We start from the raw sequence: 45,672 nt of genomic DNA, 5'->3' as shown, positions 1-45,672 counted from the left end.
CTTCTTCGAGCAGGGCGAGGGCAGATTCGACTTCGCCGGTGCAGGCAATCATGGGGAACATGATTTCGATGCGGCCGAATGCTGAAGCCCGAAGCAGGGCGCGCAGCTGCGATTTGAACAGTCCGCGCTCATCGAGGCAGTAGCGGATACCGCGGCGGCCCAGAAACGGATTTTCTTCTCCCTCGATATTGAGGTATGGAATGGGCTTATCCCCGCCAACATCGAGGGTCCGGATGGTAAGCGGGCGTTTGCTGCCGAGCGCCATGGCCGCAATTTTATAGGCTTCAAACTGCTCTGTTTCGTTGGGCACTCTGGTGCGCTCCATAAACAAAAATTCGGTTCTGAACAGCCCCACACCTTCTGCCCCAAGATCCAGCACCTGATTGATTTCGTGCTCGTTGCCCACGTTGGCCAGTACGCGCAGCCGGGTACCGCAGCCGGTCTGACCTTTGTCTTTTCGGGTGAGGTGGGCTTTTTGCTTTACTTCCAGCCAGCGCTCCCGCTCGGTTGCAATGCGCGCCAGGATTGCCTGATTTGGATTGATGTACAGCTCGCCGATTTCGGCATTTACGGCAACCATGCCGCCGTCGGGCAGTTTCTTGAGGGCTTTGCCCATATTAAAAATGGTGGGGATGCCCATCGATCGGGCAATAATGGCACTGTGTGAAACATCGCTGCCGCTCTCGCAGCAAATTGCCAGTATTTTATCGGCATCAAGGGAAGCCGCATCGGAAGGGCTGATATCATTCATGCACAAAATGCAGGGCTCGCTCAGCACAGCGCCGGTGTAGTTGTTACCGGTAATATGCTCAAGTACGCGCGTACCCACGTCAATCAGATCAATAATACGCGTTGAGATAATGCTGTCGCCGGTAATGCTTTCGTACATCCTGATCACATCACCCAGCCCGCTGCGCCAGGCGTAAGCGGCTGTTTTCCCCTGAGAAATCCGCTCTTTCACGCTGCTAAGCAGTTCAGGATCGCGCAGCAGCAGCACCTGCGCGTCGAAAATGGCTGCCTCTTCCTCGCCGATTTCTGCAGCGCTTTTTAGTTTGATCGCTTCAATCTGATGCTGGGAAGCATCGAGGGCGGCTTCGAGTTTTTCGAGTTCGGCCTCGCTGTTTTCGGCATCTGCTTCCTCGATATCGGGCAGGTTCACCATCCGCTGAACAACCGGCCCTACCGCATAACCCGGCGAAATCGGGATTCCTTTCATGATGCCGTTTTCAGGAAGTTCGGCGGCTTTGCCGGCTTCCGGTTTTGGCCGGCGGCGCGGTGCAGGAGCGGTAGATTCCCCGAAGTGCTTGTCAAACATCTCCGAAACGTGATGAATAAGGTCATCGCAGCCTTCGGCGGGGAAAACGAGCTCCACCACATCATGCTGCTGCGCATTCAGCGAGAGCAGGCTGTTCATGCTTCGCGCCGAAACAAAGTGGTTCCCTTTAGTCACATTCCGTATAAACACATCTTCTTTCACGCCGCTCACGGCAGAGACAAGCCTTGCAGCCGGGCGGGCATGCAGGCCCATGGTGTTTTTCAGGGTGAACTCTTTCTTCACGGTCTGCTCTTCATCAGGCTTCGCTTCCGTTGTGCTTCCGCCGCCGTAAATGGCGGCATAATCGATTCCAAGCTGTGCGGCCTTCCCCCGAATTGAAAATCTCGCTTCTCTGATAATTTCATCTATGGAAGCACCACCCGAAGCGAGTGCGGTTGCGGCAACAATTCCTTCCACAAAGGGTGCTTCACACAGCACAACCTTGCTCCTGCGTTTCTCATCGAGAAAATCGAGGGCCAGCTCTGTGCTGATAATGGCACTGCCCATATCCATAAAAACAAGGACACCATCATCGGAGTAAACCTCTTCAATGGCGGCAAGAATTTTCATGGCGTCGGTACCGATGGGGTTTTCTTCATCATCAACACCACCGGCTGCGGCGGCTTTCAGATCCGCACTTCCCATTTCGAGCGCAAGTTCGAGAACGCTTTCTGCCAGCTTTGCGCTGTGGGATACGACTACTATTCCAATCATAAAATGTTAAAAATCAGGGGTTTGTAATTTCATTTACTACAACTGACAAGCGTATAAAAACCCTTTACCCGATGCTGCAATGCGCATGGGTTTGTTACTCTCATGCCGCGCGTCTTTTACGCGATGAGCAGCAGAGGCGTTGCTCTTAATTCACACTCCTTAGCGGCTTGCGTTAAAAAGGGCTTCGATAATCAGCCTTGACGAGGTCGCTCCGGGATCCTGATGTCCTCTGCTCCGCTCTCCCAAGTAGCTCGCGCGGCCTTTTTTGGCCACAAGCGGAATAGTGTCTTTCACACCCTGTTCGGCAACTTCAACGGCTTTAGCCAGAGCTTCGGCAAGCGGTGTACCGGCATTTATATCCTGTTCTACAGATTCGGTAACCGGGATGAGCACATCTACCATCGTTTTATCGCCGGCCTGCGCTTTGCCGCGCATCACAACCCCGTCGAGGCCGGCACGCAGCATGATTGCAACATCATTATCGGTAAGCTCTTCTTTTCCGGCAAGCTTATTTCCGGCCTGTAAGAAGAAGGTGCCATAAAGCGGCCCGGATGCGCCGCCAACCGTAGAGATAAGCGTCATTGCAGTTGCTTTAAAAATAGCCCCAATGTCTTTGTCTTTAATGGCATCGAGCTGTGCGTAAACTTTTTTAAACCCACGGTTCATATTGTTACCGTGGTCGGCATCACCAATTGCTGTATCGAGCTGGGTGAGCCAGGTTTTATTTTCTTCGAGAACTTCATGGCATAGGGTGAGCCACGTGATTACCTGTTCTTTTGTAAGCATAAGCAGAGGGATATGATTTAATTTCAAAAGAAAAATGGATGCTTAACCATGCACCTGCAAGCACTATATAGCGTTTGGTGAATGCTGTGGTTTACGGTACAGGATTCAGAAAACACAAGCAACCCTCCGGTATTGGCCGGAGGGTTGATACGGCTGATGCGAAGTTTGCTGTTTTCAGGTTACTTTCATTCCGCACAAAAAACAACCCTAAACAGCTGAACTTCCCGGACTGATTTCAAACAGGTTTCCCGCAAAAACCTACATGCCCCACTTCAGGCCCGGTGTGTAAACCGGTGCATCCCAGAGTTTCACCATTTTGTCATCAACCTTCATCAGGGTGATGGAGCAGCCCTGCATTTCGAGTGAGGTGATGTACGGACCGATGAGATTGCGAACAATCTTAATACCGAATTTATCGGTTACCTGAGCCATTTTGCGGTACACGCCATACAGCTCCGATACGGGGGTTCCGCCCATACTGTTAACGAATGCAATCACATTGTCGCCTTTTTTGAAGGGCTGATCTACGTATTCGACTTCAACCCATTCGCCTTTATCGTGATCCCACTCTTTGAGTTTGCGGCTGTAAGCGCCGTCTTCGAGAATACCGACGGTCATCATTTCGGTGATTTCATCAACACTTTTAATTTTCTCGCGCTGAATGCCTGGCTCGCCGTGAATCCCGATACCGATTTCCATTTCATCATCGCCGATTTCGAAGCTTGGAGAGCCGTTGGCCGGGGTGATACAGCTCGTGAGGGCCATCCCCATGCTGCGGGCATTCTGATTGAGGGTGCGGCAAAGTTCAGAAACGGCTTTGAGGTCGTATCCCTCTTCCGAAGCAGCACCACATATTTTTTCAATCAGCACGGTAGCACCTACACCACGGCGGCCTGCGGTGTAGAGGCTGTCTTTTACGGCAACATCATCATCGATAACAATATTCTGTACCTGAATGCCCTCGGCAATGGCAAGTTCTGCAGCCATTTCGAAGTTCATCACATCACCGGTGTAGTTTTTCACGATGTTCAGAACGCCTGCACCGCCATTGGCAGCTTTGGCTGCTTCGTGCATCTGATCGGGCGTTGGCGAGGTAAAGACCTCACCCGGGCAGGCTGCATGAAGCATCCCGTGCCCCACAAATCCGCCGTGCATTGGCTCGTGACCGCTTCCGCCCCCGGAGATCAGGGCTACTTTCCCTTTAACGGGACCGCCTGCACGGGTAATGTAGTAGGGTTCGAAATTGACTTTAATGAGATCAGCGTGTGCGGCCTGCATACCTTCAAGCTGCTCTTTAATGACATTATCGGGGTGATTAATCAGTTTTTTCATAGTTACCTGTTTATGTAGATTATGATTAATAAGCTGCTGGAAAAAATAGGGTTAATTGCTAAAAGCGCTTCCAAAGCCGTGTAAAAAAACGGATGTAATTTTGTTGCATTACATCCGGCTATCAAAAAAAGCACCTGCCCCGGAAACGGGGCAGATGCTTTGGTAATGCAAGCAGCTCAGATTAGAAGCTGATTGAGAAAGCTGTAAAGGCGCGCTCGGTTTTCGGGTTGATAGCAACAAGTACACTCATAGGAACCGAAATATTGTCAGAAATCCTCAGATGACGTGTAGCGCTCAGCCCAAGCTGATTGAATACGAAGTCTCCGCCGTAATCGAGGTCAACGAATCCGCCTTCATCAGAGTACTGACCCGAGAGGAAAGCACGCAGACCGGTATCGCCCATGCTAAAGCTAACGCCTGCTTCCAGGTATAGTGTAGGCTCGAAACCATCGGCGCCCCAGAAGGCATATCCGAGAAGGAAATCAGGAGCTACATCCCCTTTGGCAGCTGCGCGAACAGAAGCCTGGAAAACGTGTGTTGTGGTATCTTCATCGAAATCGAACAGATCGGCATTTGCGTTGAAGTGGTTTTCGATTTGCGGGGTAAGGGTGAAGTTACCGGCATCGAAAGTGTAGTTCATCCAGAACTTAACTTCTTTGTAGTCAGATCCGTCGGGTGTAAGTGAAAGCGGATGAGATCCCCAAAGGGTGAAGTTGAAGTTTCCGTAATTCAGGGCGATGCTTGGCTGCACCTGTGGAGAGGAACCAAGATCAAGACCACGGTAAATAAAACGGCTTGTGATGGTAGCGCCCGGTTCAATAGAAAGTTCCTGTGCCTGCGTAGTTTGAGGCGTCATCGCAAAGGTTGTAATCAGGATCAACGCGGCAGCTGCCAGGCTAATAACGGATTTTTTCATAATACTTTACTCTTAATGTTTTTTTTGAAATAAGCCCCATGCCGGCACTGTGCCGGCATGGGTGAGGGAATAATGATATGGTTCAGTAACTGCTTTTATAACAGTATGTAAGCCTGAAATAGCTGCGCCGGCTTACGAGAGCGCTCCAAACAGAAGGGCTGCAATAACAGCACCTACAATAGGACCAACAACCGGAATCCAGGAGTATCCCCAGTCGGAGTCGCCTTTGTTTGGAATAGGAAGGACAGCATGCGCAATCCGCGGACCGAGGTCACGAGCAGGATTGATCGCATAACCGGTTGGTCCGCCGAGCGACAAACCAATTGCAAGTACCAAAAGACCTACGGGCAGTGCAGATAATGAGCCAAGGCCAAAACCAACTTCCTGACCGTTAATCACAATCGCGGTAAGCATTTCACCGTCAGCACTCATAAAGCCCGGGCCTACCAGATAGAACACACCGAATACAAGCATAATGGTACCGATAACCTCAGTAATCAGGTTAGAGCCTGTATTACGGATAGCCGGGCCTGTTGAATGGACAGCCAGTTTGGCTGGTCCGTCTTCAGTAGCGGCAAAGTGATCTTTATAAGCCAGCCAGACTAAAACGGCACCTGTGAAAGCACCAAGCAACTGAGCAGCAATGTATGGCCCAACCATGCCCCAATCGAACAAACCTGCAACTGCAAGGCCTACCGTAACGGCAGGGTTAATGTGGGCACCACTGAACTGACCAACAACGAAGACGGCAGTAAAAACTGCCATACCCCAGCCGAATGTTATTACAATCCAGCCTGAGTTGTTGCCCTTAGTTTGATTTAATACAACGTTGGCCACTACACCATTACCCAGAAGGATAAGAATAGCTGTACCAATAAATTCACCGAGAAAAGGACCCATGGTATGAATCTCCTTTAGTTATTTTTTGATTTAGTTAAAAGATGCAGATTTGGTGCGGTTGAGCTCATTCCGTTAGCGAATTCACCCCCATGAATTCAGACAGTAAATGGAAGGCTTTCCCCGCACACAAATATGCATTGGTTAGGTTTTGTCACATCTGTTCAGAAAAAGACAGATGAGACCTGCTTCAGGACAGGGTATACCCCTCTGCAAGTTTGGTATAGGCATCCACCTGCGCCTTCTGCCAGGCCTCATCATATCCGAGTTCTGCGGCCAAAAGCCTCGCCACTTCAGGTGCCGTTTCAATACTTGCCTTGGCATTAAGCAAGATTGCCCGGGTTCTGCGTGACAACACATCCTCTACGGTCATTGCCATTTCATGGCGGGCTGCCCAAACAACCTCCGCTTTGATGTATGGCAAATCATCATGTAGCTTTTGCTCGAGTTGTGCATTTTCTGCGTACAGTTTGCGAACACCCGGCGCATCAGACCCATATAGGTGCAGCGGATCAGTTGTATCCTGGTGTTTAACCCAGCCGTGTATGCGCATATTTTCTGTAACGCAGTCTCTGCTTTCGAGACCGGCAACCAAAGCTGCCTGATTGATCGTATCCTGCCCCATTTTCCTGTAGGTTGTCCATTTTCCGCCGGTGATAGTCACCAGGCCGGATTCAGAAACCAACAAGGTATGGTCGCGGGATATTGCAGAAGTGCCTTTGTCATCCTGTGGTTTCACAAGCGGGCGCAGCCCGGCAAATACACTTCGTACATCCTTCATTTCCGGATCTTTATTCAGGTAACGGGCAGCGTGCGTCATTACGAACTCGATTTCTTCATCGAAAGCACGCGGCTCATAATCGATTGAATCAACGGCCGTATCAGTAGTTCCTACAACAACTTTGTCGTGCCAGGGTACTGCAAAGAGTACGCGGCCGTCGTCTGTTTGAGGAACCATGATGGCTGAGTCGCCCGGTAAAAACTCTTTATCTAAAATGATGTGAATCCCCTGACTTGGCTGTACCATGGGTTTGGCATCGGGATTATCCATTTTCACAACGGAATCCGTAAATACGCCGGTAGCATTAATTACTACGTGGGCATTCAGCTCGTAATCATCATTATTAATGGTATCCGTAACTTTCACACCGCTTGTAAATCCGTCTTTGGATTTCAGCAAGCCGGTTACATTCATGTAGTTCATTACAGTAGCGCCCTGTTCAACTGCTGTTTGCGCCAGGTTTACGGCAAGGCGTGAGTCATCGAACTGACCGTCGTAATAAATTACTCCACCACGCAGGCCTTCCGCTTCAATGGTTGGAATGCGTTTAATGGTTTCTTCGCGTGATAATATTTTGGATGGGCCCAACCCTAATTTACCTGCCAGCATATCATAAACCTTCATGCCGACACCGTAAAACGGGCCACCCCACCAATCGTAATTGGGTACAATAAAAGCCTGATTTCTGCATAAATGGGGGGCATTTTGAATCATGAGACCACGTTCCCGCAGCGCCTCAAGAACCAGGCTTACGTTACCCTGCTGCAGATACCTTACCCCGCCGTGTACCAATTTGGTAGAGCGGCTGGAGGTACCCTTCGAATAATCATATTTTTCAAGAAGCAGGGTTTTGTATCCTCTTGAAGCCGATTCAACCGCAGCACCAAGCCCTGTAGCGCCACCACCAATAATGATGACGTCCCAGAAGCCTGAGTAGTCGCGGATTTCTTTTAACATGTCTTGTCTTTTCATAATTGTATCTGGTCTTGCAGAGGTTCATAAAACCCTCCCCTTGTTTCAAGGAGAGGGTTTTTTTTGAATTATTCAGCCGGTTTAATTCCGCTTAATTAGCGGGATTCCGCCCAAACACGGGCAGCTTTGATGGCGCGTTTCCAGCCTTTGGTGAACTCGTCAACTTTTTCCTGTTCCATTGCAGGCTCGAAGCGTTTATCGACCTGCCATTGCTGGCTGATGCTATCCATATCAGGCCAGTAACCTACAGCAAGGCCTGCAAGGTATGCAGCACCAAGTGCTGTCGTTTCGGTTACCTTTGGTCTTACAACGGGCACCTGAAGGATGTCAGACTGAAACTGCATCATAAGGTCATTAACCGTTGCGCCGCCATCTACGCGCAGCTCGCGTATATCGATGCCTGAATCAGCATTCATGGCTGTTAGTACATCAAGGGTTTGATAGCAAATGGAATCCAGAGCTGCACGGGCTACGTGTGCTGCACTTGTTCCGCGGGTCATGCCAACCATGGTTCCGCGGGCATACTGATCCCAGTACGGAGCACCCAGACCTGCAAATGCCGGTACCAGATAAGCACCGCCACTGTCTTCTACAGATGCTGCAAGTTTTTCAACTTCACTTGATTTCTGAATGATTCCAAGCTCATCGCGCAGCCACTGTACAACCGCACCGGCGATAAAGATTGAACCTTCAAGCGCATAATTTGTTTTGCCGTTTACTTTCCAGGCTACCGTTGCCAGCAGGTTATTTTTGGAAGGAACGGGCTTCTCGCCAACATTCATAAGCATGAAGCAGCCTGTGCCGTAGGTATTTTTAACCATACCTTCTTTGTTACACATTTGGCCAAAGAGGGCCGCCTGCTGATCACCTGCGATACCTGCAATAGGTACTTTGGAAGCAAAAATAGTTGTTTTCGTGTGGCCGTAAACTTCAGAAGATTGTTTTACTTCAGGAAGCATGCTTTTCGGCACTGTCATGATATCCAGCATTTCCTCATCCCACTCCATGGAGTTGATGTTGAAAAGCAGGGTTCTGGAAGCGTTTGTTACGTCAGTTACGTGTACTTCACCGCGGGTAAGATTCCAGATAAGCCAGGTATCGATAGTACCAAAAGCAAGTTTTCCGGCTTCCGCCTTTTCACGGGCACCTTCTACATTGTCAAGAATCCATTTTACTTTTGTTCCGGAAAAGTAAGCATCAAGTACAAGGCCTGTTTTTTCCTGAATTTTGGCCGCAAGACCTTTGCCTTTCAGCTCATCACAAAATTCAGCTGTTCTTCTGTCCTGCCATACAATTGCATTGTAAACCGGAACACCTGTTTCCCGATCCCAAACTACAGTTGTTTCACGCTGATTGGTAATACCGATAGCAGCAAGGTTCTGACCGTTGAAGCCCTTGGCTGTAACCGCTTCAGCAGCAACACCGGCTTGCGTTGACCAAATTTCCTGAGCATCGTGCTCTACCCATCCCGGCTTGGGATATATCTGACGAAATTCTTTTTGGGCTACTGATACTATCGAGCCGGCTTTGTTAAATAAAATTGCTCTTGAGCTTGTAGTTCCCTGATCCAGAGCGAGAATGTATTGTTCCATAATGATTGTTCCGCTTGTATTGGTTGTGATTGAGTTACAGCCTCCCGCATGGGGCAGGCCTTAATGCTGTAAGCGCTTTTCAGTTACACACTGGCTATGCGCTAAATTGTGCTGTCCTAAATAAATGAAGTTTCAATATAAAATGAAAGTAGTTTCAGTTTTTTTTGAAAATAAATTATTTGCGCAGTTATACTCCATTCCTTATACTCTAAGTCTTTGCAATTTATGGGTATCTAAGTCTTTTGCCGCAACTTCCCGACTTTCAGAAACCTCTTTCAACTCAGTTTTTTACAGCTCTTTTTTTTCGTTTAGCCCACTACCTAACAATTATATTGGGGTGCAAATACCCCCCTTTTTATCGCACTAAATTCAATAAAATAAAAGCGCTTCCCAAAAACCTTTTTCTCTAATCTCAATAGTAACATTAAGTTATTCTCGCGTTTCTGTTTTGTTTCTTTCCCACCGCATTGCAAACAATTGAATGGCAACACTTTGGGTACCTGCGGTCATTGAGTTGCGCTTTTGCAGTGCCTTTTTCTGTCTCCCGGATACCGGAAAATGACTGATTAATAAAATTTAATATTTGCCGGAAGCGCCGTTCCGCTGCGTTTCCGAATGCCTGAAAAGCGCTTCGTTTCCATTTTCGTGCTTCCCGGGGCTTCAAAAAATGACCCTAATTTAGATTTCCCTGAATTTCTTTAACCGAATTTTTTCCTCCCCGACGGCATGCTTACCCAATTAATACCCCAAGCAGGCAGCCCCTTTATCCGGGACTGCCTGCTGCTTACTATCCGGTCTTCTATGCAGGCTTAACCACAATGTTCACAATACGCATGGGTACGAAAACTTCCTTCACGATCTGCGCCTCTTTGAGGTATTTGGCTACGCCAGGCTCTTCTTTAGCAAGTGCAAGCACTTTTTCCTTGTCGCCGGCATCTGAAAGCGGCAGGGTTATTTCACCCCTTACCTTGCCGTTTACCTGTACGGCATAGGTTTTCACATCGCTTATGAGCTTGGCCGGGTCGTATTCGGGCCAGGGCTGCTCTGCTACGGAGGCTTCAAAGCCGAGGCGCTCCCACAGCTCTTCCGCGAGGTGCGGCGCGTACGGGCTCAGCAGCAGCAGGAATTCACGCATCAGCCCGAGCGGACGCTGCTCCCACTGCATGGCTTCGTTCACGAATATCATGAGGGCAGAAATACCGGTATTAAACCGAAATCCTTCAATGTCGTCCGTTACTTTTTTTATGGCTTCGTGCAGGGCTTTTTCCTGCGCCCGGTCAGCCGCCACATCCTGAACCAGCGGATGCAGACCGCCGTCTCCTTCTTCATCAATCATCAGTCGCCACACCCGCTTCAGGAAGCGGTACACGCCTTCCACCCCGCTCATGCTCCAGGGCTTGGGCTGCTCGAGCGGACCCATGAACATCTCGTACAGCCGCAGGGCATCGGCGCCGTACTGCTTCACGACCTCATCGGGGTTAATCACGTTGCCGCGCGACTTCGACATCTTGAACGAACGCGCTTCAACCGGTACCGCCTGCTTCAGGTCAGCATCGCTGAAATAGCCGCTCATCTCTTCTTTTTTCCCGTTGGGGTGCATCACCGTTACCGGCTCGGCCGCCCTTGAGGGGTCAAGCTCGTAGCCTTCCGCGTCATTTTTGGTAACCTGATCCTGCCGCAGGCGGATGCGGGTAAGCTCGCCGCTGTAGGTTTTCAGATCGTCCTGCGTGAGGAAGCGGCCGTCTTCCGCGCGGTACACGGTGTATTCCACCTCACCCAGAATCATGCCCTGATTCACCAGCTTATAAAACGGCTCCTTGGTTGAAACCACGCCCAGATCGTAGAGTACCTTGTGCCAGAAACGCGCATATAAAAGGTGAAGCACCGCATGCTCTGCGCCGCCCACGTAGAGGTCAACGGGCATCCAGTACTGCTCTTTTTCTTTGGAGACGGGGCCTTGGGTGTAGTCCGGATCAATAAACCGCAGGTAGTACCAGCACGAACCGGCCCACTGCGGCATGGTGTTCGTTTCGCGGCGGGCAGGTTTGCCGGTTTCGGGATCGGTCGTTTCGACCCAGTCGGTGATTCCGGCCAGGGGCGACTCCGGTGTGCCGCTCGGCTCGTAACGCTCCACATCGGGCAGAGTGAGGGGCAGGTCGGCTTCGCTCAGCGGCTTCGGCTGCCCGTCCACATGAATGATCGGGAAGGGCTCGCCCCAGTAGCGCTGCCGCGAGAACAGCCAGTCGCGCAGTTTGTAGGTTACGGCGCCTTCACCCAGCCCTTTTTCTTCGAGCCAGCCAATGATGCGCTGCTTGGCCTCATCTACGGCCAGCCCGTTCAGGCTTACCTCACCATTGTCGGAGTTTACGCAGGCGCTGCCTTCGGTCTGCGTGTGTGCGGCTTTGCGCACATCGCCGCCGGCAACCACTTCGCGGATTTCCAGCCCGTATTTTTCAGCAAATTCCCAGTCGCGCTCGTCATGGCCCGGCACCGCCATAATGGCACCGGTTCCGTAGGTAATCAGCACGTAATCGGCCACCCAAACGGGCACTGACTCGCCCGTTGCCGGATTTACGGCATAAGCGCCGGTAAACACACCGGTCTTGTTTTTGTTGAGCTCGCCCCGGTCGAGATCCGATTTTCGGGCGGCCTGCTCCACATAAGCGTCCATTTCGGCGCGCTTTGCATCGGTCGTAATTTTTGCTACCAGCTCATGCTCGGGGGCCAGCACCATGTAAGTCGCACCGAAAAGGGTGTCGGGACGGGTCGTAAATACGCGGATTTCCTCTCCCTCATGCCCGGCTACTTTAAAGGTGATGTTCGCCCCGACCGATTTCCCGATCCAGTTGCGCTGCATCAGCTTGATGGATTCTGACCAGTCCAGCTCTTCCAGATCTTCCAGCAGACGCTCGGCATACTCGGTAATTTTGAGCATCCACTGCCGCATCGGCCTGCGGATGACCGGAAAGCCGCCGACCTCGCTCTTGCCGTCGATCACTTCTTCATTGGCCAGCACCGTACCCAGCTCAGGGCACCAGTTAACCGGCACATCCGCCTGATAGGCCAGTCCTTTTTTATAGAGCTGCAGGAAAATCCACTGTGTCCAGCGGTAATAATCGGGGGATGTGGTGTTGATTTCACGGTCCCAGTCGTAGGCAAAACCCAGTGATTTAAGCTGCGTTTTGAAGCGCTCAATATTCTTTTCTGTTGTGATGCGCGGATGCGTGCCGGTTTTAATGGCGTACTGCTCGGCAGGCAGGCCGAAAGCATCCCAGCCCATCGGGTGCAGCACATTGAACCCTTTCATGCGCTTGTAGCGGGCCACAATATCGGTAGCCGTGTACCCCTCCGGGTGACCTACATGCAGACCCGAGCCGCTCGGGTACGGGAACATATCCAGCACGTAGTACTTCGGCTTGCTGCGGTCGCTGTCGTCGGTTTTAAAGGTTTTGTGTTCGTCCCAGTAGCGCTGCCATTTCGGCTCAATCTGCGAAGGTTTGTAATCGTTCATAGCGGATATCAGGCCGGCACGACCTGCATTAATGGATAACTTGATGTTAAAATTGGCTTTTCAGTTTTTTCGGGATGATGGCATCCGGCGCTGAAGCTGCTGTCTGAGCCGGATTTTATGTAAACTCAGAAATATAAGGATTCAGCCCACGCACTGCCGAACTTATGTTTAGATTTGAAGTTCTGTTTTTTTGAACGATGTGGTTATTTTCCGCCTTGCCATTCTGCAAATGTCATTCACCACGTACATCCGGTAATTTTGCCGGCACTCATCTTTTCCCATCCTGATAAACCGCCTGCATGCTGATTTCTTTCTTAGGCCTGCTACTGTTAGTTGTAGCATTCACCGTTTTCCGTACGTTTCGGCTCACCGTAAAAACCCCGGAACCCGAAAGTTGTGAGCAGCTGCCCGTTAATCTTGATGAAGCAGTGCAGCGCCTGAGCAGGGCTATTCAGTTCAAAACCATCTCCCGGCAGGATGCAAGCCTCATCGATGGCGAAGAATTCGAGAAAATGCACCGTTTTCTCGACGAGGCTTTCCCGCTTGTGTACGAGAAGCTGGAGCAGGAAACCGTGAACCGGTACAGCCTGCTCTACCGCTGGGAGGGCAAAAACCCGGACCTCAAGCCCATCATGCTCACCTGCCATCTCGACGTTGTACCGGTTGAGCCGGGTACAGAAGAGGACTGGGACCACCCCCCGTTTCAGGGCGCGGTTACCGACGAGCACATCTACGGCCGCGGCACCATGGATGTGCAGTCCGGCGTGATGGCCATCCTCGAGGCCACTGAGGCCCTGCTGCGTGAGGGCTTCGAGCCGCAGCGCACGGTTTACCTCGGCTTCGGCCACGATGAGGAAATCGACGGCGAATTCGGGGCAAGCGAAATCGGCCGGCTGCTCAAATCGCGTGGTATCGAGATGGAGTTTCTGCTGGATGAAGGCCTCCCGGTCGTTGAAGAGCTCATCGAAGGGGTTAAGAGCCCCGTAGCGCTTGTGGCTGTGGCCGAAAAGGGCTACCTGAGCCTGGAGCTGAGCGTCGCCTCAGAGGGCGGGCACTCCTCCGTGCCGCAGGGCACGACCTCCATCGCGCGCCTGGGCGAGGCCCTGCACCGGCTCGAAAACAACCCGCTGCCGGCCAAATTCGACGGGCTCGTGAAATCAACTTTTGAGGCCATCGGCACCGGCATGCCAATCCCTTTCCGGTTTATTTTCGCAAATCTTTGGCTGTTCAAAACCCCGCTGCGCCGCTTCCTCGCCACCATTCCCGCAACCGATGCGGCCATGCGCACCACCACTGCGACCACCATTTTTGAATCCGGCATGAAGGAAAACCTCATCCCGACCATCGCCCGTGCGGTGGTAAATTTCCGCATCCATCCCAACGACTCTGTGGAAAGCGTGATCGCGCACGTCAAAAAAGTGATCAATGACGACAGCGTGAAGGTTGAGAAACTCTTCGGCTATATCGAGCCTTCGCCGGTATCCTCCATCACCAACGAGCCTTACCGGCAGCTTGCGCGCTCCATCCGGCAGATTTTCCCCGAGGTTGCCGTAGCGCCCTCTCTCATGGTTGGCGCTACCGATGCCCGGCACTACACCGAAATAAGCCCCAACATCTACCGCTTCTTCCCGCTCCGGGCCGAACAAAGCGACCTCGACCGCGTGCACGGCACCAACGAACGGCTTTCCATCGAAAACTACGGGGAAATGATTCAGTTCTATGCGCGGGTGCTCATCAACAACACGGAGTAAAACAAAACGGGCCGGACCCGCCTTTGAAGCGAATCCGGCCCGGATTTTTTTGGGAAGAGGAAGCTCCCCGGCCTACATGCGCTCGGGTGCCTGAATACCGAGTATGGTGAGGCCGTTGTTCAGCACCGTTACTACGGCGCGCAGCAGCGCAACGCGGGCAACGGCAAGCTCAGGGGCTTCGCCCATAATCCGGCAGTCGTGGTAGAACCGGTGGAAACTCGCGGCCACCTCATTCAGGTAATTGATGAGGCGGTGCGGCTCCCGGTGATGCGCAGCCTGTGCCACCATATCAGGGAACTGCAGCAGGTCTTTAATGAGGGTTGTTTCGGCGGGATGGGTGAGCAGCCCTAAGTCCGCTTCCGCGCTGAGGTCGTATTCCTCGGTTGCTTTGCTGAGGATGCTGTGGATGCGGGCATGTGCGTATTGCAGGTAAAACACGGGGTTTTTCTCGCCCTGCTGCGTTGCTTCGGCTATGTCGAACTCGAGGTGCGTGCCCGGCGTGCGCATCAGGAAGAAGAAGCGGGTAACGTCGCTGCCTACCATATCCATGAGCTCATCGAGGGTCACGAAATTGGCTTTGCGGGTGCTCATCTTGAACGGAATACCTTCCTTCACGATGGTTACAAACTGATACACCTGCACGTCGATGCGCTTGCTGTCGTAGCCGAGGGCCTCAACCGCAGAAACCACGTCGGGATAGGTCGCGATATGATCGGCCCCGAAAATGTCGATGCAGGTATCGTAGCCGCGGTCGAGCTTGTTGATGTGGTAGGCAATATCGGGCAGGCGGTAAGTCGGCTCACCGGTGCTTTTTACCAGCACGGTGTCTTTTTCCTTGCCGAATTTGGTGGTGCGGAACCAGACCGCGCCGTCAGCATCGTAGGCGAGGTCAAGCTCGCGCAGCCGGCTCACAACCCGGTCGATGGAGCCGTCTTCATAGAGGGTGTGCTCGTTGAAGAAGCTGTCCATGCGGATGTTCATGCGCTCCAGCGTTTTCCGGATATCCGCGAAAATGGCGTGCTCAGCCGCGTTTTTAAAAACGGGGTCGTTGGGGGGACAGCCCAGCAGGGATTCTTCGTGCGCGTCGATCAGGGTTTTGGCGATATCGGTGATGTACCCGCCCTGATAACCGTCTTCGGGCAGTTCCGCTTTTTGCCCGAGCTCCTGCAGGTAGCGGGCCCGAACGCTTTCACCGAGTACGCGCATCTGCCGGCCGGCATTATTAAAGTAGTATTCGCGATCAACGGCAGCGCCGGTCCACTCGAGCAGGCGCGCGATAGTATCGCCGAGGACGGCGTTCCGGCCATGACCCACGGTGAGCGGGCCGGTCGGGTTGGCGCTTACGAACTCGATCTGCATTTTTTTGCCGGCATTTTCGTTGGTTTTGCCGTAGCCCGCGCCGGTTTCGAGGATTTCGGAAAGCTGACCGTACAGCCATTTTTCGGAAAACCGGAAGTTGATAAAACCAGGGCCGGCAATTTCTACGGCGCTGAGGTAGCCGTCATCGAGCGGCAGGGCTGCCTTGAGGGCTTCGGCGATTTTGCGCGGCGGCATGCCCAGCTTTTTGGTGAGGGTCATGGCCAGGTTTGTGGCCGCGTCGCCGTGATCCGCGCTGCGCGGCTTTTCGATGATGATGTCGGCCTCAACCGGCTGATCGGTAATTTTCGCGAGGGCTTCAGTGAGGATGCGTACCAGGTATGCTTTCATGCGTAAACAGGAAGAAGATGTCAGATGCCGCACCCGTACGGGCAGGCGGTATATGAATAGTGAGTAGCCGGCTCAGAAACAGGCGCAGGCATCGAAACGCATCACCCGAAAAAAAACAATCGAAAATACAGTTTGCCTGCTGCTGCTATGGCCGGCGCTTAGGTAAAAAATGATGGCACCCTGCAACAAAAAACCCGGCTTTTCACCGGGTTTCTGTGGCTTTCGGGCACTTTGTAAATATACAAAGTTCTTCACTCAATAATGCTGAGCTTTTTGAAGCTCGTCCATTCGTAGCCCGCTATAACCACGTGATCGGCCACATCCATGCCTACCATTCGTGCGCCTGACTGAATGCGTTTGGTGAGCTTGGTGTCGGCCTGCGAGGGCCGGGGATTGCCGCTCGGGTGGTTGTGAACCAGCATAATGTTGTGCGCCCGGTTAATGATAGCCTTCCTAAGCACTTCGTTGGGATCAACGATAGTTGCATTCGCCCCGCCAACGCTGATGCGGTCGTACCCGGTGAGCTGCTTAGCCGAGTTGAGATAGCCCACGATAAATATTTCTTTCTGCTGATCGCGCAGCATCGGGCCAAAATAAGAATATACCTGCTCGGGGTAGTAAAAGAAGATTTTCTCCGCCTCGCTGTCCTGACTGAGGCGGCGGGCCAGTTCAAAAACGGCCACAAGTGTGATGGCCTTCACCTTGCCGATACCGCGTATGCCGCTGATTTCCTCCCAGTCGTGTCGGGCAAGTTTGTGGATACCGCCGCTGCGCTCCAGCAGGGTTCGGGAAACTTCCATCACGTTCATGCCCTGTGTGCCCGAGCGCAGCAAAATGGCCAGCAGCTCGGAATCGGTGAGCACATCAGGGCCGTATTTCATGAGTTTTTCACGGGGCTGCTCTTCGGGCAGCATGTTGCGGACGCCGCTTTTTTTGACGATTTCCGCAGTGTATTCAGCTTGTTTGAGGTTAATTTCAGCCATTATTCCGGTAGGTTTATCTTTGAAGTTATTTTGGATCAAAGAGTACCGAAAGGCAAAAACCTTACAGCTGAAACTGAAAGGCGGGCTTCTTTTTTGCGCGTCTTTCTGAATTCGGCCTATTGCAGGGATGGCAGCTGTTTCATGAGGGCATCCCAGGCCATCATCACGCATTTGCGGCGGGCGGGATAGTCGCGGATTTGGGCGAGGGCGAGCCAGGGTTTTGCGGCTGCAAGCTGCTCGTCGGCAGCGGGGTCCGGCCCCGGACCGTCGGGACTGGTGATGCGGCTGATTTCCTCATACAGTGCCCGAAGCTGTTCAGGCGCCTTTCCCCGGGCAAAAACAGCCAGAAATGCGGCTGAGGCCTGCGACATCAGGCAGCCAGCGACATCGTAGCTGATGCCGGCAATGCGGTCTCCATCCATCGTTACAAAAAAAATAACCCGGTCGCCGCAGACCGGGTTTTGGCCCTGAATATGGAAATCAAACTGATCGGGCTTGCTGCCGGGGCTGAGACGGTTTTCAGTATTCCGGGAAGCCTCAATCAGTTTTTGGGTATAAAGTGAGGTAGACATGGGCTTAAGCTCAGGCCGGTTTTGTGGGCTTGGCTTCATCGCCTGAAAGCGGTGTCAAATCCGTTTCGGATGCCGCCTGAGTGGTAGTCTCGGGCTTTTCGCTGTCGGGCGATGCGGTTTCTGTTTCGGGAGTATCCGTCGTAATCGCCTCCGTTTGCTGCACCGGCACTTCCGACGGAGCAGCCTCTTTTGGCGGATCGGCCGGCAGCAGCCATTTCGAGAACACCAGCAAAATGATGATGGCCGTTGAAATGGCTACATCGGCTACATTAAAGATGTAGGGAAAAGACGGGCTTCCCCCAACCCAGGGTACCCACGCGGGCCAGATCCAGGTGAAATGGATAAAATCTACCACAGCGCCTTCAAGCACGCTGCCGTAGCCCTTAATCACGGCCATGTAAAGGCGATCGGCAATGTTACCGAGTGCGCCTCCGATTACCAGGCCCATGCAGATCACGAAGCCCTTCGGCGCCTGATCCATCACGCTGATGGTGTACCACACAATGCCGATGGTGGCCAGAATCGCAATAATGCTGATCACGAAGGTCGGGGCGAATGAAATGCCCATAGCCATGCCGGGATTGGTCGTGTAGTTAAACGCCAGCCATCCGTCGATGAGGGTGAGCCGGTGTAATTCCGGACTTGTGCGCACAACGGTTTTGGACCACTGATCGAGGATGACCACAATCACGGCCATCGCCGAAAACCAGGCGAGTTTTTCAGACTTGGGATTCACGCTAAAGCGGCGACCTTATTTTTGTTTGAGCTTTGCTTCGATGCTGATTTGCGTATGCGGAACAGCCTCAAGGCGGCCTTTGGAAATTTTCTTTCCGGTTACACGGCAAACCCCGTAAGTTTTGTTTTTGATACGTACCAGGGCATCATCGAGGTAGCGGATGAATTTCTTGGTGCGGTTGAACAGCATGTAGGTTTTCTCCCGCTCCTGTGCATCGGTGCCGGCATCAGCCATGTGGTATGAATAAGCGGACTCATCCGAAGCATTTTCGGTGCTTTCACGAATAGCAGACTGAAGCATCTCAAGATCCTGCTCAGCTTCGGTTCTTTTCTTTATAATGATTTCCTTAAAATATTCCAGCTCCTCATCGGTGTACGGGGAGACTCGGGGGTCGGTGTCCTTACTCATTGTCGTTACCTCTTAAAGTATCAGTTGGGTTTACGTTTAATGGCAATTAATACGGTCTTATCATCGATTTCCCATTCTTTTTCGAAATCATCAGTGTTGTCAGCAACTGAGTGAATTTCCTCAGACAGGGTTTCGAGTTTGATGTACGCCTGCATGCTTTCCACGGCACTCGCGGTTTCTTCGTCACCGACAATTGTCAGTCGAATCCGGTCAGTAACTTCAAACCCGGCCTCTTTGCGCATATTTTGCACGCGGTTAATAATTTCACGGGCCAATCCTTCACGGATGAGGTCTTCGGTGAGGGTTGTGTCGGCAGCTACGGTGATGCCTTCTTCGGTTTCCACTTCCCAGCCTTTCAGCCCGTCGCGTATAATCAAAATATCATTTTTTTGGAATGTAAGCTGTTCATTCTCGATCTCCAGCTGAATCGAGCCTTTTACTTCGTAAGCATTTATTTCATCATTGCTTAACTGAGCGATTCGCTTTGCAGCCGCCTTCATTTTCTTACCAAGCCGCGAACCCATCACCGGATAGTTCGGCTTCGCGCTCTTGCTTACGATGCCGGAATCATCATCCACATACTCGAGGTTTTTGACATTCACCTCATCAAGGATGATGTTTTTCACGCGCTCCACGGCGTCGCGGTGCTCGGGGCTTTGCGTGGGCAGGATAATGCGCGACAGCGGCTGCCTTACGTTCACGGCAATCTTATTGCGGATGCGCAGCACCACGGAGCTGATGAGCCGCGCCTGATACATGCGGTATTCAAGCGCCTTATCGATGGATGTTTCTTCCACGGTCGGGTAAAAGGACAGGTGCACCGACTCTTCTTCCATTTTGTGAACCTTGTACAGCTCGCGGTACAGCCACTCGCTGAAGAACGGCGCAATCGGGCTCATGAGCTTGCTCAGGCTCACCAGACACTCAAAGAGGGTTTGGTAAGCAGCGGTTTTGTCGAGGCTCTTGCCTTCCTTCCAGAACCGGCGGCGGTTGCGGCGGATATACCAGTTACTGAGGTCTTCCACAAACTGCTCCACTTCGCGGGCAGCCTTTGTCGGGTCGTAATCTTCAAAATGTGTATCCACCTCTTTGATGGTGGTGTACATGCGGGAGATGATCCAGCGGTCCATCTCGGGGCGGTCGGCCACGGGAATGCGGGCTCCGCTGTAGGTCCATTCGTCGATATTGGCATACATCGCAAGGAAGGAGTAGGTGTTCATCACCGTATTAAAGAGCTTGCGCTGTGTTTCCTGCAGGCCCTTTTCGCTGAACTTGAGGTTTTCCCAGGGCGGGGTGTTGCTCATCATGTACCAGCGCACGGTGTCAGCACCATAGCTGCGGATTACTTCGAAAGGATCTACCCCGTTGCCCTTGCTCTTGGCCATTTTCTCGCCTTTTTTGTCGAGCACAAGTCCGTTCGATACCACATTTTTGTAAGCGGGCTTATCGAACAGCATGGTTGCCAGGGCGTGCAGGGTGTAGAACCAGCCGCGGGTCTGATCCACGCCTTCAGCGATGAAATCAGCGGGGAAGCTTTCTTTGAAGATGTGATTGTTCTCGAAAGGATAGTGCCACTGCGCAAACGGCATGGCGCCGGAATCCAGCCACACATCTACCAGGTCGGGGATACGTCGGTAGGTACCGCCGTCCTTGGCTTTCCAGGTAAATTCATCAATAAACGGACGGTGCAGGTCGAGTTCCTGATCTTTGGGGATGCCCGCTTTCTCGCGCAGCATGTTGATGGAATCCACAAACACCATGTCATCCGGGTTGTTGTCGTTCACCCAGATCGGCAGGGGCGTGCCCCAGAAACGCTGCCGCGAAATCGCCCAGTCCACATTGTTCTCGAGCCAGGTACCGAAGCGGCCCGTGCCCGTGCTCGCCGGCTTCCAGTTGATGGTGTTGTTGAGCTCGATCATCCGGTCTTTGAAAGCCGTAGTGCGGATAAACCATGACTCCACCGGGTAGGAAATCAGCGGGGTGCCTTTGCGCCAGTCGTGCGGGTAGTTGTGGTCGTAGGTTTCCTGACGGTACAGTGCGCCGCGTTCTTTGAGGTCGCGGATGATGATTTTATCGGCATCCTTGAACCATTCACCTTTCACAATTTCAGCCTGCCCGTCGAACACGCCGTCTTTGGTTACGGGGTTAAACAGGGGGATGTCGTGCTCTTTGCACACGGCAAAGTCATCGGCACCAAAGGCCGGCGCGAGGTGTACGATACCGGTACCGTCCTCAGTCGTCACAAAATCTGCGGAAACCACGCGCCAGGCGGCTTCTTTTCCGTAGGTGCCGAGGGCGTAATCGTAAACCGGCTGATAGGTTTTGCCTACCAGCTCGGCGCCCTTCATTTCGCGGATAATTTCGTAGTCTTCGCGGATCACTTCGAGCCGCTCTTTCACCAGCACAAGGTACTCGGGCTCACCGTTGGCACCGGCAACGCGGATCTGCACATAGGTGAGGTCGTCTTTCACGGCGAGGAGCATGTTTGAGATGAGCGTCCAGGGTGTGGTCGTCCACGCAAGGAAGTACGTATCGGCGGCCTCATCGAGGCGGAATTTCACGTAAGCCGAGGGATCCTGCACCATCTGATAGCCCAGGCTCACCTCGTGCGAACTCAGCACGGTTCCGCTGCCGGGCGAGTACCACTGAATTTTATAGCCTTTATACAGCAGGTCTTTGCTGTAAAGCTTGCCGAGCGCCCACCAGACCGACTCGATGTATTCGTTTTTGAACGTTACATAAGGATCGCTGAGATCAACCCAGTAGCCCATGCGGCGGGTGAGTTCATCCCATAAATCCTTGTATTCGAGCACGCTTTCGCGGCAGCGGGCATTGTATTCGGCAATACCAAATTCCTCAACCTGCGCCCGGCCTTTGAGGCCCAGCTTCTTCTCGACTTCAATTTCAACCGGAAGCCCGTGCGTATCCCAGCCGGCCTTTCGGTTAACTTTGTAGCCTTTGATGGTTTTGTAGCGGCAGAATAAATCCTTCACCGTTCGGGCCATCACATGGTGGATGCCCGGACGCCCGTTCGCTGTTGGCGGACCTTCATAAAAAGTGAAAGGGATTCCGTCTTCACGGGTTGAGATACTTTTCTCAAAAATCTTGCGCTTCTTCCAGAATTCGAGTACTTCGAGCTCCAGTTTTGGGAAATCGACGTTTTTGACTTCGGTGAATTTGGCACCCATACGAGTGTTAGAGGCTTTTTTGGATAATTTTGATTAAGAGGGCAAATATACGGATTTTTAGGTCTTACCATGAATTTCAATTCTTCAGCTATTTTTCAGGCAGCCATGCAGCACAGACCTTTTATTTTTTTTCTTTTGTTTTTTGGGATGATGACGGCTTTCCTGCCCATATCCTGCACCCCAGAGCCTGCTCCGAAGCCCGTACTGTCGCAGGAAGAACTCCGGCTCAAACAAATCAGCCAGGCCGAAGAACAGTTCCGCAGCCTGATGCTCGAAAACCCCAACAGCCCTGAGTTTACACCCCGTGCCCGCTTTCTCGCCGAAGAATACCGCATGTTCGCCTACCTGCATCCGGAGCACGAACAGGCGCCCGAAATGCTGTTCCTTGCGGCCAACCTCACGGCTGATGCCCTCAATCAACCGGTTACAGCCGTGAACCTGTTCCGGCAGCTTGCCCGTGAATGGCCCGGCACGCCGCAGGCAGAGCGCGCCCTGTTTCTGGCAGGCTACACCTACCACCACATGCTGGGCGACCCCGACAACGCCCGCCTCATGTACACCCGCCTGATCGAAACCTACCCCGAAAGCGAGCTGCGGCAGGCCGCCGAAGACGATCTCACCTTTATGGGTGTAAGTGCTGAAGAGCTGCTTCAGCGGCTTCAGAATGCCGGTAACTGATGCGGGAACATTTTCTGCTTCCTCCCCCAATCTCTCAACCTTTACTCAAAAAAATAACATGGCTTTAAAAGGATTTCCGCCCCTGCGGCCCATCACCCTTAAAGACCCCTACAAAATGGTTTTCGTGTGTCTCGGCAATATCTGCCGCAGCCCGACCGGTGAGGGCGTAATGCAGCACCTGGTAAAAGAAGCCGGTTTCGAAAATTATTTCCTGATCGACTCCGCCGGCACGGCTTCCTTCCACACCGGCGAGCCGGCCAACAGCAAGAGCCGGGCCATTGCCGAAAAGCACGGCGTTCAGCTGCTCAGCCGCGCGCGGCAGTTCCGCAGTGCCGACCTTGATGAGTTCGATCTCATTCTGGTAATGGACAACGAAAACCGCGACAACGTGCTTCGCCTGTGCACCACCGACGAGCAGCGCGAAAAGGTTCAGCTGCTGCGCGATTACGACCCCAAACCCGGCGACGGCGAAGTGCCTGACCCCTACTACGGCGGCCTCGACGGTTTCGAAAACGTGTTTCAGATTGTGAAGCGCAGCTGTGAGCAGCTGTTGTTCAAGCTCAAATCGCAGGTTTCCGTCTGATTTCATCATGCTCCCAGCCGATCTCACCCAAGCCCTGACCGAACATACCGGATTTAAACCGCAGGCTGAGCGCATGCTCGGCGGCGGCTCCATCAATGAGGTAGCCCTGATCTGGCTGGGCAGTGAAAAACGGCGGGCCGTGCTGAAATGGAACAGCGCAGCGCTCGCCCCGATGTTTGAAGCCGAAAGCCGCGGGCTTGCCCTGCTCCGCGCGCAGGATACCGGGCTTACCGTACCGGAAGTGCTCGGCTGCGGCCCGGCAGGCAGGCACAGCTGGCTGCTGATGAGCTGGCACGAGCCTGCCGCCAAAACCGAGGCCGCCATGGAGCGGCTCGGCGCCGGACTCGCAGCCCTGCACCGCTGCAGCAGTCCGCACTTCGGGCTCGACCACGACAACTTCATCGGGCGGCTGCCGCAGCGCAACAGCCCCGAAACCGGCTGGGCCGACTTCTTCATGCGGCACCGCATAGAGCCGCAGCTCAGCCTTGCCGTAAAGGCCGGTCTGCTGCCAAACCGCTGGCTCAGCAGCCTGGATGCGCTCGAAAAGCGCGTGCAGGAGCTCTTCCCCGACGAGCCGCCTGCCCTGCTGCACGGCGACCTCTGGGGCGGCAACTACCTCATCACCACCGGCGGCGCGCCCGTGCTCATCGATCCGGCTGTGCACTATGGTCACCGGGAAACCGAACTGGCCTTCACCCGGCTTTTCGGCGGCTTTTCGCCCGGCTTCTACCGCGCCTACAACGCGCACTACCCGCTTGCCCCGGGCTTCGAAGAGCGGACCGACCTCTGCAACCTCTACCCGGTGCTTGTGCACGTAAACCTGTTCGGCGCAAGCTACGCGGCGCAGGCGCAGGCTATTTTGCGGCGGTATATCGGGTGATGGCATCCCAAACCTCAAAAAAATCCGGCTGAGAAGCAGCCTCTTTTATGCGCATCGTAAGCCTCGTACCCAGCCTCACCGAACTTTTGTTTGATCTCGGCGGCGACATTGAAGTCGTTGGCCGTACCCGCTTCTGCATTCATCCCGCCGGAAAAATCGAAGAGGCAGCCCTCGTGGGCGGCACCAAAAATCCGCGGATTGACCGCATCCGGGAGCTCAAGCCCGACCTCGTTGTGCTCAACCGCGAAGAAAACCGCCGCGAAGATGCCGAAGCCATCCGGGGCTTTGCGCCGCTGCTCGTTACCGAAATCAGCACGGTAGCGCAGGCTTTGGAGGCCATCACCCAAATCGGGGCGGCAACCGGTACTGCCGAAACTGCGGGCCGCCTCTGTGCTGACATCAGGGCTGTGATGCCATCCCCCGAAACCTATGCCCCCCTGCGCACCGCCTACCTGATCTGGAAAAAGCCGCTCATGAGTGTGGGCGGCGATACGTATATTCACGATGTGATGCGCCTGTTTGGTTTTGTGAACGTTTTCGGCCCGGAGCTCCGCTACCCCGAAACCAGCTATGCCGAACTTGCAAGGCGTGGTACACAGCTCCTGCTGCTCAGCAGCGAGCCGTACCCGTTCAAAGATTCCGACGCCGCCGAAGCGCAGCAGAACATCCCGAACTGCCTGGCCGTTACCGCTGACGGCGAAGCATTCAGCTGGTACGGGTCGCGCATGCTTGCGGCTTTTGCCGAAACCCGATTGTTCCGGACCCGAATTGAGGCCCGGCTTTTTCCTTAAATACCAGTGCAGGCTGCGCTGCGTTTGCAATTACTCTTTAGACTTTACTTTTTTGAAACCGCACAAATTAATTATGAAATACAAACTCTTATTCTTCTTACCTGCGGGTCTGACCGGCCTGTTGCTGTGCTTCAGCCCCCAAACAGTACAGGCGCAGCGAAGCCCTGCGGCGCCCGTTATTACTGATTCTGCAGCGGTTCAGCAGCAAAATCAGGCTGAAGGCCGGCGGTTGTTTGTGAAGGGTATCACCGAGTTTGAGTTCGAAAACTATGAGGAAGCCGCGGCCCTGCTCATTCAGGCTCGCGAAAAACTCGGCCCCGGTGCCGGCCTGGATTTTTCCATTGCCGAAAGCCTGATGGAAGTCGGCAATGTGATTGACGCGCTCTACTATGCGGAAAGCGCTGTTGAGCTTGATCCCGCCAATAAATGGTACCGGGTGATGATGGCTGAGATTTACCTGCAGAACGGGCGCTCAGCCGATAGCATCGCGCAGCTCGAAACCGTATTGGAAACTTCGCCCGCTGATCTCGAAGTTCTTTATAATATCGCCGAGATTTACACCATGGAAGGGCTGTTGACCGATGCCAACAAAACCTTCGACCGCATCATGCTGATTACCGGGCCTGATATCCGGCTGCTGGTTCAGAAATACCGGAACTACCGGGCCCTCAATGATATGGATTCGGCGATCGGGCAGCTTGATGCCATTCTCGGGTTTGACCCCGATAATGTGACGGCCATGCAGATTTTGTCACAAATCTATATCGAGTCCGGGAATTTTGACCGCGCCACGGAACTGCTCGAACGCGCCCTTGAGGCAGAGCCCTCCGACGAAGAGACGCTGATCACCCTCACCGATCTTTACATTCAGGAAAACCGCTGGGATGATGCCGGCACCCTGCTTACGCGCATTATCCAAAACCCCGGCATTGCCCCTGTGGTAAAAGCCGAGCTGGTTCAGTTTCTGCTGCAGCGGGCCGGGCGCGATCCTGAAAACACCGCGCTGATTCAGGCTACCGGCAGCCTGATTGAAGCCTTTCTCGAAAACGAGCCCGATCTGGGGTTTTCGCACGCCCTCGCTGCCGAGTATTTCAGCCTCACCGGCAATAATGAGCGCCTGCTCGAAAGCCTGAAGCGCACCAACGAGCTGCTTCCCGAAAACGAACCTGCCTGGCGGCAGCGCCTTCAGATGCTGCTGGCTGATGAACGTTATGATGAAGTGATTGAGGTCGGGCTTCAGGCCGACGAAGTAATTCCCGATGATGCTTTTGTGCTGTTTTTCTCGGGCCTGGCGCACCTGATTCAAAAAAATTATCAGCAGGCGGCAGATATTCTGGACCGCGCATCTTCGGCACCGGCAACACGGCCGGTACGGTCTATGATTTACGGCTCGCTGGCCGATGCGCTCTCCTCCCTTGAACAACACGCGCGCTCCGACGAAGCCTACGAGCAGGCCCTGCGGCTTGACCCCGACAACGCTACCGTGCTCAACAACTTTGCCTACAATCTGAGCCTGCGGCAGCTGCGCCTTGAAGAAGCCCTCGAAATGTCGCGCCGCGCCGTTGAAGCCGAGCCCGATAACGCCGCCTTTCTCGACACCCTGGGCTGGGTTTATTTCAAGCTCGGAGAATTCGAAAACGCCAAACAATACATCCGGGCCTCCATCGATACCGGCGAAGCAAGCGCGGTCGTGCTCGAGCACATGGGCGATGTGTACGAAAAACTCGATGACCTCGCCAATGCCCGCTACTGGTGGCAAAAAGCCCTCGAAAAGGATGAAACTAAAGAGCATCTTCTTGAAAAACTCGGCTCCTGATTTTTTTAGGGTGATGGGTTTCCGGCCTTACGCCCTGCTTTTTTGCTTCGGCCTGCTGCTTGGTCTTGCAGCCTGTTCGCCACGCCTGATGATTCCGGATACCCCGGCCGATTTCAGCCCGAGCACCGTACCGGCTGACTCCCTTATGGAACTGCTCCAAACCGACTTTGCCGGTATTGATGCGCTCAGCGGCCGGGCGAGTGCGCGGATTAGTCAGCCGGGACAGCAGGAACAAGCAACGGTACATTTTACGAGCAGCCGCAGCGAAAGCCTGCTCGGGCTGCGTAACAACCTTGGCATTGAAGGCGGCCGCATCTACGCCGATCCGGACTCGGTAACCATGTACGACCGCATCGAGCGCAGGGCGTGGCGCATGAGCGCTGAGCGAGCGCAGTCTGAATTGCTGCAGGGTTTCGCGGCCTTCAACCTGCTCGAATTCCTGCTGCCGGAGCTCTGCCCCGGTGATGTTCGCGGGGTGTACGAAAGCGGTACGGAATGGGTGCTCAGGCTGCACGACGAGCGCTATCTGCTGTTTTCCAAAGACAGTCTGCATCTCACCCGCCTGATCAAACCGGCTGATTCGCCGCTTGCTTACAGTCAGTTTATCTTCACAAATCACGCGCTTATTCAGGGCTACATCCTGCCGCGGCGAATTCAGATTTTGAGTGAAGACGGCAGGGCAAGTATCTTTCTACTGATTCAGGCGCTTGAACTTAACCCGGCTTCCCCGTCTTTCGATATTGGCATCCCGCCCGACATCCCCCTTCAGCGGCGCTGAAACTTCGGCTCAGCTTGAATAAAACCGCGTTTTTTGCGTATCATAACAGATTATCCAACTCCTGTGTGCCTCAGACCTGTGGCGGAATCTTTTCGTTAATTTAGCTGCCAACACTTTTTCATGTCCGTGATCACCGCATACTTTTCCGGTACCGTTTCCTTCCTTATCAGGGTGAAGTATGCGGTGCACGAAATGCATCACAGAAGGATACTGATGCTCTGCAACGCACTGATTTTATTCCTGATAGCGGCACACAGCCCCGCTGCAGAGGCGCAGAACTTTGACCGGCTCCGAACGGAAGTGAGGCAGCAGCAGCAGGAAACAAGGGAAACCATCAGTTTTCTGCAAAATCAGATCAGCAGGATTGAAGCACAGGTAAGCGAAGCATCTACGGAATATAATGCCGTGTACCGGCAGTTTGAACAGTTGCAGCAGGAGCTCAGCCTGCGTACAGCCATAGTACAGGAGCTGCGCGAAGAGCAGATTCAGATTGAGCGGGAGGTTGACCTCATCGACCGGGCAAGCCGGGAAGCTGCCACTGATCTGGAGCGGCTTCAGCACAACTTTAAACGCTTTATGCGGCAGGTGTACATGCAGGGCAAACAGCAGGAAATAGTACTACTGCTTACTTCTGGTTCGCTGAGTCAGGCACAGAGCCGGCGGTACTACCTGCGCCGATTTGCCGAATACCGCGAATCGCAGGCACGCCTAATCAGGGAAACGCAGGCAGTACTGGAACAGAACCGCTCAGAAAAGCAGCAGGCGCTTGACAGGAACGAGCTCAGCCTGGCAGAAGCCCGCAATCAGCAGCGACGCATGGAAGAGCGCCGCAGCGAACAGCAGCAGTTGGTAAACCGCCTGCAGCAGGACCGCCGGGCCCTTGAACAGCAGCTGCGGCAAAATCTGGAAGAAATCGAAAACCTGAATCAGACCTTTAACCGGCTGCTGGCTGAAGAAGAGCGCATACGCCTGGCCGAGGAAGAGCGTTTCCGGCAGCTGGAGGCCGAACGGCAGCGCAGGCTGGCCGAAGCCCGGCAAATCGAAGACAACAGCGAACGTGAGCGCGAAATTGCGCGCCTTTCGGAACCGACCCGCAGGCCTGCCGCTGCTTTCAGTGCTGCAGAACTCGAACTCATCAGCGAAGCCTTCCGCGAGGCCCGCGGTCAGCTGCCCTGGCCGGTACGCGAGGGGGTCATTACACGGCGTTTCGGGAATTACATCCATCCGGTTTACCGCACAAGTACACCCAACCCCGGCATTCATATCACAACCGAGCCCCGCTCGCCCGTGTATGCCGTGCATGATGGCTACGTACTCGAAATTATGCTTATTATGGGCTTCGACGATACCGTGTTCGTGAATCACGGCACCTACGTAACAGCCTATGCCAACCTCACCGAAATATCAGTGAACCGAAATGCGCAGATTCGTGCAGGCGACATCATCGGTTTATCGGGAGATGAAGATTCAACCAACGGGCCGGCCCTGGTATTCCTCATCGGACAGGGCAATAACTTTGTTGATCCGCAGCATTGGCTCAGCCGTAACCCACAGCCGCTGCCGTAGTATTACACCGTACGCCAATACCTCTCTATCAAAATCAGATTCTGTAAATTCCATTATTTTGAAGTTCGAAAACCCCGATCCGTTTCAGCAAACCATTGCGCGAACCTTTACCTATACAACTACAGCCTTTCTTATAGGCGCAACATTTTATTTATTTACGAGCAACCTGATAAGTCTCACCTTACGCCCTGACTGGATCGGCACTGCCATGCTCCTGCTTTACGGGCTCGCTTACGGCAACATCACCTATTTCATCACCCGACGTTACCTTCGCCGCGAATTTACCTTCAATATTTTCTCGTATCTGATCGGCCTCATTGTGCTTTTCCCAACGGTTCTGCTCGTTAAAATGAAGGGTAATGTTTTTCCCGCCTGGCAAAACGAGCTTTTCTTTTTTACCGTTATTACAGGTGGCATGCTTATTGGCATCTGGAAAGGCCGCATTAAGGGTGCGCAGATGTTTCAGGAGCTAAAAGCAAAGCGGGCTGCTGACTCATAAATTTTACTTGAGATTATGGAACGCATCAAGATTGCCCTCGACTGGACCCCCAACACGATTCATTCCGGTTTCTACCTTGCCTTTCAGAAAGGCTGGTACCGTGAGGCGGGTCTCGAAGTCGAGTTTATTTCACCGGAAACCGATAACTACCAGCTTACGCCCGCAAGACGGCTGTCGCAGCGAAAAGTTGACTTTGCGATTGCCCCCTCTGAGAGCGTGCTTTCCTACAACACTTCCCGCCGGCCTGCCGCAATCACTTCGGTTGCCAGCATTCTGCAGCGCGACACAAGCGCTATTGTATGTCTGGGTAAAAGCGGGATAACGCGCCCTGCCGAACTCGACGGAAAAATATATGCCTCCTACAACGCCCGGTATGAGGATGAAATCGTGCGGGCCATGATTGTAAATGACGGCGGAACAGGGCAGTTCAGGCCGGTTTCAATCGGCCGGCTGGGTATCTGGGATATGCTCAAAAAAGGCGAAGCGGATGCTACATGGGTGTTTATGCCGTGGGAAGGGGTCGAAGCCAAACACAACGGCATCGGTCTCAACGCGTTCCGGATGGAAGACTTTGGCATCCCTTACGGATACACGCCCCTCGTACTGGCGCATCTTTCCGCCATCCCGCTGCGGGAAAAAGCCTACCGCAGCTTCCTGCGCATCAGTGCCCTGGCCTACACGGAGGCCGCAAACTACCCGGATGAAACGGCTGCCTTCTTAAGCAGCACGGTCGGTTATCCCGACTTTGCGCGACAAGCGTTTATCCGGGATTCCATGCGGGAGCTGGCACCGGCCATCCTGAACCACGCGGGCCGCTGGGGCGAAATGCAGCCGCAGGTCTGGGGCCGCTTCATCGACTGGCTCGTAGAACGGAAACTCCTGGTGCCGCGTCAGCCAATCGAAAGCTGGCACCTGTTTACGAACAGGCTGCTTGAGGGGTGAAGGGAGATTTTATGGAGCTATCAGTCTTTTCTTCTAAAACCTAGTCCGGCTAAAAAACCACTCACCAAACCACCCAAACCTGTAAGTGTTGGTATTAACAGGTCGGGCGTATCTTTCAAATAAACAAGTACAATTAAAAATACAAATACACCCAAAGTGAAATAGGCAAAATAGTATTTTTTGTCTGATTGCTTGTCTTTGTAATCGTTGTTTTGTTTTGATTTAAGCAGGTTGTACTGTCTTTCGTCGTGCTGCACTGCAAGGTCGACAATCTTTCCCAGGTGTTCATCAGAGAGCTTTTCATGCAAAGGGTTTGATATCGAACCCATTTTTGCAAGAGCCATAAATTCAGAAACCAGCTTTGGTTCTTTTTTGGAAAGCTTCTCTAATGTATTACCAACTTCTTGGAGTTCATCAGACTTTAAATCTTTTTTGTCTGAATGCTCTTTATTGCCGGGATTTGACATTATACCTCCTCAAGTTCGTATTGCCGGCCTGCTGCTAACAACCAGTCATACTTCTGATTACGGAAAAATGTGTTGTCAAAAATATCGGATACCCTTTTTGAAAGTACTCCTGATATCAGATATCTGATGAGCATATCCGCCTGAGACGCTGTTATGGTTTCATCCTTAACTGCTTCAGCAAGAGAGTCCAATACTTTAGCAACTGCCTGAAGCTCATCAGAATAAGAAAAACCTGCCGGGTGTACTGTTTCATTAGAAAGCAGACCTATCAGGCTGTTTACCAAAGCATCATCGGATGACTTTTCTTCATCTTTATGACCAACATGCTTGAATGACTTATTTTTCAGTAATTTTCCCATCTGTCTTCTTTTGATATGCTAAATTATTGAAGTCTTAAAATAAACCGCTTTCAATTTAATTTAAGCGCCTATAACAAGCAAATGAACCATTCGGTTTAATCAGTTCCAGGGAAGAAAGAGACCACAAATGGCCATCCCATCCTACCCTTTCCCCGCTGCCTCTTCTTCCAGCTTCTGCTGCAGTCTTGCTTCGTTTTCTTCGAGTTCCCGCGGGCTCCAGCGCCGCTCTTTCACGCGGTCCATCACAATTCCCATGCTTTCTGAAAGCATCTCAGCGACCTGAATGTTGAGCATGCGTACCTGCTCGGAGCCGTTTTCGGTATCCTCTTCCAGCAAAAGCTCCGAGAGATCTTCCACCAGCACCTTGTTGCGGGAAGAGCCCAAATCCCGGATGATGCCGTGCACCACGCTGAACACAATATCGCGGATGGCACCCTCAATCTGTGTCGCGGCAACCTTACCCAAAAAGGGGATGGCTTCCAGATTTCGCAGCTCCTTGTTTTTATCTACGGCTTCATCGATGCGCTCATTCACATATGCGCGGATGTCTTCTTCATGCAAGGCATAGCCCTTGGATGCCGCGAGCTGCAGGCGCATCGAAATCCAGTTCACGAGTACCAGCTGCCGCGGCCGGAGCACGTCATCCACGATGCGGTCAATAACGGGGGTGCCCTCGCGGAGTTCGCCTCTTACGTTGGAAAGAATGTTGAGGACAACCCGATCAGTTAGTTCCTGAACCAGAATATTGAGGTAGCGCAAGCCAAAGCTAAAAAGCGCAAATTTGCGCATATCGATGTAGCCCAGCCGCTGCAGCCTCACCATGATTGAAACAATCCGCAGCAACCGTAAAAACCGGAAGCCGCCAATGGGGATACATCCCACAAGGTCGTACCAGTACACGAACGGGAAGTAGTACCATTTCGAAAACTCCCGCTCACGCACAGAGTATATCCACCGGATAAAAAATTCGGCGAGAAAAATGGTGATGAAAACCAGGTCGTACAGGATGAAATCGACATGTATGGTTCCGGCATAAAACTCAAAAAAAGCCGGTGACAACCACTCAATCCACGACTGAAACCGCACACTCTGGAACAACCAGTCGAAGCTGATGAGTGCCAGGTTAACCATCAGCAGAAATAGCATGGCAAAGTCGCCGGCGAGATAACCGACCTTCTTTTGGGCTGCACCTGCGGACGTATTCATTTCCTGCTTACTCATTTTTCAGGCTTCTCCCGGTAATCTGAGAGAAAGGTTGAGGGAATGAAGAATTTCTTCCAGGCGCGGCAGCATTCCGCGGCGGGCGGCATAGCGCCTGAGGGTATTCCGGTTGATGACATTTTCCGCGAAAAAAGACTTCACCATAGTACGGTAGGCCTGCCCCTTCAGCTCGGGAAAGTAGCGCGGCTCAGACAGCGGATCTACACACAGCTTCTCGAGGGAGGGCAGGGTGCGGCCTTTCATCAGCTCAAGCGGGGCCTCCGAAATGAGGGGTTTGATAATTACGGGTCGCTCGTACATACTTGCATAACGGGCAAGCACCAGCTCATCCGGATCGAGAAACACATCCCTCCTTAACTGCCTGACAAGCCCGAAAACGGACTCACAAGCTTCCTTGTCGGCTTCTGCGAACAGGAAGTTTTGAGCAACCTGAACGTTCGCGAGCTTAGCTGCAGCGCTGTACTCCCATACGGCAAACCGAATGTGTGGTAATTTATCGGCAATAATGTTTATAAATGGCTCATCTTCATCAAGTAGAAACTGCTGAAGCGCGGGTCTTGCGCCGATGGTGTAGCTGCCCCGGCCGCAGCTGGCAATTACGCCGCGCTTTTTGAGCAGGTAGATGCGGGAAATGAGGGTATTTGTGTTCAGATGCGGCTCACCATGTTCAGCAAAAAAAATCCGCAAATCCTCCGCAGTGAACGAACTGTGTGCTTCAAACGCAGCGCGAATAAGCTCATCATTCAGGGTGTCGGGCATAACAGTTTCCGTTAGTTTGGTCAGGCATTTTCACGAAGTATTTCAACGCTCTAAGTAGCTAAACTATCTCATAAATGTCAACATATTGCCGGATATTTAAATATCAGCTTCATGGAAACCAGGGCAGCCTCTTCTTAGCCCTCCTTTCAGTTTTTCAGGAAGATGTAATATTTCGCGAGGGCGGCTACCGCGAGGGCGTGGTGAACGCGTCCGCTTGTTACCATCTCTTCGTACTCCGAAAGGCTGAGCAGGTGCACCGAAATGTCTTCGTGCTCATCCAGGTTTTGGTCTGCTACAAGCTCGCAATCGCGGGCAAGGAAAATATGACAGTAGTTGTTAAACAGGGCAGGGTTGCTCGATACCCTGCCCAGCGGAACCCAGCTTTCGGTGGCATAGCCCGTTTCTTCGAGCAGCTCCCGCTTTGCCGTTTCGAGCGGGCTGTCGTCGCCGTCAATAACCCCGCCGGGTACTTCGAGCGAGGGCACGTCAACGCCGTGCCGGTACTGATCAACGGTGATCAGCCGCTGCTGCCGGTCGAAAGCCATCATTATAACCCAGTCCGGCGCCTGCAGGGTGTAAAAGTTACCGGCGTCGGTGCCGTCGGGCATGGACATGCGGTTTTCCATCAGGGTAAACACCCGGGTTTTCTGCAGCGGCACCGAGTGATGACGGGTCCAGCTCCGAATTCGGCTTGTTTCAAAGCTACGGCCTGCATCAGGTATTCTTTCCGCGGCCCCGGTTTGTGGTTGTTCAGACATTTGGGTTTGGTTTCTGTGTTTTTTATGAATTGAAGGCGGCTTTAAACTACGCTATCTTGCAGGCGAATAAAAAAACAAATCCCAACCAACGCCAAACGGGAATCATCACCCCTTTTTTTAAACCAAGAGACTGCATGGAAAAATCATTTGAATACCGAAAAAGCGATAGCAGCAGCCCGGAAGAAATCCGTGAAGCCGTATTAAAAACCTGCGATTTTATGGAGAGGGCCTATGAGGAAGGCTATTATCCCAAGCTGAGCATCGTTCGGGACTGGTCAGAGCACAACCCTGAAATTACCGGCGAATTTGCCAAGCCCCGCGTGTATCGCTGGTATCTGCATCGTGAGCTCAAGAAGCTCATCAACATGGGCGCAACTATAAAAGTTGATTACTCCAGGAAGCTCATCCCCCTGAATGCGCCGCAGCTGCTCACCTACCTCGACGAAGACGACATGGACTTCACCCTGAAAAAGCTGTTCCTGTTTCGGCCGGAGCGCATCGAGCTGAGTCTCGACCGGCTTGAGCACTACACCGGCACCAAAGCCGAGGATTTTCAGCGCTACATCCTGTTTACCAATTATGATATGCACGTGGAAGTGTTCCGGCAAAAGTACCCTGACTGCGTGGTGCCTTCCCGCGAGGGCGTTCAAATGCCGGCATATCACCACAAACTTGACGATAATTTAGGAATCAGCCTGATTAATATCGGCGTGGGGCCCTCTAATGCCAAAACCTGCACCGATCATATTGCCGTGCTCCGCCCGGATGCCATGATTATGGTGGGTCACTGCGGCGGGCTCCGTAACCATCAGGAAATCGGGGATTTTGTGCTGGCTTCCGGCTACATGCGCGACGACCATGTGCTCGATGAAGACATCCCGCTGAGCGTGCCCATCATCCCGAACTATACCCTGAATATTTTCCTGAAGGATGTGCTTGAAAAATACGGCATGGAGTACCGCATCGGTACCGTGTTTACCACAGCGAACCGCAACTGGGAATTTTCAATGAAGCGGACGGTGAGCTCCATCCACATCAGCCGGAGTATCGCCATTGATATGGAGTCGGCTACGGTTGCGACCAACGGCTTCCGGTACCGCATCCCCAATGCAACGCTGCTGTGTGTGAGCGATAAGCCCCTGCACGGCAAACCCAAGCTGAGCGGCGCGGCTCAGAGTTTCTATCAGAACTCCAAAGAAAAGCATCTGGAAATCGTGATTGAAACCATCGAGCTGAGTAAGAATCAGAATCCGCAGGGGCTGCCTAACGCGAGCATCCGTGCGACAAACGAACCTCTGATGGGCGGTCCGGCTACCGAAGGCTGATCCTTAATGAAACTGAAGCTGCGGGGTGTTACCTCATCGATTTAATTTCGATGGGGCGCCCCACCAGCTCCTCAAGCAGCTCACACTTTCTGCTGGCACCCCAGATTTCAAGCTGGGGGTCAGCGATGGTTGTGAGCAGGATGGTAACCTTATCGGAAACTTCGGTTTCGAAGGAAATTACGTTCTGGTAGTGGCTGCGGTCGAGTCCGTCGGCGACCCTTAAAAAACCGGCAAGTGCCTTAATCCGCTGCCGTTGTTCGGGCTTTAGGGTCCAGTAATGCTCGTGCGTTTTTTTGGGCGTTGAGCGCCGGTGATAGCGGGCAACGTGCGCCATCACCTCGATTTCATCCTGCGTGAAGCCCTTCAGGTTTGAGTTCAGCACGATATAAAGCGTGTGCTTGTGATGTTTACGGCTCGAAATGTAGTAGCCGATATCGTGCATAAGTGCGGCATACTCCAGAATTTCGCGGTCGCGGTACGGCAGGTGATGCCAGCTCTGAAGATCGTCAAAAAGCTTTAATGCCAGCGTAGCTACATGCTGAGAATGCTTTTTCGACCAGCGGTATTTTTTCAGCAGCTCATGCACCGAGCGCCGCCGCGGTTCCGGGTACTTATCGAGCATCTTCAGCGCCTTCATCTCATGGCGGATGTATTCGATAATGATGCCTTCCCGCATGGCCTGCACGGAAGTCTTCACTCGGTTGAAGCCAAACTTATCGAGAACGAACTTCACCAGCACCAGGCCCGGCAGGATAAAATCGACCCGCTTCTCATCCAGGCCGGTCACCTTTAGGCGCTGCTTCCGGTCGAGCAGCATAAACCAGGCGTAAAATTCGTCGAAATCAGCTTTGCTGTATTCAAATTCGTTGAGGGTGAGGCTCACATTCAGGTTCTGCCGCGCCGCGATCATGGCTGCAATATTTTGCATGGTGCCGGAAGATCCGATTAAAACCTCCGGCTTGTTCGACTCAACCGGCCCGGAGAGCATGCTCAGCTCCTTACGGTAGTGCTTCTCAATGTCGGCAATTTCCTTCTTTTTCACCGGATCGCTCTTGATAAAATCTGAGGTCATGCGGCTTACCCCGATTTTCCGGCTCACCATGTAGCGGATTTCCGTCTGATTCAGAATCACAAATTCCGTACTGCCCCCTCCTATATCCATCACCAAGGATGTTTTTTCGCCCAGCGCCATACCGTGCTGAACCGCAAGGCCGATCAGCTCGGCTTCCTTATAGCCCGGTATGGGATGAATTTTGATGCCAAGCTCATCAATTACCATCTGTACAAAGTCCCCTCCGTTGGGCGCCTCCCGAATGGCTGAGGTGGCATAGGCAATAATCCGCTCCACATTACGGTGATCGCACAGGGTCTTAATCTTGCGCATGGCTTCAAGGCCGAGTGCCATGTCTTCTTTGGACATTTTTTTTCCTACCCCGTTCCGGCCCAGACGAATCATTTCTTTGAGGGCATCGACCGGCGTATAGCGGCCATCAGACTGAATATCAACGATTACGGCATGAAAGGAGTTGGTACCAAGATCGATGGCTGCTATTCTTTTGGTAGGCATTATTGAAGCTTAGGGTTCATAAAAAAATCAGGCTGATCTCGCTTACCCGCGCGCTAACGGCATATTTGAGAAAAGCATTCACAGCAAGTAAAGTATCAAATCTTTGGGAGTATCTTAAATACACATCCTAAAATACCCGGTTTTGATTTCCTGAAGGTCAGAAGCAAGTTTAAACCGCCTGCTGAACGTTTAAAGGAGGAGGAATGCCACAGCCCTTCCTCATTTTTAAAGCGATGCTCAGCCTGTTATATTTACCTCTTGCCGGTTTAGCGGCTTCAACACACACAAACTGCCTTTCAGAGCAGTATCGCCAACTGTTCACAAGCTGTCCGGATTCCGGAACTCTCATCGTCTCAACGCTCACGCACACTTTTCTTTTTTCCAAGCTATGAAACTGAATCCCGATAATTTCGACAATATTAAAGTAAGGCCGCTCACCATTGACGATTTCGAAGCCCTGCTGCAGCTGCAGCGGCGCTGTTTCAAGAACATGGATTCGACATCGCGGGCGGAGTATGAAAGTCAGCTGTATCAGTTTCAGGAAGGGCAGATCGGGGTTTTCCTGAATGATGAACTCGTGGGCTCGGCCAGCTCGCTGGTGCTCGACCTCGATGAATATTCCGTAAACCATACCTGGAGCGAAATCGCGGATGACGGCTTCATCCGGAATCACGACGAAGAAGGCGACACCCTGTACGGGATTGAGGTGATGGTTGACCCGGCCCACCGCGGCATGAAAATCGGTCGCAGGCTGTATGAGGCGCGCAAAGAGCTGTGCATCAAGCTCAACCTGAAACGCATTCTGGTGGGAGGCAGGCTGCCGAATTATCACACCCACAAAGATGAGATGCGGGTTTCCGAATACGTGAATGCCGTGATGGACAAGCAGCTGGAAGACCCCGTGCTCACCTTCCAGCTCAAAAACGGATTTACGGTTAAGCGCATCATCAAAAATTACCTGCCGGACGACCATGAATCGGCCCATTACGCCACACTTATGGAGTGGGTGAACCTGGATTACGAGCATACCGCGCCCAAGCAGAAAATTTCCTCCTCCCCTACCCGCATCTGCTGTGTACAGTACAAAATGCGCAAAATCGCCAGCTTCGACGATTTCGCCCAGCAGATTGAATATTTCGTGGATGTGGCTTCAGAATACAAATCCGATTTCGTGCTGTTTCCGGAGCTGCTCACTACGCAGCTGCTCAGCTTTGTGGGCGAAAAACGGCCCGGCGCGGCTGCCCGCGAGCTCTCCAAATTTACCGATCAGTACGTGGAGCTGTTCAACGAAATGGCCATCCGCTACAATGTGAACATCATCGGGGGTTCGCACTTCACCCTTGAAAACGACCGGGTGTACAACGTTTCTTACCTCTTTCACCGCGACGGCAAAATTGATACGCAGTACAAAATTCACGTAACGCCCTCCGAGCGGCAGTGGTGGGGCGTGCAGCCCGGCTCCGAACCCAAGGTGTTCGATACCGACCGCGGCCGCGTGGCCATCAACATTTGCTATGATGTGGAATTCCCCGAGCTTGCCCGCTATGCGGTCGATAACGGCGCGCAGATTCTCTTTGTGCCCTACTGTACGGATGAGCGGCACGGCTTCACCCGGGTGCGCATCACCTCACAGGCACGCGCCATCGAAAACCAGATTTACGTGGCCATAGCCGGTACCGTGGGCAACATCCCCTCCGTGCCTAACATGGACATTCAGTACGCACAATCGGCTATTTTCACGCCGTCTGATTTCTCCTTCTCGCGGGATGGCATCGTGGCCATTTCCGAAGAAAACACCGAAATGGTTGTAATCGCCGACGTTGATCTCGAAGTGCTGCGCCGCACCCGGCACAACGGCACCGTAACCCCGCTCAAAGACCGCCGCCGCGACCTCTACGAAATCAAATTCAACCACATCAGCGACGACGAGGTAATCCTCGAAATGGAAGAAAAAAGCCTCACCGAGCCGGAGGATTTGGAGTAGGGGTGGGCGCATCGTTTTTGAGGGTTGATGGCTGATGGCTTTTGAGGCGGGAACCGTGCTCAGATTTTGGGTAAAATTCAGCAGCCCCGCAGAAAGTTTTTTTGGGGCCGCTTCTCCCATCCCCTCACCCCATCCAAACCCGCACCTTCTCATACACCGCCGGGCTACTCAGCAGATCGAGGTGCCCGGTTTTGGGAATCACAAAAACGTTTTCCGGTTTGAACAGGAGGTTCCGGTTCGGTTCTTTGTGCCGGCCGAGAGCGCTGTTTACGCCTACGAGTCCGTCGCCGGCGATGCGGGCGGTGCGGCTGACCGATGATTTCCCCAGCACGGCGGCTATGGCGTAGCATTCGGTTTGTTCCGGAAGCGGGATGTGCTGCCGCTGTTCCTTTTCGAGGGCGAAGCGGTCCTGCCCCAGCCAGTCTTCGTCGGTGAGGTTGCCGAAGCGCATATCGGTTACGCCGGTGCTCCGCGCCTGCCCCAGCAGGGCAAACGGCTTGATGTAATGGAAGGATGACAGCATCTGATCGGCATAGTTGCCGAGGCGCTCAAGCGGAGCCCCGTGATGTGGGGTGCCCATGAATACCATTTTTTTGAGCAGCTGCGGCCATGTTGCCTGCTGCTCCCTGCCGTAGTAAAGCGCGCTGCGGCTTGCGAGCCCGCCCATGCTGTGCGTGAGCAGGCAAAGCTCCTCAACCGGCACCGGCCATTCACTCACCAGGCGCTCCAGCAGTGCACTGAACTTCCGGCCGTTTTGGGAAATATGCAGCCCGCTGTTGTAGTGCAGGTAAACGGGCGTCCGCCCGGTCGCAGCTGCGAGCAGGGCTCCGTGATTGTGACCCTTGCGGCTCCATTGCCGGTCGTTCATACAGGAACCGTGCACCATCACCAGAATTTTCCCGCTGGCATCCGGCAGGCGTTCGGAAAGGTCGCGGCGGTTCAGGGGAAGGGACTCTGACCCGTGCCGGAACTGCATTTCAATTTCGAGCGGGTTGCCGGTGTGGTAGAGATGATCGCCAAAAACGCCGTTCAGGATGGCCTTGAGGGTTTCATAGTCCCCCTTGCTTTTGATGTTTCCGAGCAGCGGCGCAAGGCCGCCCAGTGCGCGGTCAGCGCCCCCGCTTACAAAGCGCGTACCGCGGCGGATGCTGTTGTAGCTGAAAGACGCAACAGCCGTAATGAGCACCTGCACCCGCGTTGTGGGCAAAAACGGCGGGTGCACCACGCGGTGCTGCATCGCTTCAACCAGATCCACAATGCCGATGGTGGCATCGCGGATTAAGCGGGTGAGGCCCTGTAAGTCGGTTGCTTTCTCGTTTTGTTCAGCCATAGCGGCAATAATTTGCTAAACAGGATAGATACGCAATTACTGCCTGCCAGACCTGATTTAGGTTCAGTTTATCACAAAATTATACGGATCGGGTTTGGGTTGGGGCTCAGCTCGTTCATCCGCCGTCCCCTCGTCAATCCCAAAATCCGAAGTCCATCAGCGGCTCAGGTACAGGTTCTTAAACTCGAACGGCTTGCGGAAGTGCTCGTCGTTGAAGTCTTCGAGGAAGTAGATGGTCTCACCGGTCGATTTCATTTCGGGGCCCAGCTCTTTTTTGACCTCCGGGAATTTGTCGAAGGGGAATACCGGCTCCTTGATGGCATAGTGTTTCAGCTTGCTGCTGAGGTCGAATTCGCTGAGCTTGCGGCCGAGCATCACCTTCACCCCGATTTGTGCGTCAGGGCGGCCGGTGGCCTTGGCGATGAACGGGATGGTGCGGGTTGCCCGCGGGTTCGATTCGAGCACGAACACATCATTCCCCTTTATCGCATACTGCACGTTTATGAACCCGCGCACCTGCAGCTCTTTGGCCAGCCGCAGCTGATAGTCGCGCATTACGTTAATGACCTCTTCGCTCAGCGAGTAGGGCGGCAGCACCGCGGTGGAGTCGCCGGAATGCACGCCCGCCGGCTCGATGTGCTGCATAATGCCCGCCTCGTGCAGCTGTTCGCCGTCGTACACGGAGTCGAAATCGACTTCGATGGCGCCCTCGAGGTAGTGGTCAATCAAAAAAGCATTTTCGGGATGCGTTTTGAGGATGGCGCCTACGTACTCTTCCAGCTCATCTTCCTTGATCGCAATCCGCATGCCCTGACCGCCCAGCACGTAGCTCGGACGAATGAGCACAGGGTAGCCGACCCGCTTGGCCACGATTTTGGCTTCTTCGAAATTGGTGGCCATCCCGAAGTTGGGGAAGGGAATTTCCAGTTTGGTGAGCACTTCGGTGAATTTGCCGCGGTCTTCGGCGAGGTCCATCATTTCAAAGGGCGTCCCGAAAATGCGGTAGCCGCCTTCATGGAACCGCCGCGCAAGCTTGAGCGCGGTTTGTCCGCCGACCTGCAAAATCACGCCTTCGGGCTTTTCATGCTCCCAAATGTCGAGCACGCGCTCCCAGAAAACCGGCTCGAAGTAGAGCTTATCGGCCACGTCGAAATCGGTGGAAACCGTTTCGGGGTTGCAGTTGATCATGATGGTTTCGTAGCCCAGCTCTTTGGCGGCCAGCACGGCGTGCACGCAGGAGTAGTCAAATTCGATGCCCTGACCAATGCGGTTGGGACCGCTGCCGAGAATCAGCACTTTGGGGCGGTCGCTTACGATGCTTTCATTTTCCTGCTCGTAGGTGGCGTAGTAGTAGGGCGTTTCGGCGGCGAATTCCCCGCCGCAGGTATCCACCACGCGGAAGACGGGCTTCAGGCCGAGCGAGAGCCGGCGCGCACGCACGTCGTTTTCGTGGATGTGCTGCCCGCTTTGGCTCAGCAGCCAGGCGATTTGCTTGTCGGAGAAACCGGCCTGCTTCAGCTCCAGAAAAGCTTCCCGGCTGAGGTCTTCCAGGTTCAGCCCTTCGGTGCGGTTTTCGAGGCTCACCATGTAGCGGATCTGCTGCAAAAACCAGGGATCCACATGCGTGATGTCGTGAATTTCTTCCACGCTCGTGCCCAGCTTGAAGGCATTGCGGATTTGCAGGCTGCGGTCCCAGTAGGGCTTGAGCAGGCGGTCGCGCACGCTTTTGCGGCTGAACTCCTCGAAGCCGTCCGCGCCCAGCCCGGAATGGCCCGTTTCCATGCCCTGCCAGGCTTTGTTGAGGGCTTCGGGGAAGGTCCGCCCGATGGCCATCACCTCGCCCACGGCCTTCATTTGGGTGGAAAGCTCTTCGTCGCAGCCGGGGAATTTGTCGAAGTTGAAGCGCGGCACTTTCACAACCACGTAATCGAGGGTCGGCTCGAAACAGGCCGAAGTGGTGCCGGTAATCTGATTTTTGAGCTCATCGAGGCGGTAGCCTACGGCCAGCTTGCTCGCGATTTTGGCGATGGGGTAGCCCGTCGCCTTCGAGGCCAGGGCTGAAGAGCGGCTCACCCGGGGGTTGATCTCAATGGCAACCATCCGGAACGTTTCCGGCTCAACGGCAAACTGCACGTTGCAGCCGCCTGCAAAGGTGCCGATGGAGCGCATCATCTTAATAGCCGCATTCCGCAGCCGCTGAAAGTGCTCGTCAGGCAGGGTTTGGGTGGGCGCTACGGTAACCGAGTCGCCGGTGTGCACCCCGCAGGGATCCATGTTTTCGATGGAGCAGATAATCACAACGGTATCGTTGGCATCGCGCAGCAGCTCGAGCTCGAACTCCTTCCATCCGAAAATGGACTCTTCAATCAGCACTTCATGCACCGGCGAGAGTTCGAGGCCGCGCAGAATTTTGCGCTCAAATTCATCTTCGTTCCAGATAATGCCGCCGCCCATGCCGCCCATGGTGAACGACGGACGAATTACAACCGGCAGCCCGCCCAGCTCTTCGGTGATTTCCTTGGCATCGAGCAGGGATTTGGCCGTGCGGCTGCGGCACTGATCAATCCCGATTTCATCCATCAGATCCCGGAACTGCTGCCGGTCTTCGGTGATATCGATGGCGGCGATATCCACCCCGATGATGTCAATCCCGTTACGCTCCCAGTAGCCCTGATGGAACAGCTCCCGGGCGAGGTTCAGGCCGGTTTGCCCGCCCATGGTAGGCAGCACGGCATCGATGTTTTCCTTCTCGCAAATTTCTTTGATGCTCTCCACCGTGAGCGGCTTCAGGTAGATGGCATCGGCCATAATGGGGTCGGTCATGATGGTGGCCGGGTTGGAGTTGATGAGCACAACCCGGTACCCTTCCTCCTTGAGCGAGCGGCAGGCCTGTGTGCCGGAATAATCAAACTCGCAGGCCTGACCAATAATGATGGGTCCGGAACCGATAATCAGAATGGTGTTGATGTCGTCGCGACGTGGCATGATGGTAGCAGCAGTTTACAGGTAAAAAGTCAGGTGGTTTTTTTAGGGGGATGATGCCCCCGGGGCGGCTCAGGCTTTGTGCGCCTGCATCCGGCCGATGAATTCATCGAAGAGGTAGCGGGAATCGTGCGGCCCCGGGCAGGCCTCCGGGTGGTACTGCACGCTGAAGGCATTGGCCTTGCGGAACCGCAGCCCTTCCACGGTACCGTCGTTGAGGTTGATGTGGCTAATTTCGGCCTTATCGGCCGGAACCGCATCTTCCGTTACCCCGAAACCGTGGTTTTGCGTGGTGATTTCGACCGAGTCGTGAATCAGATTTTTGACCGGCTGATTGGCGCCGCGGTGGCCCACAAACATTTTCACCACCGGAATGCCCTGCGACAGGGCCATAAGCTGATGTCCGAGGCAGATGCCGAACACCGGGCGGCCGTCGGCCATGATGCGGGCCACAGTTTCGGTGGTGTAGGTGATGGCGCGCGGATCGCCGGGTCCGTTCGACAGGAAAAAACCGTCGGGTTTCCAGGCGGCGATTTCATCGAAGCCCGTTTTAGCCGGAAACACACGCAGGGTGCAGCCGCGCGCGCTGAGGTTTTTGAGGATGCTGAGCTTCACACCGTAATCGATCACGGCGACCTTAAACATACTCTTTTCGGCCGGGATGGTCTGCGCTTCAGCCCGCGTGGCTTGCGTGGCCAGCTCGAGACCCTCCATCGGGGCCCAGCGCCGGGCGCGCTCAACCAGCTCCTCCGGATCGCTGATTTCGCTGGAAATAACCGCGTTCATCACGCCCTTATTCCGGATGTGGCGCACCAGCGAGCGGGTATCGACCCCGGTAATGCCCGTGATGCCGTGCCGGCTGAGGTAGCCGCCCAGGTCGCCTTCCGCCTGATCGTTGCTGTAATCAGCCGAAAAGGCCCGCACAATCACGCCGGCCACCATCGGCCGCGCGGCCTCGTCGTAATCGGAGTGCACGCCGTAATTGCCGATGTGGGGGTAGGTCATCATCATCAGCTGACCAAAATAGCTGGGGTCGGTAAAAATCTCCTGATAGCCGGTCATGCTCGTATTAAAACAAAGCTCGCCCCCGCAGGTGCCGGGGTGGCCGATCAGCTGACCTTCGTGAACAGTTCCGTCAGACAGTGCAATCCGTGCCTTCATGAAAAATCAGGGTTTTAGAAGTGGTTGGGGAGATGAAAGTGTGCAGCAGTAGGTCGTGGAGTGCTGCAATGTGTTTTGAGATGATGCAGCAGGGTGATGCGGTTCCGGGCCTGACCCCGGTTTGGGGTTTGGCAAACCGGGGGATGGGGCAAGCGCATCAGGCAAGCGGCATCCGGTCAAAAAAAAATCCGACAGCCTCAAAAAAGAGGGTCGGATTTCACTGGATGAAAATGAAATAAAGAAAATGAGCTTCAGCAAAGGTCCGGTCGGCAGCGGCGGGCTCGCGGGTGTCATCATCAAAACAGGGCGTATATAAAAGGTGCGAGTGCGGTGCCGCTGGTGGACACAATCAGCAGGCCAAGGGCCAGCAGGATAAAAACGATGGGCATCAGCCAGAACTTCTTTCTGACCTTCAGGAACTCCCAGAACTCACGAACGATGCCAACTTTGCTCATAGCTGAAAAAATGGTGTTGCGGAAAGTTTACAGTCACATAATATAAGAACCCAATACGTGATAAGCACGGGGAGAATTTAAAAAAGCAACGGGGGTGGGGCGACCCTCGTGGTCGCGCCTACCCCCACCCGCGCCCCGAAACCCGCCCAATCGCCCAATCGCCCCAAATGGTTTTAAACTTGCACAATATTCCGTTGAATCGCCCGATTGGCAAAATTGGGGATAATACCTGGTACCGGGGTAATGACACCGGGGCAACCCACGCGGTAGGGGCAACCACAAGGGTTTGCCCCTACGCGGTGGGTTGATGGCGTTATTTTTTGATGGCGGTTTATGCCGTGTATTTTTGATAGCTTATTAACCACGGCGCTCCTTTCCCCCGTTACCAAAAAGCCCCTCTGGGCTGTATATTCTTTTCTGTTTATTTGCTCCGTAAATCATCCCAAATTCTCCACATCCTTCTGCATATGAAACATCTTTTTCCGCTTTTCGGACTGCTGCTGCTGCTTTTGGCTCCTCTTTCGGAGCTGAGCGCGCAAACGTCTGCCCATTCGCAGGACTTCGCTATCGGGTTCGAAAAATTTACCCTCGATAACGGTCTTGAGGTCAT

Annotated in this window: 36 protein-coding genes; 12 read left to right on the top strand and 24 right to left on the bottom strand. The window is 53.6% G+C overall.

Features of this window, described 5'->3' with window-relative positions:
• The 8 genes from dhaM to leuS all read right to left on the bottom strand — a co-directional run.
• On the bottom strand, positions 1-2,029 hold a 2,029-nt coding region (gene dhaM / locus LAT75_RS05195; RefSeq protein WP_291481569.1), incomplete at its 3' end, for a dihydroxyacetone kinase phosphoryl donor subunit DhaM.
• A 159-nt stretch (positions 2,030-2,188) separates the two neighbouring features.
• Positions 2,189-2,815, bottom strand: a complete 627-nt coding sequence (gene dhaL / locus LAT75_RS05190) for a dihydroxyacetone kinase subunit DhaL (protein WP_291481568.1) — start codon at positions 2,813-2,815, stop codon at positions 2,189-2,191.
• Positions 2,816-3,073: 258 nt separating this feature from the next.
• Positions 3,074-4,147 carry a dihydroxyacetone kinase subunit DhaK gene (dhaK, locus tag LAT75_RS05185; RefSeq protein ID WP_291481567.1) on the bottom strand — a complete coding sequence of 358 codons (1,074 nt, stop codon included), beginning with the start codon at positions 4,145-4,147 and terminating at the stop codon, positions 3,074-3,076.
• 181 nt (positions 4,148-4,328) lie between these two features.
• Positions 4,329-5,063: a hypothetical protein gene (locus LAT75_RS05180; protein ID WP_291481566.1), complete on the bottom strand. Its 735-nt coding sequence runs from the start codon at positions 5,061-5,063 to the stop codon at positions 4,329-4,331.
• Positions 5,064-5,195: 132 nt separating this feature from the next.
• Positions 5,196-5,963, bottom strand: coding sequence for an MIP/aquaporin family protein (locus LAT75_RS05175; RefSeq protein ID WP_291481565.1), 768 nt, complete (start codon positions 5,961-5,963; stop codon positions 5,196-5,198).
• Positions 5,964-6,150: 187 nt separating this feature from the next.
• A complete protein-coding gene (locus LAT75_RS05170; protein ID WP_291481564.1) occupies positions 6,151-7,713 on the bottom strand; it encodes a glycerol-3-phosphate dehydrogenase/oxidase in 1,563 nt (520 codons plus the stop codon).
• 95 nt (positions 7,714-7,808) lie between these two features.
• Positions 7,809-9,305, bottom strand: coding sequence for a glycerol kinase GlpK (gene glpK / locus LAT75_RS05165; RefSeq protein ID WP_291481563.1), 1,497 nt, complete (start codon positions 9,303-9,305; stop codon positions 7,809-7,811).
• Between the two features lie 799 nt (positions 9,306-10,104).
• Positions 10,105-12,816 (bottom strand): leucine--tRNA ligase, encoded by a 2,712-nt coding sequence (leuS, locus tag LAT75_RS05160; protein ID WP_291481562.1) that lies wholly within the window; start codon positions 12,814-12,816, stop codon positions 10,105-10,107.
• 299 nt (positions 12,817-13,115) lie between these two features.
• Here leuS and LAT75_RS05155 point away from each other — a divergent pair, with 299 nt between their 5' ends.
• Complete coding sequence (locus LAT75_RS05155; RefSeq protein WP_291481561.1) at positions 13,116-14,567, top strand: M20 family peptidase; 1,452 nt, start codon at positions 13,116-13,118, stop codon at positions 14,565-14,567.
• Positions 14,568-14,639: 72 nt separating this feature from the next.
• Here LAT75_RS05155 and argS read toward each other — a convergent pair whose 3' ends face one another.
• The 6 genes from argS to ileS all read right to left on the bottom strand — a co-directional run bounded on the left by argS (position 14,640) and on the right by ileS (position 22,161).
• Positions 14,640-16,274: an arginine--tRNA ligase gene (gene argS / locus LAT75_RS05150; RefSeq protein WP_291481560.1), complete on the bottom strand. Its 1,635-nt coding sequence runs from the start codon at positions 16,272-16,274 to the stop codon at positions 14,640-14,642.
• Positions 16,275-16,525: 251 nt separating this feature from the next.
• Positions 16,526-17,257, bottom strand: coding sequence for a DNA repair protein RadC (radC, locus tag LAT75_RS05145; RefSeq protein ID WP_291481559.1), 732 nt, complete (start codon positions 17,255-17,257; stop codon positions 16,526-16,528).
• A gap of 116 nt (positions 17,258-17,373) precedes the next feature.
• Entirely contained in the window at positions 17,374-17,829 is a 456-nt protein-coding gene (locus LAT75_RS05140) for an iron-sulfur cluster assembly scaffold protein (RefSeq protein WP_291481558.1), read from the bottom strand.
• Positions 17,830-17,839: 10 nt separating this feature from the next.
• Complete coding sequence (locus tag LAT75_RS05135) at positions 17,840-18,565, bottom strand: signal peptidase II (protein ID WP_291481557.1); 726 nt, start codon at positions 18,563-18,565, stop codon at positions 17,840-17,842.
• A gap of 15 nt (positions 18,566-18,580) precedes the next feature.
• On the bottom strand, positions 18,581-18,973 hold the full coding sequence (locus LAT75_RS05130; RefSeq protein WP_291481556.1) for a TraR/DksA C4-type zinc finger protein: 393 nt from the start codon (positions 18,971-18,973) through the stop codon (positions 18,581-18,583).
• A 20-nt stretch (positions 18,974-18,993) separates the two neighbouring features.
• Positions 18,994-22,161: an isoleucine--tRNA ligase gene (gene ileS / locus LAT75_RS05125; protein ID WP_291481555.1), complete on the bottom strand. Its 3,168-nt coding sequence runs from the start codon at positions 22,159-22,161 to the stop codon at positions 18,994-18,996.
• 69 nt (positions 22,162-22,230) lie between these two features.
• Between ileS and LAT75_RS05120 the strand changes: the two genes are divergently transcribed.
• From LAT75_RS05120 to LAT75_RS05080, 9 genes are all read left to right on the top strand, one after another.
• The gene (locus tag LAT75_RS05120; protein ID WP_291481554.1) at positions 22,231-22,839 is read left to right on the top strand and encodes a tetratricopeptide repeat protein; all 609 of its coding nucleotides are present in this window, start codon (positions 22,231-22,233) and stop codon (positions 22,837-22,839) included.
• Positions 22,840-22,897: 58 nt separating this feature from the next.
• On the top strand, positions 22,898-23,422 hold the full coding sequence (locus LAT75_RS05115; RefSeq protein WP_291481553.1) for a low molecular weight protein-tyrosine-phosphatase: 525 nt from the start codon (positions 22,898-22,900) through the stop codon (positions 23,420-23,422).
• 7 nt (positions 23,423-23,429) lie between these two features.
• A complete protein-coding gene (locus tag LAT75_RS05110; RefSeq protein ID WP_291481552.1) occupies positions 23,430-24,302 on the top strand; it encodes a fructosamine kinase family protein in 873 nt (290 codons plus the stop codon).
• Between the two features lie 47 nt (positions 24,303-24,349).
• On the top strand, positions 24,350-25,093 hold the full coding sequence (locus LAT75_RS05105; protein WP_291481551.1) for a helical backbone metal receptor: 744 nt from the start codon (positions 24,350-24,352) through the stop codon (positions 25,091-25,093).
• 73 nt (positions 25,094-25,166) lie between these two features.
• Entirely contained in the window at positions 25,167-26,909 is a 1,743-nt protein-coding gene (locus tag LAT75_RS05100) for a tetratricopeptide repeat protein (protein ID WP_291481550.1), read from the top strand.
• Positions 26,890-27,687 carry a DUF4292 domain-containing protein gene (locus LAT75_RS05095; protein ID WP_291481549.1) on the top strand — a complete coding sequence of 266 codons (798 nt, stop codon included), beginning with the start codon at positions 26,890-26,892 and terminating at the stop codon, positions 27,685-27,687. Before LAT75_RS05100 ends, LAT75_RS05095 begins: the two co-directional genes overlap by 20 nt.
• 120 nt (positions 27,688-27,807) lie before the next feature.
• Complete coding sequence (locus LAT75_RS05090) at positions 27,808-29,253, top strand: peptidoglycan DD-metalloendopeptidase family protein (RefSeq protein WP_291481548.1); 1,446 nt, start codon at positions 27,808-27,810, stop codon at positions 29,251-29,253.
• A 58-nt stretch (positions 29,254-29,311) separates the two neighbouring features.
• Positions 29,312-29,752 carry a hypothetical protein gene (locus tag LAT75_RS05085; RefSeq protein ID WP_291481547.1) on the top strand — a complete coding sequence of 147 codons (441 nt, stop codon included), beginning with the start codon at positions 29,312-29,314 and terminating at the stop codon, positions 29,750-29,752.
• A 15-nt stretch (positions 29,753-29,767) separates the two neighbouring features.
• Positions 29,768-30,694, top strand: a complete 927-nt coding sequence (locus LAT75_RS05080; RefSeq protein WP_291481546.1) for an ABC transporter substrate-binding protein — start codon at positions 29,768-29,770, stop codon at positions 30,692-30,694.
• Between the two features lie 20 nt (positions 30,695-30,714).
• Here LAT75_RS05080 and LAT75_RS05075 read toward each other — a convergent pair whose 3' ends face one another.
• The 5 genes from LAT75_RS05075 to LAT75_RS05055 form a co-directional block, all read right to left on the bottom strand.
• Positions 30,715-31,161: a hypothetical protein gene (locus LAT75_RS05075; protein ID WP_291481545.1), complete on the bottom strand. Its 447-nt coding sequence runs from the start codon at positions 31,159-31,161 to the stop codon at positions 30,715-30,717.
• Positions 31,161-31,520 (bottom strand): hypothetical protein, encoded by a 360-nt coding sequence (locus LAT75_RS05070; RefSeq protein WP_291481544.1) that lies wholly within the window; start codon positions 31,518-31,520, stop codon positions 31,161-31,163. The genes LAT75_RS05075 and LAT75_RS05070 overlap by 1 nt, the downstream gene beginning before the upstream one ends.
• A 141-nt stretch (positions 31,521-31,661) precedes the next feature.
• Entirely contained in the window at positions 31,662-32,741 is a 1,080-nt protein-coding gene (locus LAT75_RS05065) for a hypothetical protein (protein ID WP_291481543.1), read from the bottom strand.
• 3 nt (positions 32,742-32,744) lie between these two features.
• A complete protein-coding gene (locus tag LAT75_RS05060) occupies positions 32,745-33,500 on the bottom strand; it encodes a DUF6577 family protein (RefSeq protein ID WP_291481542.1) in 756 nt (251 codons plus the stop codon).
• A 146-nt stretch (positions 33,501-33,646) separates the two neighbouring features.
• Positions 33,647-34,258, bottom strand: coding sequence for an NUDIX hydrolase (locus LAT75_RS05055; protein WP_291481541.1), 612 nt, complete (start codon positions 34,256-34,258; stop codon positions 33,647-33,649).
• A 134-nt stretch (positions 34,259-34,392) separates the two neighbouring features.
• Between LAT75_RS05055 and LAT75_RS05050 the strand changes: the two genes are divergently transcribed.
• Positions 34,393-35,583: an AMP nucleosidase gene (locus LAT75_RS05050; protein WP_291481540.1), complete on the top strand. Its 1,191-nt coding sequence runs from the start codon at positions 34,393-34,395 to the stop codon at positions 35,581-35,583.
• A gap of 28 nt (positions 35,584-35,611) precedes the next feature.
• On the opposite strand, the gene LAT75_RS05045 is transcribed toward LAT75_RS05050, so the two are convergent.
• A complete protein-coding gene (locus LAT75_RS05045) occupies positions 35,612-37,150 on the bottom strand; it encodes a Ppx/GppA phosphatase family protein (protein ID WP_291481539.1) in 1,539 nt (512 codons plus the stop codon).
• 388 nt (positions 37,151-37,538) lie between these two features.
• Between LAT75_RS05045 and LAT75_RS05040 the strand changes: the two genes are divergently transcribed.
• Complete coding sequence (locus LAT75_RS05040) at positions 37,539-39,134, top strand: bifunctional GNAT family N-acetyltransferase/carbon-nitrogen hydrolase family protein (protein WP_291481538.1); 1,596 nt, start codon at positions 37,539-37,541, stop codon at positions 39,132-39,134.
• 124 nt (positions 39,135-39,258) lie between these two features.
• Here LAT75_RS05040 and LAT75_RS05035 read toward each other — a convergent pair whose 3' ends face one another.
• The 4 genes from LAT75_RS05035 to LAT75_RS05020 form a co-directional block, all read right to left on the bottom strand.
• Complete coding sequence (locus LAT75_RS05035; protein ID WP_291481537.1) at positions 39,259-40,464, bottom strand: alpha/beta hydrolase; 1,206 nt, start codon at positions 40,462-40,464, stop codon at positions 39,259-39,261.
• Positions 40,465-40,620: 156 nt separating this feature from the next.
• Positions 40,621-43,449, bottom strand: a complete 2,829-nt coding sequence (carB, locus tag LAT75_RS05030; protein ID WP_291481536.1) for a carbamoyl-phosphate synthase large subunit — start codon at positions 43,447-43,449, stop codon at positions 40,621-40,623.
• A 69-nt stretch (positions 43,450-43,518) separates the two neighbouring features.
• On the bottom strand, positions 43,519-44,607 hold the full coding sequence (gene carA, locus LAT75_RS05025; RefSeq protein ID WP_291481535.1) for a glutamine-hydrolyzing carbamoyl-phosphate synthase small subunit: 1,089 nt from the start codon (positions 44,605-44,607) through the stop codon (positions 43,519-43,521).
• A gap of 296 nt (positions 44,608-44,903) precedes the next feature.
• Positions 44,904-45,062 (bottom strand): DUF5989 family protein, encoded by a 159-nt coding sequence (locus tag LAT75_RS05020; RefSeq protein ID WP_164682855.1) that lies wholly within the window; start codon positions 45,060-45,062, stop codon positions 44,904-44,906.
• Positions 45,063-45,672: the final 610 nt, after the last annotated feature.

The sequence above is a fragment of the Cyclonatronum sp. genome (assembly GCF_022565315.1).
Taxonomy (GTDB): domain Bacteria; phylum Bacteroidota; class Rhodothermia; order Balneolales; family Cyclonatronaceae; genus Cyclonatronum.
The sequence above is the reverse complement of the archived record's forward strand: the minus strand, read 5'-3'. Positions and strand labels throughout refer to the sequence as shown.

What these genes read in the sequence shown, in the direction of transcription:
- dhaL (WP_291481568.1), bottom strand. Translation starts at nt 2,815, where the DNA reads ATGCTTACAAAAGAACAGGTAATCACGTGGCTCACCCTATGCCATGAA.
- dhaK (WP_291481567.1), bottom strand. Translation starts at nt 4,147, where the DNA reads ATGAAAAAACTGATTAATCACCCCGATAATGTCATTAAAGAGCAGCTT.
- LAT75_RS05180 (WP_291481566.1), bottom strand. Translation starts at nt 5,063, where the DNA reads ATGAAAAAATCCGTTATTAGCCTGGCAGCTGCCGCGTTGATCCTGATT.
- LAT75_RS05175 (WP_291481565.1), bottom strand. Translation starts at nt 5,963, where the DNA reads ATGGGTCCTTTTCTCGGTGAATTTATTGGTACAGCTATTCTTATCCTT.
- LAT75_RS05170 (WP_291481564.1), bottom strand. Translation starts at nt 7,713, where the DNA reads ATGAAAAGACAAGACATGTTAAAAGAAATCCGCGACTACTCAGGCTTC.
- glpK (WP_291481563.1), bottom strand. Translation starts at nt 9,305, where the DNA reads ATGGAACAATACATTCTCGCTCTGGATCAGGGAACTACAAGCTCAAGA.
- leuS (WP_291481562.1), bottom strand. Translation starts at nt 12,816, where the DNA reads ATGAACGATTACAAACCTTCGCAGATTGAGCCGAAATGGCAGCGCTAC.
- LAT75_RS05155 (WP_291481561.1), top strand. Translation starts at nt 13,116, where the DNA reads ATGCTGATTTCTTTCTTAGGCCTGCTACTGTTAGTTGTAGCATTCACC.
- argS (WP_291481560.1), bottom strand. Translation starts at nt 16,274, where the DNA reads ATGAAAGCATACCTGGTACGCATCCTCACTGAAGCCCTCGCGAAAATT.
- radC (WP_291481559.1), bottom strand. Translation starts at nt 17,257, where the DNA reads ATGGCTGAAATTAACCTCAAACAAGCTGAATACACTGCGGAAATCGTC.
- LAT75_RS05140 (WP_291481558.1), bottom strand. Translation starts at nt 17,829, where the DNA reads ATGTCTACCTCACTTTATACCCAAAAACTGATTGAGGCTTCCCGGAAT.
- LAT75_RS05130 (WP_291481556.1), bottom strand. Translation starts at nt 18,973, where the DNA reads ATGAGTAAGGACACCGACCCCCGAGTCTCCCCGTACACCGATGAGGAG.
- ileS (WP_291481555.1), bottom strand. Translation starts at nt 22,161, where the DNA reads ATGGGTGCCAAATTCACCGAAGTCAAAAACGTCGATTTCCCAAAACTG.
- LAT75_RS05120 (WP_291481554.1), top strand. Translation starts at nt 22,231, where the DNA reads ATGAATTTCAATTCTTCAGCTATTTTTCAGGCAGCCATGCAGCACAGA.
- LAT75_RS05115 (WP_291481553.1), top strand. Translation starts at nt 22,898, where the DNA reads ATGGCTTTAAAAGGATTTCCGCCCCTGCGGCCCATCACCCTTAAAGAC.
- LAT75_RS05110 (WP_291481552.1), top strand. Translation starts at nt 23,430, where the DNA reads ATGCTCCCAGCCGATCTCACCCAAGCCCTGACCGAACATACCGGATTT.
- LAT75_RS05105 (WP_291481551.1), top strand. Translation starts at nt 24,350, where the DNA reads ATGCGCATCGTAAGCCTCGTACCCAGCCTCACCGAACTTTTGTTTGAT.
- LAT75_RS05100 (WP_291481550.1), top strand. Translation starts at nt 25,167, where the DNA reads ATGAAATACAAACTCTTATTCTTCTTACCTGCGGGTCTGACCGGCCTG.
- LAT75_RS05090 (WP_291481548.1), top strand. Translation starts at nt 27,808, where the DNA reads ATGTCCGTGATCACCGCATACTTTTCCGGTACCGTTTCCTTCCTTATC.
- LAT75_RS05080 (WP_291481546.1), top strand. Translation starts at nt 29,768, where the DNA reads ATGGAACGCATCAAGATTGCCCTCGACTGGACCCCCAACACGATTCAT.
- LAT75_RS05075 (WP_291481545.1), bottom strand. Translation starts at nt 31,161, where the DNA reads ATGTCAAATCCCGGCAATAAAGAGCATTCAGACAAAAAAGATTTAAAG.
- LAT75_RS05070 (WP_291481544.1), bottom strand. Translation starts at nt 31,520, where the DNA reads ATGGGAAAATTACTGAAAAATAAGTCATTCAAGCATGTTGGTCATAAA.
- LAT75_RS05065 (WP_291481543.1), bottom strand. Translation starts at nt 32,741, where the DNA reads ATGAGTAAGCAGGAAATGAATACGTCCGCAGGTGCAGCCCAAAAGAAG.
- LAT75_RS05060 (WP_291481542.1), bottom strand. Translation starts at nt 33,500, where the DNA reads ATGCCCGACACCCTGAATGATGAGCTTATTCGCGCTGCGTTTGAAGCA.
- LAT75_RS05055 (WP_291481541.1), bottom strand. Translation starts at nt 34,258, where the DNA reads ATGTCTGAACAACCACAAACCGGGGCCGCGGAAAGAATACCTGATGCA.
- LAT75_RS05050 (WP_291481540.1), top strand. Translation starts at nt 34,393, where the DNA reads ATGGAAAAATCATTTGAATACCGAAAAAGCGATAGCAGCAGCCCGGAA.
- LAT75_RS05045 (WP_291481539.1), bottom strand. Translation starts at nt 37,150, where the DNA reads ATGCCTACCAAAAGAATAGCAGCCATCGATCTTGGTACCAACTCCTTT.
- LAT75_RS05040 (WP_291481538.1), top strand. Translation starts at nt 37,539, where the DNA reads ATGAAACTGAATCCCGATAATTTCGACAATATTAAAGTAAGGCCGCTC.
- LAT75_RS05035 (WP_291481537.1), bottom strand. Translation starts at nt 40,464, where the DNA reads ATGGCTGAACAAAACGAGAAAGCAACCGACTTACAGGGCCTCACCCGC.
- carB (WP_291481536.1), bottom strand. Translation starts at nt 43,449, where the DNA reads ATGCCACGTCGCGACGACATCAACACCATTCTGATTATCGGTTCCGGA.
- carA (WP_291481535.1), bottom strand. Translation starts at nt 44,607, where the DNA reads ATGAAGGCACGGATTGCACTGTCTGACGGAACTGTTCACGAAGGTCAG.
- LAT75_RS05020 (WP_164682855.1), bottom strand. Translation starts at nt 45,062, where the DNA reads ATGAGCAAAGTTGGCATCGTTCGTGAGTTCTGGGAGTTCCTGAAGGTC.